Here is a 57,047-nt window from a genome sequence, read left to right on the forward strand (position 1 = left end):
GTTCGATCTTGTTTTACTCAACGGAATCGACTAAAACCAGCAAATTACTTTGCATGATTCCAATCAAATATTTCCGTGAGCGTTTAAAGTCAAGAGACTTGATAATCGGTCACCCGACTATCAGTACTCATCTTCAAACGCCCACGCTTATCGGCTGTGAATTATTAAAGAGCTCAAGAAACTTCAGCTTTCGCCGGTCATCTTGTTTTGCTGTTAGCGCCTCGTTACCGAAGNTCTACTATAGCACCGAATTCGAGTTTCAAGATCATCTAAGTGACCGCAGACATGAACATAGACACAGAGAGCGGACTTTGAAGGAGTATGCAAGAGTCGAGCATGGCCTAAAGATCTGATTTAGCGCCAGTCTGAGTTGAGCGACAAGGAGGCCGTGCTTGATGCCTGCCCCAGGCTTGGACGATCGCACGGTTGTGGGGCACATTTTCAAGAAACCCTTGACGGGCTCTGCTGTCGGCGATTCGACTGGCCTGTGTTTGAAGTTCAGCATGCGCTTCAGCCAAGACTTGGACTGCGCGCTCGTCATCAAATGCCATCAAGACTTGGTAGCAGGTCAAAGGCAGGAGCAGTGGCTCTTCTGCGCCATCGAAGCTGCCGCCAGCAGCCACATGCACCAAGATCTCTTCCGCATGCGTCAACGCTTCTGCGCGCAGCCCTAGCGCCAGGGCTACTCGCGCTAGACCCGAGACAGGGTCCAACACTTGCTGCGGCCGCATCTTGAGCCGCTGCAACTGATTGCGCGAATCTGAATAGGCTTGACGCGCAGCGTCGAGTCGGTCCAAGCCAAGCTCGGCGTGCCCCGCCACCAAGCGGGCATAGGCGGCCAAGTCGGCCTGGCCGCTTGCTATTGCCGCGTCAAAAGCCATGCTTGCGTAGGTCAAGGCGCAAGTGTCATCACTCTGAAGATGAGCAACCGAAGCGATGTTCAACAGTACCAGAGCCTCGGTCGCGCGCTGCCCGACCGCCCGAGCAATGGTCAAGCCTTGCTCCAAGCTTTGGCGTGCCTTGGCATATTCGCCCAAGCGGGAGTAAACCGAGCCCAGATTGCTCAGACGCAAGCCTTCAGCAGCGCGGTCACAAGATTCCCGCACCATCACCAAGCCTCGCTCGAAATATTCTGCCGCCGCCGGCAAGTCCCCTCTTTCCATGGCGATAAGACCAAGCGCATTGATCAATCGGCTTTCGCCACCGAAGTCGGCCAGTTGCCGCGCCATCAGCAAGCCCTTCTCGGAGACCTCTTTGGCCTGCACGTAGTCCCCCTGCCCCGTCAGAGACGTTGCCAGGCTGTTGTGCAGTGCAACCGTCTTGCGGTTGCTCGGCATTTTGGCTGCGAGCAATAGGCCTTGCTGATCCGCCTGCGCCGCCGCCGCGAAGTCTCCTACCGCGCGCAGGGCATTGGCACGCCGCAAAGAAACATCCATTCGCTTCAAATCGTCATCGAGTTGTTCGGCCAATTCTTCCAAGGCCAGCAGATCGACCGCTTGAGCCGCCCTGTCACCCTGATTGAACCAATAGCGCTCCCGCAAGCCCAGCAGTCGCCACTTCGACAACGCGTCCCCGTCAAGCACCAAGGGCAAAGCGCGGGCAACAAAACCCAACATGGCTTGATTGGCAAAACGCGCGGCGGCATCCTCGGCCGCGAGCACAAAATAGGCCAGCGCATTGACCAAGTCACCGGCCCGTTCAAAGTGGTCAGCCGCCGGCCCCAAGGTTTCCGCCGCACGTTGTGCGCTCAAATTCGTCAGCCATGCGGCCGCCTTGGCGTGATACTCCCGCCTGTGGCGGCGCAGCATGCTGTCATAGGTTACCTGGTGCAGTATTTGATGCTTGAACGCATATTCCCTATGGCCCTCAAAGGCAGCGTGCGCGCGCGCTACCACCAAGCCATGTTGAACCTGCGCTTCCAGTGGCAGCAATGAGTTGCTATCCAGCGCCGCCAAGGCCTGATCCCAAAAGACAAAGCCGATAACCGAGGCCTGTTGCAAAGCCAGACGCTCTGGCGCGGACAGGCTATCCAGCCGAGCCTGCAGAACACCCGTCAAAGTGGGCGGCACATGAGCTGCCAACAATTTATCTGGCTCCAGATGCCAGCGCTCGCCCGAGATCTGGATGGCACCATCATCGATGAGCATCCGAACCAGTTCTTCCATATAGAAAGGATTGCCCTCGGCCCCACCGGTAATGAGCTCCCGCAGGGCGGCAGGCACTTGCTCAAGTCGCTGCAACAGAACATTGACCAGTTCTCGACTGCCTCGTTTGTCCAGCGGCTGCAAATCAATGCGCTGATATGCAGCCTCAACTGCAATCCAGTCTGCGCGACGTTCAAACAAGGTGGGCCGCGTCATGCACAGCATCAGGCTCGCCACATCCCGATTAACTTGCAACAGGTAATTGATGAAATCCAGCGAGCCGTCATCTGCCCACTGCAGATCATCCAAGAGCAGCAACACCCAAACCCGCTTGCGTTCCCAAAGAGCCCGTAGCATCTGCGCAGCAGCGTGAAACGCTCGATTGCGAATCTGCCGCGGATCCTCAAGAATGCCGCGCAAATGAGGGCTGCTTGAGAAGTCCAGTCCAATCAAATGCCCCAGCAAATGGGCATGCACCTCGCCAGCTGCCGCTCCGCCAGCATCATCGGCAAACAAAAGTTTGGCAAATTCGGCGATTTTCAAGCGCGCCACTTCAGCATCGTCATCTTCAGAAATCTGCAAATGCCAGGTCAGCATGTCTCGCAACATGCCGTACGGCCTGTCTTGAGCACGCGGATCGGCGCGCCCCCGGAGCAAGAAAACCGGTCTGTCCTGCGCCTCAACCCAAGTTTCAAATTCATAAAGCAACCGGCTCTTGCCAAGCCCTGCCTCCGCCACCACCAACACAGACACCAGAGCATCCCGCTCGCTCAAGCCTCGAAATACCTCCTGCAGTTGTTCCAGCTCTGCTTCCCGGGCGACCATGCGTGTATCCACGCCTTCAATACCGCGCAAGCGCCCTTTAAAAGCACGCGGAAGAGCGGCCAAGACCAAGTAGGTCTGCAGCGCCTCCGAGCTTCCTTTGATCTGCAGGGGCGCCTCTTCGCTGACCTTGAACAGCCCACGCACATGGCGGTAAGTGTCATGGCTGATGCGCAGTCCGCCGGGCGGCGCGGTTTGCTCCATGCGCGCCGCGATATTGACGGCCGAGCCGCGGATACTTCCTTCCGCATCCACACCGCCGCCCAACAAGACCGGGCCGGTATTGATGCCGACTCGCACATTGAAGCCGGCAATACCATGCTGCTGTTGCAGGGCCTGAGCATGCTGATTCGCCTGCGCAAGAATGGCCAAACCGGCTCGCACCGCAGACTCCGCATCGTCCTCATGCGAATCAACAGCGCCAAAGGCCGCCAACAAGGAGTCTCCCGCATATTGCAAAACTCGCCCCTTGAATTGCTCCACCACTTTGGTGAAACGCGCCAAGGCCCCGTCCATGACGAGCTGTATGTCCTCGGGGTCAAGCCGAGCACCCATCGCAGTCGACCCAACAGCGTCGACAAACACGACCGTCACCTGTTTCAACTGCGGCGCCACCGGCTCAGAACCCGTGGCTGCACCGGTGGACGGGCTCAAGGCAAGCAACTTGCCGCGCATTGCCGCTATTGCCATCTCGACGACCGCGTCGCCCAGCACAGCGCGCTGCGCCTCCAGCGCGGCTATGCCGGCCTTGATTTGATCGAGTTCACTCATGCCATGAATTTCAACAAAAGAGCTTCGGCCTAGGGGCTGGCCCAAACCAAGTCAGCACAACGTGGGGCCGCGCTTGAAAAACGGGCTGGACGAGAGTACCCGAAAAACACTATCCTGCGCCGTAGCGTGAATATTAGGGACAGACCAAGCGCTCTGTTCTGTGGCACGCTCGCGACTTCAAGCAATCGTCCTTCTAGGAGCTCTCATGCTGAACAATGCCTTCGTCATCAAAGCTCTGGCCGTCGCGGCCCTCTGCGCCACTTGCGCGAGCACAGCACAAGCTATCGAAATCACCGTCTACAACACAGCCATCTTCCGCCCAGCACCAAACGGCGCCTATCAATTGGACGGCTTCGGGCGTGGTGACACCTCCCGGCCTGGCATCGACTCAATTGCCACAGACGCGGGCAGTTTCGCCACACAGGTCTTTTTTGATACGTGGAATATCAACGTCAGCCTGCTTTCACCTGGCAACTACCAGTTCAACTCAACCGTGGTGTTTGCGACCGGCAGCGTCCTGTTCTCCAACGTGGCGTTCAATTCCTACGATGAATTGGGTCATCGCAATACGGTGCTGTTCGACATCAGCGCCGACGGCAAGCAAGCCACTGGCAGCGGCAATTTCTCGGTCGTCAAACCTTGCCCGGTGCAGAGTTGCGTTTGGATAGATGTGTTTGGAACACAGGATCTGAGTGTGGGCCAAACCGGCTACGGCTCCAACTTGGTGGCGCAAATTCCAGAGCCCGCTTCCTATGCCTTGCTGCTGGCCGGCCTGACCGCCGTGGCAGGTGTCGCAGGACGCAGGCGCTTTGCTTCAGTCAAGAAGTAGCCCCGACGCTTACAAGAGCGCAAAAGCCAGGCATTCAGTCTGGCTTTTTGCTTTTTGCCAGCGTTCGGTCTGGCTTTTGCGCTCTTCTACTCCTCTTGAAACGCCTCTTCCCGCTTGCTTTTGATGGAGGGCAGCATCACCATCACCACCATCAAGAGCGCCGCAATCAACAGCCCGGCAGACAAAGGCCGCGACATAAAAGTACCCCAATCACCGCGCGACAGCAGCAGCGCGCGGCGCAGGTTCTCCTCCATCATCGGGCCCAAAATGAAACCCAGGAGCAAGGGTGCGGGTTCGCAGTTGAGCTTGTAAAACACATAGCCCAGCGAGGCGAAGGCCGCCGTCACAAAAACGTCAAAGCTATTGTTATTGAGCGTGTAGGCACCGATGCAGCAAAAAGTCACGATGGCAGGGAACAAGAATCGGTAAGGTACCGTCAGTAGCTTGATCCAGATTCCGATCAAGGGCAGATTCAAGACCACCAACATCAGATTGCCGACCCACATCGACGCGATCAGGCCCCAGAACAATTCCGGGTTGCTGACCATCACCTGCGGCCCGGGCTGAATACCCTTGATCGTCATCGCGCCAACCATCAAGGCCATCACCGCATTCGGCGGGATCCCCAAGGTCAGCATCGGAATAAAACTGGTCTGCGCGCCGGCGTTATTGGCCGCCTCCGGACCCGCCACACCCTGAATCGCGCCCTTGCCAAAGGGAATGCGCGGATTCTTGACGATCTTCTTCTCCAAGGTGTAGGCCGCGAATGACGCCAGCAGGGCCCCGCCGCCTGGCAACACGCCCAACACCGAGCCCAGTGCCGTGCCGCGCACCACCGATGGCCAAGCCTCTTTGAAGTCCTGCTTGCTCGGCCACAAGCCTTTTACGTCATGGGTGAAGACCTCACGGTGCTCAGCCGGCAGACCCAAATTGGCGATGATTTCACCAAAACCGAAAATGCCCATGGCCACGACCACAAAGCCCAAGCCGTCACTCAACTCAGGGATGCCAAACGAAAACCGCGGCGTACCGGAGATCACATCGGTGTTGATCTGCCCCAGCAGCAAGCCCAGCAAAATCATCGCAATCGCCTTGACCAAGGAGCCCGACGCCAAGACCACGGCACCGACCAAGCCCAGCACCATCAAGGAGAAATACTCCGCGGGGCCAAACTTGAAGGCCAACTCGGTCAGCGGCGGTGCAAAGGCCGCGATGATGATGGTGCCCACACAGCCGGCGAAAAATGAGCCCAGCCCGGCGACTGCAAGCGCTGCGCCGGCCCGGCCTTGGCGCGCCATTTGGTAGCCATCGATGGCCGTCACCACCGAGCTGGATTCACCCGGCACATTGATCAAAATCGCCGTGGTCGAGCCGCCGTACTGCGCGCCGTAATAAATGCCGGCGAGCATGATCAAGGCCGGCGTTGCATCCAAGGCGTAAATGGAGGGCAACAGCATCGCAATGGTGGCGACCGGGCCGAGCCCGGGCAGGACACCGATCAAGGTCCCCAGCACCGCGCCACCGAAGGCGTAGAGCAGGTTTTGAAAGGTCAAGGCCGTATGAAAGCCCAGTGCCAAGTTACTCAATAGATCCATGCCCTAGCCCTCAGCCAACAAGGATTGCTGGCCAGACCGGAATCACCAGCCGCAGGCCCCAGATAAAAATCAGCCAACTCCCGAAGGTCAGAATTACGCAATTGAGCAAAGCATCTTTCAACTTGAATTCGTCACCGGCCAAGGAGGACAGCAAGATCACTGCCGGCAGGGTCAAGGCTAAACCAAGGCGCGGCAACATCCAGCCAAACAGGCAGATGGCTGCGATGATGATGATGAGTGGTCGCCAAGCGATGCGGCCGATCGGCTCGCCGTCTTCGGTCTCTATCGTCAAGGCCTTGAACAGAACCATGCCACCGAGCAGGGCCAACAGCACGCCCAAGCCAAAGGGAAAGTAGGCCGGGCCGGGCCGGGCCGATGAGCCGAAGCTGTATTCCTTGGAGGCCCAGGCAAACGCCAGCCCCACGGCCACAAACAGCAGCCCAGAAAGAAAGTCCCGCTGACTATTGATCTTCATTGACGACCGGCCCTGTAAATTCTGTTGATCGAGAATTCTAGGCGTCGCCAAGCGCCGCGCTATGGTGGCTTACGCTCGATAGGACGCCAGCCAAAACCCTAGCTCTGCCATTGCGGCGTGCTGCGCAGAATTTCTTCCAAAGTGGTCTGCCCCTCGGCCACCTTCATCGCCCCCGCCAAGCGCAATGGCCGCAAGCCTTCTTGCACCGCTTGGCGGCGCAGCGCCGAAATGTCGGGGGTCGGATGCAGATGCGCCTTGACCGACTCCTCTATTGTCAACAGCTCATACAGGCCGGCACGCCCTCTGAAACCGGTATTGCGGCATTCCAGGCAGCCGACCGCCTTATAGGGCTTGACGCCGCCATTCATGCGCCAATGTTTGAGCATGTCGTTGAGCGTATCGCGGGTCACACTCGGGTCGGGCACTTTGCAATGCTTGCACAGCGTGCGCACCAGGCGCTGTGCCAGCACGCCAATCACCGTCGCGCTGATCAAGTAGGACGGCACGCCCAGATCGGTCAGGCGCGTGATTGCCGCCGCCGCATCATTGGTGTGCAGGGTGCTGAAGACCAGATGGCCGGTCAGCGCGGCCTGAATCGCCATCTCGGCGGTCGCCAGGTCGCGGATCTCGCCCACCATGATGATGTCCGGGTCCTGCCGCATCAGCGCCCGCAGCCCTTCCGCGAAGCCGAAATCCAGCACCGTCTGCACCTGCGTCTGATTGAAGGAGGGCTCGATCATTTCGATCGGGTCCTCGATCGTGCAGACATTGACCTCGTCGGTGGCCAGGCGTTTGAGCGTGGAATACAGCGTTGTGGTCTTGCCGCTGCCGGTCGGCCCGGTCACCAAGATGATGCCGTGCGGGCGCTGCACCAGCTTCTCCCAGCGCTCGTTGTCATGGGCCGAAAAGCCCAACATGGACAAATCCTTGACCGCCGTGTCGGGGTCAAAAATCCGCATCACCATCTTCTCGCCGAAGGCGGTCGGCAAGGTCGACAAGCGCATTTCCACCTCGTCACCGGCCGGGTTGCGGGTCTTGATGCGGCCGTCCAGCGGCCGGCGCCGCTCCACCACGTCCATGCGGCCCAAGAGCTTGATGCGCGAAATCATCGCGCTCATCACCGTCGGCGGCAGCTGATAAACGGTGTGCAAAACGCCGTCGATACGAAAGCGGATCACGCCCATCTCGCGCCGCGGTTCCAGGTGGATATCGCTGGCGCGCTGGTCAAATGCGTATTGCCATAACCAGTCAACCACCTGCACCACGCCCTGGTCATTGGCGTCCAGCTGCTTGTTGCTGCGGCCCAGCTCCACCAACTGCTCAAAGCTCGCCACCTGGCTGGACTCACCCGCCTTGGCCGCTGCCCGTACCGAGCGCGCCAGCGTGAAGAACTCGGTCGTGAAGCGCGAAATCTCCAGCGGGTTGGCCACCACCAGCTTGATCGGCTTGCGCATATGCGACTCGATCTGCGCCACCCAGGCGATATCAAACGGCTCCGAGGTCGCGATCGTCACATCATTGAGGCCAACCAGAATCGGCAGGCAGCGCTTGGCCTCGGCATAGCCGACCGACATCACGTCCGAAACCCGGCCCACATCAACCTTGAGCGGATCAATGCGCAGATAAGGCAGCTTGGCCCGCGCGGCCAACCATTCGGTCAGCGCATCCAGATCAAGCGCCTTGCCGCTGCCCACGCGGGTCAGCCCGGCATGCGCCATGCGCACCAAGGGGTGGAGTGAGCTGTCGCCGGCGGCAAAGCGTTGCTCGGTGCGCTGTACCTGCTCGGGGTCGATCAGCTCATCTTCCAAAAGCCAGCGCAACAGCGCACGCCATTCAAGCCGCCCTTCGGATTTAACGGCGGCGGGATTGGGTTCGGCTTTCGACTTGGCGCTCATGTCTGGGGCTCGGCTTTCAGCTGATTGATGATGCTCAAAGGCAGTGGTCGCACCAGCCGTAACCATTTCGCGGCAGGCAAATCAAACTGCGCCTCGATATTAGCCGCTCGACGCTCCAGTTCCTCGCGCTCCGGCACCGCCACCCCACGTGCCGCCACGACGATGGTATTGCCCTCCTTGGTGGGCGCCAGGCTCCACACCTGATCGCTGCCAAAGACCGCCGCGATGCGGGCGGCACTGCGGGCGAAGCTGGCATCCCGGCCAAACAAATTGACCGTCATCAGGCCGCCGTCGGCCAGCAAATTGAAGCAATTCGCGTAGAAGGCCTCGTCGTCCAGCACCGGTGAGGCAGCGTCATGGTCGTAGAGGTCAACGTTCAAGACCTGCACCGTCTGCGCCCTCTCAGGGTCAGCCACCCAGCGCGCCGCGTCCTCGTTGTAGACGGTCAGGCGCTTATCGTCCTCGGGCAGATGGAACCAGATGCGGCAGGCATGGATGACGGTCGGGTTGATCTCCACCGCTGTGGTCTGCATGCGCAGCACCTTGTGGCAGTAACGCGTGATCGCCGCGGCACCCAGACCCAGCTGCACCGCATGGCCCTCGCGCAGCGACGCGCTGTCGCGCCAAAGCATCCAGACCATCATGCGCTGGATGTACTCCAGCTCCAGATGCTGGGGTTTGCGGATGCGCATCGCGCCCTGCACCCAGATCGAGTCCAGGTGCAAAAAACGCACGCCGTCAAACTCGGACAAGGTGGCCGGGGCCCAGGCCATTTTTTTGATTTTTTTACTCATTGCTGCTGCCATGAAAGTCGTCGGCGTATTCCTTGGACAAGGTCGCCCAAGCCGCCAGTTTGCCTGCATATGCCAGGGTATAGGCCGGGCTCGACGAAGGCAGGGCCAATATTCTGTACTGCGCGGCAACGGGACCGAGTTGCCGCAGGCCGATTCTGGCTGCCGTGCCACCGTTGAAGGCAATCGTACGCAAGGCCGGCAACCCCGCCAGCAAGGTCAATAGATCGCTCGCCTGCGGATCGCGGATATTGCTGTCCAAGCTGCCATGGCGCTGCGTTTCACTGATCACATCCCATAGTCCGATCTGGTTCTCCAGCAGCAGTTGCAACCTGGACTCGTAATCGGCCTGGGCCAGCGGCAAGCCCAGACTCTCACCGAGCAAGCGCCAGAGCTGATTGCGCGGATGTCCGTAGTACTGCTGCGCCTGCAGCGAAGCCACGCCGGGGAAGCTGCCCAGCACCAGCAACTTGGCATCGGCCGCCACATGGGGTTTGAGGCCCTGCAATCGGGGCAAACTGTCAGGCCGCATGCAAACCCGCCAACAAAGCTGCCAATCTAGGCAGAGCGGCACTTGCATTGGCGCTGGTGATCGCGGCGGTCTGCGCCAACGTCCAGCCGCGCAGCGTCGCCAAACTCTGCGCGAGGCGGGGCAATTCGGCCGGTTCATTGCGAACCGATGATTCGCCCGAGGCACGTTGCTCGGCTGTCTTGTAGAGCCAATGCGGCGGGATATCCGGCGCGTCAGTCTCCAGCACCAGATCAGTTTCGGCCAGCTCGGCGGCCAAACGGCGAATCTGCAGGGACCGCTCAAACGTCAGCGTGCCGCCAAAACCGAGCTTGAAGCCCAAATCGACAAAGCGCCGCGCCTGCTGCTCACTGCCGTTAAAGGCATGTGCAATGCCGCCCCGCACCGGCAGCCGGTTCAGCCCGGCCAAGAGCCGATCGGCGCTGCGCCGCACATGCAGGATGACCGGCAGCTCGAAGCGCCGCGCCAGCTTAAGCTGCTCGGTGTAGAAGAACTGTTGCCGCTGTGGATCCAAACCGGGCACAAAAAAATCCAAACCGATCTCGCCCACGGCCACCAGGCGTGGGTCATCGCGGTGAAGCGCCAGCTGCGCGGCCAGCAGGGCCAGGTCTTGCTCGCCGGCCTGCATCACATAGAGCGGGTGAATGCCCAGCGCATAGGCGAAGCCATAGCGATGCGCTTGCTCGCGGGCGCTGTCCCACTCATTTGCCGCCACAGCCGGGATCACCAGCATGCTCACCCCGGCGTCCAAAGCACGCGCCACCACTGCGTCTCGGTCGGCATCAAACTCCGGCGCGTCGAGGTGGCAGTGGCTGTCTATCCACATCTACGAAGCCAGCATGACTTACTTGAACACCACCGTGCGCCGGCCGTTCATCAAGACCCGGTGCTCGGCATGCCACTGAATGGCGCGCGCCAAGGTCACGCACTCCACATCGCGGCCCATAGACACCAAGGCTTCGGGCGCCAGGCTGTGGTCAATGCGCGCCACTTCCTGCTCGATGATGGGGCCTTCGTCCAGATCAGAGGTAACGTAATGCGCGGTCGCGCCGATCAGCTTGACGCCGCGGGCGTGGGCTTGGTGATAGGGCTTGGCGCCCTTGAAGCTGGGCAAAAAGCTGTGATGGATATTGATCGCCCGCCCGGCCAAGAACTTGCACATCTCGGGCGAGAGGATTTGCATATAGCGGGCCAGCACCACCAGATCGATCTGCTGCTCCTCGACCAAGTCACGCAGCTTGCGTTCCTGCGCCTGCTTTTGTTCCTCGGTCGAGTTCAAGAGCGGGAAATGGTGAAAAGGGATGTTGTGCGAGGCGGCGAGCTGATAGAAGTCGCGATGGTTGGACGCGATGGCCGGGATCTCGATGGGCAAATGCCCGGTCTGCACACGGAATAACAAGTCATTCAGGCAGTGACCGAGCTTGGAGACCAGCAACAGCACGCGTGTCTTAGCCAGGCTGGAGACCAACGTCCAAGCCATTTGCAGCCGTTGCGCCAGCGGCTCGAAGGCTGCTTGCAAGGCGGCGGCCTCCACGCCCGGTGCACATTCAAACTCGATGCGCATGAAAAAGCGCTGATGGTCGGCGTCACCATGCTGGGCCGAGCTGAGGATATTGCCGCCTTGGGTCGCCAAGACACCGGTCACCGCATGGACGATGCCGGCCTGATCGGGGCAACTGAGTTTGAGGATGAAGCGTGAGTTCACTTGGGCGTCCGAGAAAATCAAACAAAGAATTAAGCGGGAACAGCCTGCTGCATCGTGCCACCGACCAGATTCAGTTGGGTCCGGCATTGCGCCGCCAAGGTTTGGTCATGTGTCACCAAGACAAAAGCGGTGCCGATGTCCTGCGCCGTCGCCAGCATCAGCTCGAACACCGCCTGCGCGGTGTTGCGATCCAGATTGCCGGTCGGCTCATCGGCCAAGACGCAGGCCGGCTGGGTGACCAGCGCGCGTGCGATCGCCACCCGTTGGCGCTCTCCGCCCGACAGTTCGGCCGGCCGGTGCAAAAGCCGACCGCCCAGCCCCACACGGCCCAGCATCGCGGCAGCGACCTCACGGGCCTCGATCTGCGGCATGCGGCGAATCCGCAGCGGCATCGCGACGTTGTCGAGCGCATTGAACTCCGGCAAGAGGTGATGGAACTGGTAGACAAAGCCCAGGTGCAGATTGCGCCAGCGGCCTAACTCGGGCTCACCCATCTCGGCGAGCTTGCGGCCCATCAAGGTCACCGCGCCGCTGCTGGGCTTGTCCAGCCCGCCGAGCAGATGCAGCAGCGTCGACTTGCCCGAGCCCGAGGCTCCGACGATGGCCAGCGTCTCGCCGCGTCGCACCGTGAGGTCGACGCCGCTGAGCACTTGCACATCGAGATCGCCTTCGGTGAAGCGACGGCCTAAACCCTGACCCAGCAAGACCACATCATCGGTCCTATTCATAGCGCAATGCCTCAGCGGGCTGAACGCGGCTTGCGCGCCAGCTCGGATAGATAGTGGCCAAGAAGGCCAATGCCAAAGAAATGCCCACCAGTGGCGCGATGTCCGACATGCGCGGATCACTGGGCATATGGCTGATCAGATACATGCTCGCCGGCAGGAACTGGGTGTTCAAGGCCCATTCAATTGCCGGCACGATCACATCCAGATTGCAGGCGACCAGCAAACCCAGCCCCAAGCCGGACAAGGTGCCCAGCACACCGGCCAGCGCGCCCTGCACCATGAAGATCGCCATGATGGAGCTTGGGCTGGCGCCCAGCGTGCGCAGGATGGCGATATCGGCCTGCTTGTCGGTCACCGTCATCACCAACGTAGAGACCAGATTGAAGGCCGCAACGGCAACGATCAGGGTCAGGATGATGCTCATCATCCGTTTCTCAACCTGCACCGCGTCGTACCAAGAGGCGTTGGTGCGGGTCCAGTCCCGCACCCGCGTTTCGAACCCCAGGCTGTTGGCCAGCTGATTGCCGACCTGGCGGGCCTGATGCACATCGCTGAGCTTGAGCTGCACACCGGTCGGCCCGGCCACGCGGAAGAACTTGGCCGCGTCATCGACATGGATCAGCGCCATGCCGCTGTCGTACTCGTAATGGCCGGCATTGAACACCCCGACCAGGGTGAACTGCTTGTAGCGCGGCATCACGCCGGCGGGCGTGACGTTGCCACTGGGCGCCACCAAGGTCAGCTTGTCGCCCTCCTTGACGCCCAGGATATGCGCCAATTCGACGCCGATCACGATGCCCCACTCGCCCGCTCGCAGGCGCGCCAGCGGCCCGTCCTTGAGTTTGGCGGCCAAGGGCGTGACGGCGGGTTCGTATTGCGGATCGATGCCGCGCACGATGGCACCGCGCATGTCCTCGCCGCGCGCGATCAAGACCTGCGAAGCAATGAAAGGCGCGGCGGCCACCACGGCCGGGTTTTGCTTGGCTTGCGCGGCCGTCGCCTGCCAATCGGCCAAGGCCCGGCCCTGGTAGTCGCTCAACTCAATATGGGCGATCACCGACAGCATGCGGTCGCGCACCTCGCTCTGGAAGCCATTCATCACCGACAGCACGATGATCAGCGCCGCCACCCCCAGCGCGATACCCAGCACCGAGACACCCGAGATGAAGGAAATAAAGCGGTTGCGCCGCCCGCCTTTGCCGGCGCGCGTGTAACGCCAGCCGACTTGCAATTCATATAGCCAATTCATGGGCCGCGATACTAACCGACGCGGGCAGCAAGTACCCGAATGACGGGCTGAAGCATTGGGGCAGCATCTCGATTCAATCGCGAATTTCGCATAAGCAAATTCCAAAACAATTGTTTTAAGAATAAGAAAAGCTTGGCATGCTCGTGGTCTTCGTCGCTCAAACCCTTGCAGCCATGTCCAAAATTAATCGCCGTCATCTCGTTTTGCTCAGTTCACTGGCGACTGCCATGGCTGCCATGCCCTTGGTCGCACAGGCACAAGCCGCCAGCGACACCTTGCTCAACGTCTCCTACGACGTCAGCCGCGAGCTCTACAAAGACATCAACCCGGCCTTCATTGCCCAGTACAAGGCCAAGACTGGCAAGGCACTGACCATCAACCAATCGCATGGCGGCTCCAGCAAGCAAATCGGTTCGGTGATTGGCGGCCTGGAGGCCGATGTGGTGACGATGAATCAGGCCACCGATGTGGATGCGCTGGCCGACAAAGGCCTCACGCCCGCCGATTGGCGCAATCGCTTCCCCCACAATGCCGCGCCCTACACCTCCACCATCCTGTTCCTGGTGCGCAAGGGCAACCCCAAGGCCATCAAGGACTGGGCCGACCTGACACGGGCCGGTGTGCAAGTCATCATCCCTAACCCCAAGGTCACCGGCAACGGCCGCTACAGCTATCTGGCCGCCTGGGGCGCAGTGATCGCCAAGGGCGGCACCGAGGCGCAGGCGCGCGAGCAAGTGGCCAAGATCTTCGCCAATGTGCCGGTCTTGGACGGCGGAGGGCGCGGCGCCACCACCACCTTCACGCAGCGCGGTATCGGCGATGTACTGCTGACCTTTGAGTCCGAGGCCGAATTGATCGAGAACGAGTTCGGCAAAGGGCTGTTCGAGGTGATCAACCCGAGCGTGTCGATCGAGGCAGAGGCACCGGTCGCCATCGTCGACAAGGTTGCCACCAAGAAAGGCACGACGGCCACGGCCAAAGCCTATCTAGACTTCCTCTACACGCCCGAGGGCCAGGCCATCATCGCCAAACACAATTTCCGTCCCCGTGATGCGGCGGTGTTCAAACGCGAAGAAAAGCGCTTTGCGCCGATCAAGCTGTTCAGCGTCGACCAATTGCTGGGCGGTTGGCCCAAGGTCAGCAAGACCCATTTCGCTGACGGTGGCGTTTACGACCAAATCGTCGCCGACATCAAGCGTTGATCAATGAGTGCAGTTTTGACTTCTCCCCAAGCCCAAGAGCACAGCCAAGTGCCGGGCACGCAGGACAAGCTGGGCAAGCGCGCCAAGCGCCGGGTCCTGCCCGGCTTTGGCCCGACCATGGGCTTCACGCTGTTCTATCTATCGCTGATTGTGTTGATCCCGCTGTCGGCGGTGTTTCTGAAATCGGCCGGTCACGGCTTTGAAGCCTTCTGGGCGGCCGCCACCTCGCCGCGCGTCGTGGCGTCCTACAAGCTCAGCTTTGGCCTGTCCTTGCTGGCCGCGAGCATCAATTTGGTATTCGGGCTGATCTTGGCCTGGAGCTTGGTGCGCTATGAGTTCTTTGGCAAGAAGCTCGTCGATGCTCTGATCGACCTGCCCTTTGCCTTGCCCACCGCCGTCGCCGGCATTGCGCTGACCGCGCTGTACGCCGGCAATGGCTGGCTGGGCAAGTTGCTGGAGCCATGGGGCATCAAGGTCGCCTTCACGCCGTTGGGCATCCTGGTCGCGCTGATCTTCATCGGCCTGCCGTTCATCGTGCGCACGGTGCAGCCGGTGCTGGAGGACATGGAAACCGAGCTGGAAGAAGCCGCCGCATCCTTGGGCGCGCATCGCTGGCAGACCTTCCGCCTGGTGATACTGCCGACGCTGCTGCCGGCGCTGCTGACCGGCTTTGCGCTGGCCTTTGCCCGCGCGGTGGGCGAGTACGGCTCGGTGATTTTCATCGCCGGCAATCTGCCCATGGTCAGCGAGATCACGCCGCTGATGATCATCTCCAAGCTGGAGCAGTACGACTACGTGGGCGCCACGGCCATCGCTGCCGTGATGCTGATTTTTTCCTTCGCCCTGCTCTTGCTGATCAACGGCCTGCAGGCTTGGAGCTCACGCCGTAACGGTCAGGAAGGACGCAAATAATGGCCGGCATTGTTGTTTCAACTTTGGGCGTGCCGCAAAAGACCGGCGGCCGCTACCAAGACAACCCCGCTACGCGCGAAGCACCCTGGGTGCGCTACCTGCTGCTGAGCTTGGGCCTGAGTTTTTTCGCGCTGTTCCTGGTGATGCCGCTGGTGGCCGTCTTCAGCGAAGCGCTGCGCAAGGGCTGGGAGGTTTACCTGGCCGCCTTGGTCGAGGCCGACGCCGTCTCGGCACTCAAGCTGACACTGATCGCCGCGGCTATCGCCGTGCCGCTGAACCTGGTCTTTGGCGTCAGCGCCGCCTGGGCAATTGCCAAGCATGACTTTCGCGGCAAGCACCTCTTGATCACCTTCATCGACCTGCCCTTTTCGGTCTCGCCGGTGGTGGCGGGTCTGGTCTATGTGCTGCTGTTCGGCGCGCAAGGCTGGTTCGGTCCCTGGCTGCAGGCCAATGACGTGAAGATCATCTTCGCCGTGCCCGGCATCGTGCTGGCCACCATCTTTGTGACCTTCCCTTTTGTGGCGCGTGAGCTGATCCCGCTGATGCAGGCGCAAGGCCGCGACGAAGAAGAGGCCGCCACCGTGCTCGGTGCCACCGGCTGGCAGACCTTTTGGCGCGTCACGCTGCCCAACGTGAAATGGGGGCTGCTCTACGGCGTGATCCTGTGCAATGCGCGCGCCATGGGCGAGTTTGGCGCGGTCTCGGTGGTGTCGGGTCATATCCGTGGCCAGACCAATACCCTGCCCTTGCATGTCGAAATTCTCTACAACGAGTATCAGTTCGCTGCCGCCTTTGCGGTGGCCTCGATCCTGGCCTTGCTGGCCCTGGTGACGCTGGTACTCAAACAATTTGTCGAATGGCGCGCCCATTCGACCGTCAAGGAAGCCCCATGAGCATCCAAGTCCAAAACATCCATAAATCTTTCGGCAGCTTCACCGCCCTGGGCGACGTCAGCCTCGACTTCCCGACCGGCGAGTTGGTCGCACTCTTGGGCCCCTCCGGCTGCGGCAAGACCACGCTTTTGCGCATCATCGCTGGCCTGGAGACCGCAGACCGGGGTCAGGTCTTGCTGGACGGCCAAGACGCGTCCGACACCCATGTGCGCGAGCGCCAAGTCGGCTTTGTGTTCCAGCATTACGCGCTGTTCCGCCATATGACGGTGTTCGAGAACGTCGCCTTCGGCCTGCGCGTCAAGCCGCGCAAAGAGCGGCCGAGCGAAAGTGAAATCAAGCGCAAAGTGCATGAGTTGCTGAGCCTGGTGCAACTGGACTGGCTGGCCGACCGCTTCCCACCCCAGCTCTCCGGCGGCCAGCGCCAGCGCATCGCCTTGGCCCGCGCCCTGGCGGTGGAGCCGCGCGTGCTGCTCTTGGACGAGCCCTTCGGCGCGCTCGACGCCAAGGTGCGCAAGGAACTGCGCCGCTGGCTGCGCCGTCTGCATGATGAGCTGCACATCACCAGCGTGTTCGTGACGCACGACCAGGAAGAAGCACTGGAAGTGGCCGACCGCGTGGTACTGATGGACCATGGCAAGGTCGAGCAAATCGGCACGCCGCAGGAGGTCTACGAACACCCGGCCACGCCTTTTGTCTATGGCTTCCTGGGTGCGGTGAACCGCTTCGAAGGCCGGGCCGAGGGTGGCGTGATCCATCTTGGCGACCAGCATTTGAGCTTTGGCAAATCATTGACGGACAAGGTCGGCCAGGTCCAAGCCTATGCCCGCCCGCATGAGCTACAAATTCTGACGGCGGCCGATGCCAAGGGTCTGCCCGCCACGGTTGACCGCGTGCTGAGCTTTGGCGCAGCTGCCCGGGTCGAGCTGACCGGTCTGGACGGCCAACATCTGGAAGCCGAACTGAGCCGCGAACAAGCTGGTCTCTTGCAACTGCAAAGCGGCCAGCGCGTGCATCTGAGCGCCTCGCGGCTGAGCCTGTTCGAGTCCGGCGCCGGCATTTGAGCTGACTTCCCACGATGAATTTCCAGCAACTGCGCATCATCCGCGAGGCCGAGCTTCAAAAATTCAATCTGACCGAAGTCGCCAACGCCTTGTTCACCTCGCAGTCGGGCGTCAGCAAACACATCAAGGATCTGGAGGACGAACTCGGCGTCGAGTTGTTCGTGCGCCATGGCAAGCGTTTGCTGGGTTTGACCGAGCCGGGTCGGGAGCTGGCCGTGATTGCCCGGCGCATGCTGCAAGACGCCGGCAATATCAAGCGCCTGGCTGATCAGTTTGCCGATGCCGAGCAAGGTCAGCTGACCATTGCCACCACGCACACGCAAGCCCGTTACGCGCTGCCGCAAGTGGTGGCGCGCTTCAAGGCGGCCTATCCGCGCGTGCACCTGGTGCTGCTGCAGGCCAACCCGACCGAGATCGCCGAACTGCTGCAAACCGGCGAGGCCGATATTGGCATCGCCACCGAAGCGCTGGACGGCCCGTCGGGACTCGTGAGCTTCCCTTTTTACGACTGGCAACATGCGGTCGTGGTGCCCGAGGGCCATGCCTTGCTGACGGCAGAGCCGCTGAGTTTGGAAGCTTTGGCCGAGCATCCCTTGATCACTTATCACGAAGGCTACACGGGGCGCGCCCGCATCGACGCCGCCTTTGCCAAGGCGGGCCTGGCACCCGACATCGTGCTGTCGGCGCTGGATGCCGATGTGATCAAGACTTATGTCGGGGTCGGTCTGGGTGTGGGCATCGTCGCGGCGATGGCTTTTGAGCCGCAGCGCGACCTGGGACTGCGCCGCCTTGATGCCGGTCATCTCTTCCCCGCCAACACCACCCGTATCGCGCTTAAAAAGGGCCAGTACCTGCGCGGTTTCGCCTACCGTTTCTTGCAGGAATGTGCGCCGGCCTTGACCGAGCAGCGAGTGCGCGATGCGCTGGCGGATCTGCCGAATTAAAAAAACCCGCCGGGCCGAATAGGCCGGGCGGGTTGCTTCGAGGCGCTGGCGGCTCGACGTTCAGTGCTTAAACACTGTTGCGACGGCGAACCACGCCACCCACGGCGATCAAGCCCAGGGCCATCAAGCCATAGGTCGACGGCTCAGGCACGGCGTTTGTCAACACGGTCAGATGACCGGCGACCCACTTGCCGTCCGGTTGCAGGTCGTCATTGAAAGACTCGTTGAACTCCAGGCGCAAAATGCCGTCGCCGTCCACGGCAAAGTCAAGGCCCAAAGCGACATAGTCTGAGGTGCCACTGAAATGCCCGACCCCGGCTGCGTTATTGCCCACGCCTGGCCTGAAATGCACGCCGGTGGTCACGGCATTGTTGGACAGTGTGACCCGAATTTCCGACAACCAGCTTGGGTCATACGCTTCCAGGTCAACATCCCAGCTCAGGCCGGTGATCTGCACATTGGCGCCGACATTGAAGGTCAGCACGGTGGTGTCAGGATCACCAAAACCACCTTGGCTGAGGATGCCTGCCACGTTGACGAATTGGCTGCCCAGCGCCACCGGGCCACCCAGGCTCTCAAACATCGAGGCGGAAACAGGCCTTTGCAAGGCAGATTGCAAGGACTCGGACCCAGGCGCTGCCGCCTTGGCCGCATAGGCACTCGCGCCAACCGACATCGCGGCCAAGAACAAGGTGGAAAAAGCCAGCTTGCGCAAAGAAGTGGAAGTTCTCGACATAGAGGAATCCTGGTTTTGAATTAACGCCCTCAGGACCTCCCTCAGGGCTGGCGCTAATTTCTCACGGTTCATGATCTGGCCATAGAGCACAGACCCATGGCGCCGTTGCACGGTACCCCCAGTTCAGGGGGAGTAAAAACCCGGCAAGCGGTGGAGGGGCAGTCTTGGAGCCGGCTCTCAACGTGTCATCGTGACCGGGTGGACGCGGTCCAAGAAGAATAAAACATCCCAGTTGCGACCCAACTGCCCCTGCGGCAGCGCCTGGTAGTCGATGCTCCACTGCGGCACAGTGACGGTCCGCTGCATCAGAGGCAGCACCAGCAACTTGCCGCCAGGCAAAGCTGCCAAGCCTTGCTCTAGGCTAGCGGGCGGCAACGGCGGCAGCGCGAGAGGCTGCAGCCTGCCAAAGTCCAGCACATTGCCCCCGGCCGCCGTGAACTGCACCACCTTGTAAGCCTTGCCCCAATGCCTGTGCATCGCCTCACCGGCCTGCAATTGCGCCTCGCTGCGTTTGAAGCCTTTGGCCACATGAATGGTGTGTGCCCAAATCACCGCCTTCTTGCCCGCAAACATGCGCTCCATCAGCCAGACCGCGTTGTCACCCATCTGATTGTCACGCTGGTAATCAAGGCCTTCGCTCCACACACTGCTGGCCTGAGCAGCCAAGCTTTTCACCACCTGGCACCACCACTCAGCGGGCAGCGCTTTGGCTGGATTTGCGGGAGGCTGGCCGCACAACTCCGCGCGCAAGGCCCCGGCTTGCCGCACAAAGGCAAGTTGCACCGCCGGATCGGGGATTTGGGGCTGAAAGGACAATAAAGGCTGCACGGGCGTACTGAAATCCAGCCAAGCCTGCTCCTCCGCCAAGACTGAGCCGCGCTGATGTAAAAAAGCCCGCAAGCGCGGCAGCAACTCGCTTTGACTGAGCGCACCACTGTGCTGGCTATCGATGCCGGCCAAGCCTAGCGGCGTGCCAGCGCTTTGTTGCGCGTCCAGATAGCGCAACATTTCGCGACCCTCGGCCGAATTGGCATACATAAAAAACACATTGCCCGGCGCCATGGTGTCAAGCTGCTCACCAGTAGCCATGCGCTCGGCCAGCCGGGCGATGTCGTAAAAACCGCTTTCCAGCAACAAAACCTCGAAGCCCAGCTTCTCGTGCAGAAACTTCAGCAGACGAAGTTTGAGTTGGAACTCCTCGCGCCCGCCATGCGTTTGCTCGCCCAGCGCAACGATGCGGGCCGCAGCGATCGCCTCGGCAAAGGGAGCGAGGTCGCTGTAGTCGTCAGGCGCGGCGGCCGGTGCAATGGAAGATATTGGCGGCAGGGCCGCCAAGGGCCAGACTTTCAGTCCGGCAAGGCTGGCCGGCCCCGCTGGCACCGCTGGCTCCGCTGGCACCGACGAATTAGCCAAGGCCGCTGTACTGGCAGCGGCTGCAGCCATCAGCAAAGCAAGCGTCAGCTGCCGACTCTGCCAAGCTCTGCGCCCGTCCTGGGTCCGAAATCCAATTTCACCCGCCACAACTACCCCGCCAAATTTAATGCCAATAAAATACCAGTTTACGCTGCCAAAGCACGGCCTCGGGCCACACGCTTGCAGAGAAGTCTTCGCTCGGCAACCCCACTAAGGGGGAGAGCCCCCTATTCAGGGGCCCCTCATTCAAGCGTGTCAGATTGCACAAACTGGTCTTGTCCCCCCCGCGCCTCGGGGATTTGGTATCAAGGTGGACTCTCCTACACTGGCGACAGCAGTAAAAAACCCTCAAAAAGGGTTGAGTCAATCCCTAATTCAAGGAAAAGTTCCATGACACCAGCTAAATTTCTGAAATCCGGCGTCGCAGCAGCGATGGTTTTGTTTGCGGCGAGCAGTTTTGCGGGCCCGACCACGATCAAAGACGGCGATCTGGAGGCCAGGTTGGATATCGGCATGAAGACCGCTGCCATCAACTATGGCGACCCAGGAATGCGCGTGGGCGATGACTTTGGCGCCAACGGCCAGTTCAAGGGCGGCCTCTATAACTTCTCTTGGACAAATGGCAAGACATACCGCTTTGTCAGCGAGTACGACGCAGCAAGCGGCGCGGTGACTTTGGACATTCTCCAAGACATGACCACGCAAAACAGCGCCGGCTACTCGGCCTTCTCCAAGCTGTCTTATAGCGAAGCAGCCGCAAAGGGCAACGGTTTTTACAAGGTGGGCCTGAACGTCAAGGACAACAAGGACGTCAACATCAATTTCACGAATCTGATGTTCAACGGTAAGCTTGTCAACGGCGGCATTTGGGACACCGACAGCGAAGCCCTCTACGCCGGCAAGGCTTTGGACAAGTACAAAGTCGAAGGCCTCTTCACGGTGACAGGAACCGACAGCACTGTCACCGAGGTGGTGAAGATCAATGGCCAGATCCAATACGACAAGACGGTCTACCAGAAATTTACAAGCGGCGCCAATAAGGGACAAGACAAGCCACACACCTACGGCAACATTGATACAAGCCTGTCCATAGCCAAGACCGTTGCAGTCAAGAACAGCAACTTGCTGAACGACAGCTACTTCAACGTCGTATACGGCGGCCTGGGCAAGGTCGGCACCGAGGCTGCCTTGGTGCCTGAGCCAACGACACTCGCACTTTTGCCACTCGCTCTGGGCGGCGCCTTCTTGGCCAGCCGTCGTCGCAAAGCCGCTGCCAAGTAATTTGTCGCAGCTTTAGCACTGAACAGGCAGCAGCCTCTCGCTGCCTGCCAGTCAGGCCCGTTCAAGCCATGCGCCTGAACGGGCTTCTTGCATTCAAGCCAACGAAGCTTTCAATGCGCCTGATCCCAGTTGGCGCCCACGCCGACCTCGGCCAATAAAGGCACCTTCAATTGCGCCACGCCGGCCATCAGGCGCGGCACTTCCGTCTTGACCCAGTCCAGCTCGGCTTCGGGCACCTCGAACACCAGTTCGTCATGCACCTGCATGACGATGCGGGTCGACTTAGCTTCCTTGTCCAGCGCCGCTTGCACCGCGATCATCGCCAGCTTGATCAGATCGGCCGCCGTGCCCTGCATCGGCGCGTTGATCGCCTGCCGCTCGGCGCCGGTGCGTCTTGGGCCGTTGCCGCTGTTGATCTCTGGCAGCCACAGGCGCCGGCCAAAAACGGTCTCCACATAACCCTTGGCCTTGGCTGACTCGCGAGTGCGGTCCATGTATTGCTTGACGCCGGCAAAGCGATTGAAGTACAGGTCGATATAGTCCTTGGCGGCCTTGGTGTCGATGCCCAGGCTGGTCGCCAGGCCGAAGGCCCCCATGCCGTAGATCAGGCCAAAATTGATGGTCTTGGCGTAGCGGCGCTGCTCGGTCGTCACCTCTGGCAAAGGAGTGTTGAAGACCTCGGAAGCGGTGGCCTTGTGTACGTCCACGCCCTCGCCAAACGCGCGCAAGAGGCCCGGGTCTTCGCTGATGTGCGCCATGATGCGCAACTCGATCTGCGAGTAGTCGGCGCTGACAATCAGATGGCCAGGCGGCGCCACAAAGGCCTCGCGCACGCGCCGCCCTTCCGCCGTGCGGATGGGGATGTTCTGCAAATTGGGCTCATTGCTGGACAAGCGCCCGGTCACCGCCACCGCCTGTGCATAGTTGGTATGCACGCGACCGGTGGCCGGGTTGATCATCAAGGGCAGCTTGTCGGTATAAGTGCTCTTGAGCTTGGCCAGGCCACGCGTTTCCAGGATCTTGGCCGGCAGCGGGTAGTCCAGCGAGAGCTTTTCCAACACTTCTTCGTCGGTGCTGGGTGCGCCGGTGGCGGTCTTTTTGACCACCGGCAGACCAAGCTTGGTGAACAGGATTTCGCCGATCTGCTTGGGGCTGCCGAGGTTGAAGGGCTGGCCGGCGATGTCGTAAGCCTCTTGCTCCAGCGCCAACAAGCGCTGACCCAGTTCATGGCTTTGCGCCTGCAAGAGCGGCGCGTCGATCAGCACGCCAATGCGCTCGATGCGGGCCAGCAAGGCACTGGTAGGCATCTCGATGTCGCGGTAGACGCGGGTCAAGCCGGCGTCCGCTTCGATTTGCGGCCACAGCTGTTGATGCAGGGCTACGCACATCTCCGAGTCTTCGCCCGAATACTGGGCGGCGCGGGCTACATCGACCTGCGCGAACGGGATCTGATGCACGCCCTTGCCGCACAAGTCTTCGTAGCTCAAGCCAGCGCGACCCAAATGGCGCTCGCCCAAGGCGCCGAGGCCATGGCTCTTGTGCGCCTCCAGCACATAACTCTGCAACATGGTGTCATGTTGAACGCCACACAGCGCGATGCCGTGGTTGGCGAACACATGGGTGTCGTACTTGAGGTTTTGCCCGAGCTTCGGCGCGGCCGCGTCCTCCAGCCAGGGCTTGAGCTTGGCCAGCACCTCGTCAATCGGGAGTTGGACTGGCGCGTCCGGGCCATCATGGCGCAGCGGAATATAAGCCGCCTCGCCGGCCTTGACGGCAAAGGAGATGCCGACGATCTTGGCCCGCATCGGGTCGAGCGAGTCGGTCTCGGTGTCCACCGCGACCAAAGGCGCAGCCTTCAGCTTAGCCAGCCATTGGTCGAACAAGGCCCAGTCGAGGATGGTGTCGTAGTGGCGCGGCGAGTCGTCCAACGCGGCCGCCGGCGCGGTCGAATCGGCGGGTGCGGCAAACATGTCCTCGCTGACCGGCGCGGCTGTTTTGCCGCCGCCGAGCTCCTTCAGCCAGGTCTTGAAGCCATTGCGCTGATAGAAAGCCTGCAGACCTTCTTGATCGACAGGCCGCAGCGCCAGCGCTTCCAGGCTGGGCCACTGCGGCACATGGCCATTCAGATCGCAGTCCTGCACCACGGTGACCAGTTTGCGTGCCGTCGGCAGCCAGTCCAAGGCCTTGCGCAGGTTCTCGCCGGCGGCACCCTTGATCTTGTCTGCGGCGGCGATCACGCCGTCGAGCGAGCCATATTCGGCAATCCATTTAGCGGCCGTCTTGGGGCCGACCTTTTCTACGCCAGGCACGTTGTCGACCGTGTCACCCATCAGCGTCAGATAGTCAACGATGCGGTCCGGAGGCACGCCGAACTTGGCCACCACGCCGGCGATATCCAAAGACTCATTACTCATGGTGTTGATGAGAGTGACGTCCTCAGTCACCAACTGAGCCAGGTCCTTGTCGCCGGTCGACACCACCACCGCATGGCCGGCCGCTGCCGCCACACGGGCCAGCGTGCCGATCGCGTCATCGGCCTCGATGCCGGGCACCTCCAGAATCGGCCAGCCCAAGAGCGCCACCACTTCATGAATCGGCGCAATCTGCTCGCGTAAAGCATCGGGCATCGGCGCGCGTTGCGCCTTGTATTCCGAATACCAGGCATCGCGGAAGGTCGGTCCCTTGGCATCGAAGACGCAGACCGCGTGCTCGGCGCCGATCTGCTCGCGCAGGCGCTTCATCATCGCCACCATGCCGTGCACGGCACCGGTGGGCACGCCGCCGGGGCCGCGCAGGTCGGGCATGGCGTGATAGGCACGGTAAAGATAGCTGGAACCGTCGACCAGCAACATGATGGGTTTGCTCATGGGCGGCATTGTCGTGCAGCAATGAACAATGCCCAACCGACCACATAGAATAGCGCCATGTCACGCACCCTCTTCACTCAGCGCCAACTGGCGCTCCTGGCCCTGCTGCTCGCAGGCTTTGCTTCGCAAACTGTGTTTGCGGAGGAGACCGCCGAGTCCACCAAGCCCGGCGAGCCTGCGGCAACTGTTGCCGAGGCCAAGGTGGTCGAGACCGTGATCGAGGATGACAGCATCCGCATCGAAGAGTTGCGTGTGCGCGGCCAGACCCAAAAGGTCACGGTCCAACCCAAGAACAGCAAACTACCCAGCTACGAAATCATCATGGGCGACGCCAGTCGCGACCTCTCGCCCGGCGCCGGCACGACGCGCGCTGCAGCCGGACGGCGTGTGTGGAGCGTGCTGAATTTCTGATCCCGTCAGTGGCCACTGGCCCTGGCGTATTGCTGCCTCTTAAGCGTTGTTATGGCCGTATTCACCGAAGTCACCCTGGACGAGGCGCAAGCGCTCGCCAATCGCCTGAATCTGGGTTCAGTGCTAAACCTGCGCGGCATCACGGCCGGCATCGAGAACACCAACTACTTTTTAAGCACCGAGGCCGGCGAGTTTGTCTTGACCGTCTTCGAGCGCCTGAGTTTCGAGCAACTGCCGTTTTATCTGCAGCTGATGAAACATCTGGCCCAGCGCGGGCTGGCCGTGCCTGACCCGCAGGCAGACACCAATGGCGCGATCTTGTTCGAGCTACTAGCTAAACCAGCGGCCGTGGTCAACAAGCTGCGCGGCGGCCACCAACTGGCTCCTGACCTGTTTCATTGCGAACAGGTCGGCGCCGAGCTGGCACGCATGCACGTGGCGGCGCAGGACTTCCCGCTGCATCAAGACAATCTGCGCGGTTTGAGCTGGTGGAGCGAGACCGTGCCGGTAGTGCTGCCGTTTTTGAACGCAGCGCAGGCCGAGTTGCTCAGTTCGGAGTTGGCCTTCCAGCAGCATCTGGCCGCTTCAGCCAGCTTTGCCGATTTGCCGCGCGGGCCCATTCACGCCGACCTATTCCGCGACAACGTGATGTTCGAAGGCCTGCCGGGCCGCGAACGCCTGAGTGGCTGTTTTGATTTTTATTTCGCCGGCGTCGACAGCTGGCTGTTTGACCTCGCCATCTGCCTGAACGACTGGTGCATCGATCACGCCAACGGCCGCCTCGATGAGGCCCGTGCCGAGGCCTTTGTGCATGCTTACGAATCGGTGCGGCCCATGAGCGGCGTTGAACACCGTTTGCTACCGGCGATGCTGCGCGCCGCCGCTTTGCGCTTTTGGCTCTCCCGCCTATGGGATGTCTATCTGCCGCGCGACGCCGCCCTGCTCAAGCCCCATGACCCCGGGCATTTCGAGCGCGTGCTGCGCGAGCGCATTGCGCGCCCCTGGCATGCGCTAACTTCTTTGTGAGCACCCCGATTTGAACTCCTCCTCGCCCATGCTGCTGCATCTGCAAACCGTGCCCGCCCGCAATGGGCTGCTTTGGATACGCCACGGCTTGAAGGTCTTTAGGCGCAAGCCGCTGGCGATGGCGGGCTTGCTGTCGGTATTTCTCTTTATCGCCTTTGCGATGTTGCTACTGCCGGGAGTGGGCATCATGCTCTTGCTGATGGCGATGCCCATCCTGTCGCTGGGCTTTATGCTGGCCACCCACCTGGTCTTGCAGGACCAGATACCGACCGCAGCCGTTTTCATCGCGCCGCTGAAACTGACGCCGCAGCGGCGCAACAGCCAGCTGCTGCTGGGTGCTTGCTATGCCCTGGCGACCATCGCCATCGGCCTGCTGGCCGAGTGGATAGACGGTGGCAGCTTCGAGGCCATGCAGCGCTTGATACTTGAGAATGCCCCGGCCGACAAAGTGGCAGCCGCGGCGGCCGACCCGCGTCTGTTCTGGGGTGCTGTCACAAGACTGGGCTTGGCCGCCTTGTTGTCGGTACCCTTCTGGCATGCCCCGGCCTTGATCCACTGGGGTGGTCAGGGTGTGCTGCAAGCGCTGTTCTCCAGCACCTTGGGTCTTTGGCGCAACCGCGCCGCCTTTGCCTATAACGGCTTGCTCTGGGCGGCCTTGGTGATAGGCGTTGGTGTTGGCGCCAGCTTGCTGGCTGCCCTATTGGGCCTGGGGCAGATGCTGCCCTTGTTGGTGATGCCGCTGGGCTTGTTGATGACCACGGTCTTCTACGCCTCGCTCTACTTCACCTTCATTGACTGCTTTATGTTTGGCGCGCCCAAGGACATCTTGACGGAAAAAAACTGAGGCGCTGGCGCCTCGGTTTTTGCCGCATCCCGCTTACTGAGCCGCGCGGTTTTTGCGCGCCAGGCCCGGCGTCACCTGATCTGCAAGCCTCAGATTGCTTTGCAGCAGATCCACCGCGTCGCCAAGGACATGGGCAGCTTCGTCCAGCAAGACATCGCGCGTGTCTTTGCGGGCCTGCTCGGCCGCCAACTCATCCGCCAAGCTGCGTTCATTGGCTTGCAAACCATCATCTTGAGCGGCTAGTTTGGCAGCGGCCTGCTCGGCCTTGGTGGTCTTTTTGTCGCCCTTACCCTTGTCGGCCAAGCGCGCCGCTTCACGCTCTTTGGTTTTGAGTGCACGGGCATCCCGCTCGGCACGCCGCTCCACCTCATTCAGCGACACCAGCTTGACCTTGCGCTGGACGTTGAAGTCCTTGATGTCGTCAAGCAAAAGCTGGTAGTCGCGGTCCTTGGCGACGCGGCTCTCGTGGCGGATCTGCAGCAGGGGCAGCAACTCCTTCATATCGCCCAACACCTGGTAATTCGCCGGCTTGATCTGCACCCAGGGCAAGGCATTGTCATAGCTCGATTCGCCAAAGCTCTCGTTGTCCGAAAAGCTCGCCAGGCCGATGTCGGGGCTGACGCCGCGCAGCTGAGTGGTGCCACCATTGACGCGGAAGAACTGCGCCACCGTCATCTTCAACTCGCCATATTTGGGCTTATCTGCGCCAGGCAATTTGACCGAGCGGTCCATCTTGTCGAGATTGATCATGGTCTGCACGGTGCCCTTGCCGAAGCTGGATTCACCCAGGATGATGCCGCGACCGTAATCCTGAATTGCGGCGGCAAAAATCTCGGAAGCCGAGGCCGATCCGCGGTTGATCAAGACCGCCAGTGGGCCATCCCAGGCTGCGGTAGCGCCGCTTTCGCTCTCCACCCGAATATCGCCGGACGAATTGCGCTGCTGCACCACCGGGCCCTTGCCAATGAAAAGGCTGGTCAGCTCCACCGCCTCGGCCAACGAGCCGCCGCCGTTGTCGCGCAGATCAATCATCACGCCGTCAACTTTTTCTTTCTTCAACTCGGCCAGCAAACGCGCCACATCGCGCGTGACGCTCTTGAAGTCCTTGTCGCCTCTGGCGCGCGCCTCAAAGTCTTGATAGAAAGTCGGCAAGGTGATCACGCCAATGCGGCGTGTGGTCGCAGCCTGCTTGATGTCCATGATGGACTTCTTGGCCGACTGCTGCTCCATCGAGATCTTGTTGCGCACCAAGGACAGGGTTTGGGGCTTGCCATCCGGGCCGGCAGCGGCGGGCAAGATATTGAGCACCACGACGGTGTCTTTCTTGCCCCGGATCAGATCCACCGCATCATCCAAACGCCAGCCGATCACGTCGATGGGCGTCGAATCCGCACCTTGGCCGACGCCGACAATGCGATCACCAACCTTGAGCTTGCCTGAGCGCGCCGCCGGCCCGCCGGGCACCAGCTCCCGGATCGTGATCAGCTCATCACGCTCTTGCAAGACCGCGCCGATGCCGACCAAGGACAAACGCATCGAAATATCAAAGGCCTCGCTCGCTCTTGGGCCCAGGTAATTGGTATGCGGCTCGACCGACATCGCATAGGCATTCATGAAGAGCTGGAACACGTCCTCGCTCTTCAATTTGTTCATTCGGGAGAGCGAATTGTCATAGCGCTTGGCCAGCGTGGTCTTGATCACCTTGTCGGAAGTGCCGGCCAGCTTCAAGCGCAGCCAGTCGTTTTTGACGCGCTGACGCCAGAGGTCGCGCATTTCGCTCTCGGTCTTGATCCAAGGCTCCTTCTCGCGCGAAAAGCGATAGCTCTCTTTCTCGGTGAAGTCAAAGCTGCCGTCGAGCAATTCACGCGCATAAATCATGCGTTCCTGCGCGCGCTTTTGGTAGAGGTTGAACATCGCAAACGGCGTGGCCAGGTCTTGCGTGCCGATCGCGTCATCCATCTTGGTGCGGGCGGCGGCGAACTGATCGATGTCCGACTGCAGGAAGAACAGCTTCTCGGGGTCCAGCGACTTCAGATAGCGGTCAAAAATCTTCTCTGACATCGCGTCATCCAAGGGCTGGGCCTTGTAGTGATGGCGGGTCAGAATTTGCGCCGACATGGTGGCGGCTTGGCCTTGCTGCGGCAAAGGTTTGAGCAGCGCCAGGGTCTCGGGCACTGCTGCAAAGCTGGACAGGGCCAGACCCAGGGAGATCAAGAACACAAAAGACTTCTTCTTCATCAGGCATCTCCAAAATTCATCATCGGCATCTGCACCGCGCCATGGGCGCTGCAGGCCTTGACCCTCAAGATGGGCATTGGCTTCAGCTTAACCGATTGGCATTAAGCCAAGATTAGCCGCAAGCCGCGTCTCCCCTCGTACTTCCGATGACCGCGTGCTCATCAACAGCAAGAAACCACAGATTCACACAAGAACAGTCATCTTCATGACATATGCAGCATCTACATTGCGGGCTCGCAATCGCCAAGGGTTTGTACCAAGCAAACAACCCGCGGCCCAAGGCCACACATCCAATCGATGCCAGGCAAGAAACTTTCAACTCACCAGCAGTAGCCATGTCGACTCCTACCCAACCCTCCCGCCGCCAAGCCCTGAAATTCATGGGCCTGCCCATGATGCTGCCCATGACCGGTGTCGGCGCGGCCAGCTTGTTGAGCGCCTGCGGTGGCGGCGATGACGCGCCGGCCGTCAATTTCCTCTCGGCAACTTTTGCAGCCATGGCGGCGCCGACCTTGCTCGCCCCCGAAGCGATGGCCCGCACCGAAGTCGCCTCGGCCTTGGATGTGACGCTCAGCGACGGCAGCAAACAAAGCTTCAAGCTGAAATACGAATCCTTCTTCATGACCGGCAGCCAAGTGCCGGACGGCAAGGGCGGCACCGTGCTGGCCGGTGGTTATGTTGACATCAATAACAAGCCCATCATCGACAGCAGCGTGGCCGGAAAAGATCGCCAGTTCTTCTCGGACTCGCCAGACGGCACCTCGCTCTTGAGCCTGCCCAACCCGACCGTGGCGGGCATCAAGGGCAAGGCCGTGTTCGCCGTGGTGCAGTTTGAATACACCACCCGCGCCCAAGACGACAAGACCGATATGTACGGCAAGCTGCCCTCGCCGATCGCCGTGCTGACGCTGGACCAAGACCAGGCCACCGGCAAGCTGAGTTTGGTGAAGTATCACAACGTCGATACCTCCTCGGTTCATGGCCTGTGGATCACCTGCGGCTCCAGCCTGTCGCCATGGGGCACCCATCTGTCCAGCGAAGAATACGAGCCGGACATGTTCACGCCGAGCGCCAGCCTGACAGCCCAGTACAAGGCCTTCAGCAAAAACACCTTCGGCGACGAGAACAAGGCCAATCTCTACCACTACGGTCATCTGCCCGAAGTGACGGTCAATCCAGACGGCACCGGCAGCATCAAGAAGCATTACTGCCTGGGCCGCATTTCGCATGAGCTGATCCAAGTCATGCCGGACAAGCGCACCGCGCTGATGGGCGATGACGCCACCAACGGCGGCTTCTTCATGTTCGTGGCCGACAAAGAAGCCGACCTGTCGGCAGGTTCACTCTATGTGGCCAAGGTCGGCGCCGGTTTCTCGATCGACACCGCAGCGGCAGGTGCGGCGCTGAGCTGGATCAAGCTCGGCTCGGCCACCAGCGCCGAGATCGAAGCGCTGGCCAACACGCTCAAGCCGGCCGACATCATGGAAGTCGTCACGACCGACCCCAAGGATGCCAGCTTTACCAAGATCTGGTTCAGCGGCGCGGTGCAATGGGCCAAGGTCAAGCCCGGCATGGACAAGGCCGCAGCCTACCTGGAAACCCACCGTTATGCGGCGATCAAGGGCGGCAGCATGGCCTTCACCAAGATGGAAGGCACAACCGTCAACGCCAAGGACAAGATTGCCTACTCGGCCTTGCAGAATATGCAGAGCTCGATGGTCAAAGGCCAATCGGCCAACAATCCCGACTACGGCATCGCGATCGACAAAGTCGTCAACGCCGGCGCTGTGTTGGCTCACACGCTGAGCGCGGGCCAGAAAGACATCGCCGGCGCGGCCATCAACAGCGAGTGGGTGCCTTCGCTGACCAAGGCCTTGCTGGTCGGTGAAGACCTGGCCACGCCCGATGCCCTGGGCAACAAGGCCAACCCCGACAAGATCGGCGCCCCGGACAATCTGAAGTTCTCCGAGAAGCTGCGTACCCTCTTCATCGGCGAAGACAGTGCCTACCATGTCAACAACTTCGTCTGGGCCTATAACGTCGACACCAAGGCCTTGAGCCGCCTGGTATCGATGCCGGTTGGTGCCGAAGCCACCGGCCTGGGGGTGGTGGACGACCTGAATGGCTGGACCTACATCACCAGCAACTTCCAGCACCCTGGTGACTGGGACAGCAAGGGCCTGCACGACAAGGTGCGCGCCACGCTGGAGCCCTTGGTGCTGAAAAACTTCCCCGGCCGCGCCAGCGCTGCCGTCGGCTACCTGACGGCCGAGGCCACCAGCGTCAAGTTGAACAAGCTCTGACCCCAGGTTCGGCCTTTTTCTGGGCCACTTGCTAACCAGCAGGCCCTGGTCGCACGATGCGGCCAGGGCCTGTTTTTCGTCAGGGTCACACCTCAGTGCCAGGCCATGACGCCAGCACTAAACTTCGCTGCACGCCTTCGCAGAGGAGTTCCAATGAGCCCAACATCAGCTCGTGCCAAGCCCGTGCCCAAAGCCAAAGCCAAAGCCAAAGTTTCGCAGCGCCTCGTGATTCTGGTCGCCACGCGCAAAGGCGCTTGGCTGTTCCACGGCGACAGCCGCCGCAAGAGCTGGACAGTCGACGGGCCGCATTTCCTCGGCCACACCATCAGCCATCTGCAGATGGACCCGCGCGACGGCCGCACGCTCTTGGCTGCTGCTAAGACAGGCCACCTTGGGCCCACGATCTTCCGCTCCACGGATTTAGGCCGTAGTTGGAAAGAGGCGCAGCAGCCACCCGCTTTCGCAAAGCCGTCCGGAGATCTACCGGCACGCTCGGTCGATCACACCTTCTGGCTCAGCCCGGGGCATGCCAGCGAGTCAGGCAGTTGGTACGCCGGCACCTCGCCGCAAGGCCTGTTCCGCTCCGAGGACGGCGGTGTCAGCTGGGCGCCAATGCCCGGCGTCAACGACAACCCGCAGCTGCGCGAATGGATGGGCTCGGTGCAAGACGGCACGCCCGATGGCCCTAAGTTGCACTCCATCATCATTGACCCGCGTGACCCCGCGCATCTGTACTTCGGCATGTCCGGCGGCGGCGTGCACGAGTCGCGCGACGGCGGCCGTAGCTGGGCCACCTTGATCAAGGGCATGCAGGTGGTCGGCGGCTTTGACCCCGACACCGTCACTTTTCATGACCCGCATTGCCTGCGCCTGTGTCCGAGCAATCCTGACCGGCTCTACCAACAAAACCATTGCGGCATCTACCGGCTGGACCGGACCGGCGACCCTGCTCACGACGTCTGGCAGCGCATTGGCGGCAAAATGCCCAAGCGGGTCGGCGACATCGGTTTCCCGATGGTGGTGCACCCGTTTGATGCCGACACGGCCTGGGTCTTTCCGATGGACGGCAGCGACGTCTGGCCGCGCACCAGCCCCGCAGGCCGACCTGCAGCCTATGTGACGCGCAACGCCGGCAAAACCTGGCAGCGGCAAGACCATGGACTTCCCACAGATCAAGCCTGGTGGACGCTGAAGCGCCAAGCGATGACGGTGGACGCGCAAGCCGTGCCGGCGCTCTACCTTGGCACGACCAGCGGTGAATTGTGGATAGGGCGCGAGGAAGGCTCAAAATGGTTCAATATCGCCCGCCACCTGCCGGAGATCTATGCGGTGGAAGTTGCCACCTTGCCATGATTCAAACGTGAAAGTCTTGCTGCCGAGCGCCTTGCGTTCGTACACCGGTGAAACGCAAATCACTGCCGAAGGCACCACGCTGAACGAGTTGTTCGCCGAGTTAGAGCGCCGCTACCCCGGCCTGCGCTTTCGCGTCGTTGACGAGCAGAACCAGCTGAGGCCGAATATGCGCATCTTCGTCAACGGCCTTGGCGTGCGCGACCTCGGTCACGCCTTGCGGCCGGATGATTTCGTTGCGATCGTGCTGGCGCTCAGCGGCGGCTGAGCAAGGACAAACCCGCTCAGTCGATCGGCGTCAGCTTCGCCACCGACAGCGCCAGCCACTTCATCCCATGCCGCCCGAAGTTGACCTGCGCGCGGGCGTCGGCGCCGCTACCTTCCAGCGTGAGCAAAACGCCCTCGCCGAACTTGGTGTGGAAGACGCCCTTGCCAACCTTCAGCCCGCCATGCTCCGCATCTTCCTTCTTCTTCATCGCCGCTGGCACGGCCGGCTCGGCCCAGGCAGCCTTGTCGTGATTGACACGGCCCGCGCCGACCATGGACTTCAGCCCCGAGCCGCGCTCCCAGGCGCTTTGGTATTCCTTGGCAAAGCCGGAGCCAAAAGCCTGGCGCGGCGGCGTCAGCCATTTCAAGGCGCTCTCGGGTAACTCGTCAAAGAAGCGGCTCTTGACGTTGTAGCGGGTCTGGCCGTGCAGCATGCGCGTCTGGCTGAAGCACAGGTACAGGCGCTGGCGCGCCCGCGTGATCGCCACATACATCAGCCGGCGCTCTTCCTCCAACCCGTCGGCGTCCGACGCCGAGTTCTCATGCGGGAACAAGCCCTCTTCCAGGCCGGTGATGAAGACCGCATCGAACTCCAGGCCCTTGCTGGAATGCACCGTCATCAGCTGCACCGCGTCTTGGCCGGCTTGCGCCTGGTTGTCGCCGGCCTCCAGCGAGGCGTGCGTCAAGAAAGCGGCCAGCGGCGACATGATTTCACCCGTTTCGGCATCAGGCGTGAAATTGGCCGGCGCCACGGCAGTTGGAAAACCTTCCGAGATGGCGCCAGGCGACAGCTCGTCCACCGGCAGCGCCACCGCGTCCTTGCCGAAGCCCTCTTGCGTGACGAAGGCCTCGGCCGCGTTGATCAATTCGCCCAAGTTCTCCAACCGGTCGGCGCCGTCCTTGTCATTGCGGTAGAACTCGGACAGACCGGAAATCTCCAGGATCTGCTCGATGATCTCGCGCAGGGTCAGGCCTTGCGTCAGATTGCGGGTCGAGTCGATCAGCTGCGTGAAGGCCTGCAAATTGCTGCCCGCCTTGCCGGCCACCGCGCCGACGCTTTGATAGAGGCTGCGGCCCGACATGCGCGCCGCATCCTGCAGCAACTCGATCGCGCGCGCACCGATGCCGCGGGTCGGGAAATTGACCACGCGCAAGAAACTGGTGTCGTCATTGGCGTTTTCGAGCAGGCGCAGATAAGACAACGCATGTTTGACTTCGGCGCGCTCGAAGAAGCGCAGGCCGCCGTAAACCCGGTAGGGAATGCCGGCATTGAAGAGCGCCGACTCGATCACCCGTGACTGCGCATTGCTGCGGTAAAGCACGGCGATCTCCTTGCGGTCCACACCCTGGCGGTGCAAGGCCTGCGCCTCCTCGATCAGCCATTGCGCCTCGGCAAAGTCGCTCGCCGCCTCGTACACACGCACGGGCTCGCCGGGGCCGGCATCGGTGCGCAAGGTCTTGCCCAGGCGCTTGCTATTGCGGCTGATCAGCTCGTTGGCGGAGTCGAGGATATTGGAGAAGCTGCGGTAGTTCTGCTCCAGCTTGATGACTTTCTTGACCCGGTACTCGCGCTCGAAATCGGCCATATTGCCGACCCGCGCACCGCGAAAGGCGTAGATACTTTGGTCATCGTCGCCGACCGCGATCACGCCCTGGCCCCTGCCGGGAGGGGCAAACATCTTCAGCCACGCGTATTGCAGCTTGTTGGTGTCCTGGAACTCGTCCACCAGCAAATGCTGGAAGCGCCGCTGGTAATGCTCCCGGATGGCCAGATTGCTCTTCATCAGCTCATAGGAGCGCAGCATCAACTCGGCAAAGTCCACCACGCCCTCGCGCTGGCATTGGTCTTCATAGGCCTGGTAGATCGCAATCAGCGTCTTGGTTTGCTCATCGATCGGCTCGATATCGCCGGGGCGCTTGGCATCCTCCTTGGCGCCGGCGATGAACCAGCCGACCTGCTTGGGCACAAAGCGTTCCTCGTCCAGCTTCATCGCGCGTATCACCCGCTTGATGGCCGATACCGTGTCGGCGCTGTCGAGAATCTGAAAGCCCTGCGGCAGACCCGCCAACTTCCAATGCGCACGCAAGAAGCGGTTGCACAGACCATGGAAGGTGCCAATCCACATGCCGCGCACATTGACCGGCAGCATCGCGGTCAGGCGGGTCAGCATCTCCTTGGACGCCTTGTTGGTGAAGGTCACCGCCATCACACCGGCGGGCGTGACCTGGCCGGTCTGCATCAGCCAGGCGATGCGGGTGGTCAGCACACGGGTCTTGCCCGAGCCGGCGCCTGCCAGGATCAAGCAAGGCTCGGCCGGGGCGGTGACGGCCGCGTATTGCTCGGGGTTGAGGTTCTTCAGCAGGCCGGTGGTGTCAACAGCAGCAACAGGTGCATCAGGAGCGGCGAAGAAATCGTCTTGCGGGGGCAGGTTCATTGGGGCATTTTAGAGAGGCCCGCGTGAAATCGAATTTACGGCATGATGCGGGTCGCCATGAATGACTCCAAGCTTCCCTGCCCCTGCGGCCTACCGTCCAGCTACGGGCAATGCTGCGGACTCATCCACCAGCACTTTGCGGCCACCGGCAAGTTGACCGCCGCCGATGCCGAAACGCTGATGCGCTCACGTTACAGCGCCTATGTGCTGGACCTGCTGGACTATTTGCTGGCGACTTGGCACCCGAGCAGCCGACCCAGCACATTGACGCCGAACGAGCCGGGTTTGAAATGGCTGGGCCTGCAAGTAAAAAAGCATGTCCGGCAAGATGCCGAACATGCTTTGGTGGAATTCGTGGCCCGCAGCAAGCTGGGGGGGCGGGCCTACCGGATGAGCGAGATCAGCCGGTTTGAACGAGTGGATGGCGCCTGGCTCTATCTCGACGGAGAGATTGGCTGATCAGGCGAATTCCTGGCGCACCAGCATGGTGTTCAGTTCGCGCAAGGCCCACAGCAGCGCCGCACTTGCTGCCAAGCAAGCCAGCCCAAGCATCACAGGAGAGCCCGCCACCCAAGGCAGCACCGGCAGCGAAAACAGAATCAGCGCCAGCAGGCCCAGGCTCAGGCGGCGCGCCCACTCCAGGCGGCGCAGCAGCCCTTGCCCTGCGGCGATCGACGCAGCCGAGGCCAACACCAACAGCGCCTGGCCAGCCATCAACCACCAGCTAAGACCGGCAGCTGCAAAGCCACTCGTATGGCCAAACAAATAGCCGCTCAAACCCAGGCCCAACAAGCCCAGCAGCATCAGGGCCCAAGCCACGGCGCTGACCAAGGGTGAGCGATATCCAACACGGAAGGTTATAGGCATGATGTTGACTCCTGATGCTTTGCACTGCTTTGCACGACTTTGTTCAAACGCTTTTGTTCAAACGCTTCATTCACACACAGCTGGGATGATGCGTGTGGCGTGTGACAGCATTCTTTCGATGCAGGCGCATAAGCGCTATACCCCCTGAATGGGGTATCGGTCGTATCTGTGTGAAATCGCACCTTCATAGAGCAGCCTTGGCTCGCATCGGCAATATTCACCATCAGCCATGTTGCAAATCATCTACATCGACGAACACATCGTTGCCATCAACAAGCCGGCCGGCCTGCTCGTCCACCGCACGGCGCTGGACGCTCACGAGCAGCAATTCGCACTGCAGATGCTGCGCGATCAGTTGGGGCAGCAAGTCTGGCCGGCCCACCGGCTCGACAAAGGCACTTCGGGCTTGCTGCTGTTTGCGCTCAACGCCGAAATAGCCTCGCTCTTGGGCCAAGCCTTCGAGCAAGGCCTGAACAAAAAACGCTACCGGGCGCTGGTGCGCGGCTGGCCGGTTGAGAGCGGGGTGATCGAACACCCACTGGCGCGCGACCCCGAGCTGCCCTCGGCCGGCCAAACCATGTTGAGCGCGCGCACCGACTGGCGTTGCCTTGAACAGATCGAGTGGCCGTTCAGCGTCGAAGGACGCTTTGCCAGCAGCCGTTACGCCTTGGTTGAGGCCAGCCCGCTGACAGGCCGGCGCCACCAGATCCGCCGCCACCTCAAGCACATCGCCCATCCCATCATCGGCGACACCACACATGGCAAGGGCGCGCACAACCGCGCCGTGGCTGCTCATCTGGGCCTGCAACGTTTATGGTTGCATGGGTTGGAACTACAGATCGCGCACCCCGTCAGCGGCGCGCCGCTGCTGCTACACGCACCGCTGGGCGAGGAATGGCAATTGCTCAAAAAGGCTTCGCCGACAATAGGCCCATGACCTCATCACCGACCTCACCCCAAACATGAACCGCGGCATCGTTTATGCCGCCCTCGCCTATCTGGCCTGGGGTTTGTTCCCGCTCTACTTCAAGCAGATCGCCCAAGTGCCTTCGCTGGAGGTGGTCATGCACCGCACGCTGTGGTGTCTGGTCTTTATGCTGGGGATCCTGGCTTTCACGAAACGCTGGGCCTGGTTGGGCGAACTGCGCCGAACCCCAAAGGTGCTGGCGGCCTTCATGCTGTCGGCCTTGCTGTTGTCGGTGAACTGGGTCGTCTACGTCTGGGCCGTGCAAACCGACCATGTGCTTGACGCCAGCCTGGGCTACTTCATCAACCCGCTGGTCAATGTGGCGCTAGGTTTTGTGTTCCTGCACGAGCGCCCGCGCCGCTTGCAATGGGCCGCCGTCGCCATGGCCGCTGCCGGCGTCTTGTGGCTGACGCTGCAGACCGGCCGCCTGCCCTGGGTGGCGCTGGTGTTGGCGATCAGCTTTGGCTTTTACGGCCTGCTGCGAAAAATCGCCAAGCTCGGCGCCTTGGAGGGGCTGACGCTGGAAACCCTGATGCTGACGCCGATCGCGCTGGCCGCTCTGGCTTGGTGGACCTGGACGGGTCAGAGTGCCATTTCGGCGGCCGTCAACCAAGGCGAAGTCGCGACGATGGGCTGGCTGCTCTTTGCCGGTCCGCTGACCGCCATACCGCTCCTGCTGTTCGCGGCAGGCGCGCGCCGCATTCCGATGGCGACGCTGGGCCTGCTGCAATACATCTCGCCCTCGCTGCAGTTCATGCTGGGCGTGTGGCTGTACCACGAGCCCATGCAGCCATCGCGCCTGCTCGGCTTTGCCCTGATCTGGTCCGCGCTGCTGATTTACAGCCTGGAAGGCTGGTGGGTCAGCCGGCGCATGACCCAGGCTTAAAACCTCAACTGGGCAAACGCATCATGTAATCGAACGCGCCCAGTGCCGCCTTCGCCCCGTCACCAGTCGCGATGATGATTTGCTTAAAGGGCACCGTCGTCGCGTCGCCCGCCGCGAACACGCCGGGCAGCGAGGTCTGGCCCTTGGGGTCGACAATGATTTCGCCATGCTTGCTCAGCTCGACCACGCCCTTCAGCCACTCGGTATTGGGCACCAGGCCGATCTGCACGAACACGCCCTCCAGCTCGATGTGCTTGGCCTCGCCGCTGACCCGGTCGGTGTAGCTCAGGCCGTTCAACTTGCCGGCCGCGCCGGTGAACTCGGTCGTTTGGGCGTTCACATGAATCGCCACGTTAGCCAAACTCTTGAGCTTGTTGACCAGCACCGCGTCGGCACGCAAGGCCTCACCAAACTCGATCAGAGTGACCTCTGCAACGATGCCGGCCAGATCGATGGCAGCCTCGACGCCAGAATTGCCGCCGCCAATGACCGCCACGCGTTTGCCCTTGAACAGCGGGCCGTCGCAATGCGGGCAGTAGGCGACGCCCTTGTTCTTATACTCCTCTTCGCCGGGCACGCCGACATGGCGCCAGCGCGCGCCGGTCGACAGGATCACCGACTTGGCCTTCAGCGCGCCACCGTTGGCTAGTTTGATCTCGATCAGGCCGCCCGGCGTCGTCGCTGGGATCAGCGCTTCGGCGCGTTGCAGATTCATGATCTCGACGTCGTACTCCTTGACATGCGCTTCCAGCGCGGCGGCGAATTTCGGCCCGTCGGTCTCCAGCACCGAGACGTAGTTCTCGATCGTCATCGTGTCATTGACTTGGCCGCCGAAACGCTCAGCGGCGATGCCGGTGCGAATGCCTTTGCGAGCGGCGTACACGGCAGCCGCAGCGCCGGCCGGGCCACCACCGACGATCAGCATGTCGAAAGGCGCCTTCTCGCTCAGCTTGGCCGCATCGCGGGCGGCCGCTCCGGTGTCCAGTTTGGCAACGATCTCTTCGACGCTCATCTTGCCGGCACCGAACACAGCGCCGTTCAGGTAGATGCTGGGCACGGCCATGATTTCGCGCTCGTTCACCTCGTCCTGGAACAAGCCACCGTCGATCACCACGGTCTTGATCTTGGGGTTCAGCACCGCCATCAAGCTGAGTGCCTGCACCACGTCCGGGCAGTTGTGGCAGGTCAAGGACATATAGACCTCGAAGCTGAATTCGCCGTCCAGACCCTTGATCTGCGCAATCGTCTCGTCCGACACTTTGGGCGCGTGGCCGCCGACCCACAGCAGGGCCAGCACCAGGGAGGTGAACTCATGGCCGAGCGGGATGGCGGCAAAGCGCAGCTTCATGTCAGAGCCGATGCGATTCAGGCTGAAGGACGGGCGGCGCGTGTCCTGGCCGTCGGTCTTCAGCGTTATCTTGTCGGACATGGCCGCAATCTCTTGCAGCAGGTCCAGCAGTTCGGCCGACTCGGGCCGCTGATCCAGGCTGACTTCGATTTCAAACGGCAGCGTGACGCGCTCGAGGTAGGCGTGGAGCTGGGTCTTCAGATGGCTGTCCAACATGGCGGTTCTCCTTGGGGTTTAAGCGTGACTAGGCAAAGTCACATTGAAAACACCCTGGTCGCGGCCGGGACGCTTTCAGCGTGGCTTGAAGTCCAAGCGTTGCGCTGGGGAAAGTGCAAGCCCTCCCGGGCCTGCAACTTCGACAAACATTTGATCGAGGCGACCTAGTCAGTTGGGGACAGAGCTACTCGCTGACGCTCGATCGGTCTGTCCCGCAATTCATTAGATTTTGCCAACCAGATCCAGCGACGGAGCGATGGTCTTAGAACCTTCGTTCCACTTGGCTGGGCAAACCTGGCCTGGATTGGCGGCCGTGTAACGGGCGGCCTTCAGCTTGCGCAGGGTTTCCTTGACGTCACGGGCGATTTCGTTCGAGTGGATCTCGGCGGTCTTGATGATGCCGTCTGGGTTGATCACGAAGGTGCCGCGCAGCGCCAGACCTTCTTCTTCGATGTGCACGCCGAAGGCGCGGGTCAGCTTGTGGGTTGGGTCACCCACCAGTGGGAACTTGGCCTTGCTCACAGCAGGCGAAGTCTCGTGCCAAACCTTGTGCGAGAAATGCGTGTCGGTGGTGATGATGTAAACCTCGGCATCGGCCTTCTGGAATTCGGCATAGTGCTCGGCCGCGTCTTCCACTTCGGTTGGGCAGTTGAAGGTGAAGGCCGCTGGCATGAAGATCAGCACCGACCACTTGCCCTTCAGCGACTCTTCGCTGACGGTGATGAACTTGCCGTTGTGAAAGGCTTCGGTCTTGAAGGGCTGGACTTGGGTATTGATCAGGGACATGGCAATTCCTTTTGGGTTGAATGAATGAAAAGCAAAACTAACGAACAAGTGACACGGGAGAAAACTTGCTATGACCGAATCATATGGGCAGCCACGCCTTCGTAGTTTTGATAAATCAAATCACTGTCATTGCCTGAGCCTATTGGCGAAGGCTATTCGCTCTGCCGAGGCGATAGCCACAAAACCGTCACAAGGTCTCCAGCGCCAGCAGTTCCTCGACAGTCTGGCGGCGGCGGATCAGTCGCTCAGTCCCTCCCTCCACCATTACTTCGGCCACCAAAGGCCGGCTGTTGTAATTGCTGGACATAGATGCGCCATAGGCTCCGGTGTCGTGGATCAGCAGCAAATCACCGACCTTGGCTTGTGGCAACTCGCGCGGCTCAACCACCCCGCCATCGCTTTGCGTAAAAACATCGCCAGATTCACACAGCGGACCCGCCACAACCGTGGGCTGCTGAGGGCGCGGCGTGCCATCGGCCGGGATCAGGCTCATCGCGTGATAGCTGCCATACATGGCCGGCCGCATCAGCTCGCTGAAACCGGCGTCCACCATCACAAAGTGATTGCGACCGGCGTCCTTGGTGGCGCGCACTTCGGTGATCAGCACGCCGGACTCGGCAACCAGATAGCGCCCCGGCTCGATCTCCAAGGCCAGCGTGTGGCCGAGCAGTTCCTCGGCTTGCTTGCGGGCCGCATCCCAAAGGCCGAAGTAATGGGCGGTGTCGACGCTGGCATCCCCTTCGCGATACGGTGTCGACAAGCCGCCGCCGCTTGAAATCGCGTGTAAATCGTGGCCGGCCGCATGCACCTGCTTGACGAAACCGACCATCGCGCCGCAGACCTCGGACAGATGGCCATAGTCGACACCCGAGCCGATATGCATATGCAGGCCGACCAGCTTCAGGCCATGCTCACGCACGGCGGCCAGGGCGTCCAGCAGCTCGGTATGCCAGATGCCATGTTTGCTGTGCTCGCCGCCGGTATTGGTCTTGTTGCTGTGGCCATGGCCGAAGCCGGGGTTGATGCGCAGCCAGACCGGGTGGCCGGGCGAGGCCTGACCCAGCTGATGCAACATATCGATCGAGCCGGCGTTGACGGGAACATGGTGCTGAACCACGGTGGCCAGCGTCGCATGGTCGAACAGATCGGCGGTGAAGACGATCTCAGACGGCGCCGCTTCGTCCGTGCTGCCGGCGACAAAGCCAGCCGCCAGCGCGCGCAGAATTTCCCCGCGCGACACCGCATCGACCTTGACACCCTGCTCGCGCATCAACCGCAGGATATGGGTGTTGGAGCAGGCCTTTTGGGCAAAACGGATGGTGTCAAAAGCGCCCAAAGCTTTGATTCGCGCTCGGATGGTGTCGGCGTCATAGACCCAGAGCGGCGTGCCGAAACTGGCGGCAAGCGATTGGATGCGGGCGGGGGTTAGGGTGGCAGCAGGCATGGGAGAAGATTCCGGCAAAAGTGATTCAAACAATGTGCGCAGCATGCCTGCACTGAGCCATTCTCGCCAATGCTATATTTTTGACTATCAATTCATATCTGATATGGTTCAGCATGAGCCTCAGCATCACCCACCGACATATCGAAGTCTTCCGCGCCGTCATGACGGCTGGCAGCGTGACCGAGGCCGCAGCTTTGCTACACAGCTCGCAACCCACCGTGAGTCGCGAACTGGCCCGGCTGGAATACCTGCTCGGCTATGCCTTGTTCGAGCGCGTTCGTGGCCGCCTCAAAGCCAATGCCCGCGCCCTGGCTTTGTTCGACGAGGTGCAGCGCAGCTACCAGAGCTTGGATCACATTGCCGACCGGGCTCGCGCCTTGGGTCGGGCAGAACAGGCAGTGCGCTTGTCGGTGCTGTGTCTGCCGGCGCTCAGCCATGCCTTGTTGCCGGGCACCTGTGCCGATTTCATAGCCCGGCACAGTGGCGTGCAGCTAACTGTCACGCCGCAGGAGTCGCCGCTACTCGAAGAATGGATGAGCGCCCAGCGCTTTGACCTGGGCTTGACCGAGCAGGTTCACCAGGCGCCGGCCGGCACCCAGTTGCTGCCGCTACTGGCGATGGACGAGGTCTGCATCTTGCCGGCAGGCCATGCGTTGCTGGCCCAGTCGATGCTGACGCCGGCTGATTTTGAGGGTTTTGACTTCGTCAGCCTGTCCGCCGACGACCCCTACCGGGCTCAGCTCGACGCGATCTTTGCGCAGCAAGGTGTGAGCCGGCGTCTACGCATGGAAACGCATAGCGCAGTGGCCGTGTGTGCAATGGTCAGTGCCGGTTTGGGCCTGGCCATCGTCAACCCCTTGACCGCCTTGGCGCTGGCCGGGCCGCAGTTGCATCTGAGGCCGTTCAGCGTGTCGGTGCCGTTCAAGGTGGCGGCCTTACTGCCGCTGCACAGGCCTGCTCAGCCGTTGGTGGGCGAGTTGATTGAATGCCTAAAGCGAGAAACTGAAAATCTGCAAATTCGCTTTACTGGCGCGGCAAACTAGGTGCGCGCTACGCGCCTAAGCCGAATGGTTGTGACAAGGGACGTATCGCAATGCGATAACGGCGTTGCCCAATCACAGCCTTGGCGCTTCAGCGCCAAGCCGCGCAAAGCGCGGGCTTATGCGCGCTCTATGCGCGCATAAGCGCTGTGATTGTGTATGGATTCAAAATTCTCAACATCCACCGCATAACGCCCGATCCGCGCGTCAGCATTCAGTCGCAAGGCCACATCCCGCACCAGGTCCTCGACGAACTTGGGGTTCTCATAAGCGTGCTCGGTGACCCATTTCTCGTCGGCGCGCTTGAGCAGCGGCCAGAGTTCACTAGAAGCACTTTCTTCGGCGAATCTGACCAGTTCCAGCCAGCTGATGGCCACACCACTCAGCTCCGCCCGGATCGTCACCAAGGAACGCTGGTTGTGCGCGCCGTAGTCCGAGATCTCTTTCGAGCAAGGACACAAGCTCTTCACCGGCACCGCCACTTCGGCCCACACCGAGGTCAGTCCGGCGCGCGTCTCGGAGATCAAGGCGCCCTGGTAGTCCAACATGCTCTCAATGCCGGACACCGGCGCACGCTTGCGCAAGAAGAAGGAGAAACGTACCTCGATGCGGCCGTCCTGCGCCTCCAGCTTGCTCAGCATCTGGCCATGCAGTTCGCGCAAGGACTCCGCTGTCAGCGGCGCGTTCAAAGCGTCCAGCCAGGCGACGAAGCGGGACATATGGGTGCCCTTCTTCTCGGCTGGCAGCGCCACATCCAAGGTCCACAGGCCAACCGTCGTTTGCGCCTGCTTGCCGACCTGAATCTGCAGCGGATAGCGCACATCCTTGACGCCCACGCGCTGGATCAGCAGATGCCGCTCATCGCGCTCGCTTTGGGTGTCGGGGATGTGCAGGGCGCTGGTGACTTGATTCATGCTGAAGAAAATGGACCGTGGATACTTGATTAAGGCAAGGCGCCCAGCATGCCAGCTTATGCCAAGCCCTGCCGCCGCAAGGACTTGATTGATGGCTACTGATTCGCGGCCGGCCGCACCAAACTTGGCCGCGCACCAAAGCGCTTCAAGATGGATTGCTCGATACCTGCGGCATCCAAACCGCAGGCACTCATCAAACTGGCAACGTCGCCATGCTCGATGTATTCATCCGGCAAACCGAGTTGCAGCACTGGCAAATTGAAGCCAGCCGCTTGCATCGCCTCCATCACGGCCGAACCCGCGCCGCCCATCACGCAGCCGTCCTCGACCGTCACGAACGCATCATGCGTGCGCGCCAATTCGGCCACCAGAGCCTGATCCAGCGGCTTGACGAAGCGCATATTGGCCACCGTCGCATCAAGTTGCTCGCCCGCTTGCAAAGCCGGATAGAGCAAGGTGCCAAAGGCCAGTATGGCAATACGCGGCGTGTCTTGACCGGGGCGCGCCTGCACCTTGCTGGACTCACGCCTAATCTCGCCGCGCCCCCAGGCCTGTGCCGTCATTTCTTTCTCCAACGCGACACCTGCCCCGGCGCCACGCGGATAACGTACCGTCACTGGGCCATTGTGTTGATAGGCGGTGAACAGCGCCTGGCGGCATTCGTTCTCGTCGGCCGGCGTCAGCACGGCCATATTCGGGATGCAGCGCGTGAAGGCGATGTCGTAATTGCCGGCATGCGTGGCACCGTCGGCACCGACCAAACCGGCCCGGTCCAAGGCAAACACCACCGGCAGATTCTGCAGCGCCACGTCATGAATCAGCTGGTCATAGGCGCGCTGCAAAAAGGTCGAATAAATCGCCACCACCGGCTTCAAACCCTCACAGGCCAAGCCGGCAGCAAAGGTCACTGCATGTTGCTCGGCGATGCCCACATCGTGATAGCGGGTCGGGAAGCGCTTGTGGAACTCCACCATGCCGGAGCCCTCGCGCATCGCCGGCGTGATGCCGACCAAGCGCTTGTCCTGCTCGGCCATATCGCACAGCCACTCGCCAAACACTTGGGTGAAGGTCGTTTTGGCCGGTGTTGCAGATTTGACAAAACCAACCGCAGGATCAAACTTGCCGGGTGCGGCGTGGTACTTGACCGGGTCAGCCTCGGCCAGCTTGTAGCCCTGACCCTTCTTGGTCACCACATGCAGGAATTGCGGGCCTTTTTTGGCGCGCAGATTCTCCAGCGTAGGGATCAAGGCATCCAGGTCGTGGCCGTCGATCGGACCGACATAGTTGAAACCGAACTCTTCGAAAATCGTGCCAGGCACAACCATGCCCTTGGTGTGCTCTTCGAAACGGCGGGCGAACTCATACAGCGGCGTGTTCTTCAATACCGACTTGGCACCTTCGCGGGCTGAAGAGTAAAAATTGCCGCTCATCAAACGCGCTAAATACTTGTTCAACGCTCCGACTGGCGGGCTGATCGACATATCGTTGTCGTTCAGAATCACCAGCATATTGCCCAGCAGGCCGCCATGCGGCACGCCGGCATTGTTAAGTGCCTCGAAAGCCATACCGGCGGTCATCGAGCCGTCGCCGATGATGGCCACGGCTCGGCGGTCTTCACCCTTGATCTTGGCTGCCATGGCCATGCCATGCGCGGCGGAGATCGAGGTGCTGGAATGGCCGGTACCGAAGGTATCAAAAGGACTTTCATCACGGCGCGGGAAGCCGCTGATGCCGCCCAGATGCCGGATCGTTGCCAGTTGTTCGCGCCGCCCGGTCAAGACCTTGTGCGGATAGGTCTGGTGACCCACATCCCAAACCAAACGGTCTTCCGGTGTATTGAACACGTAGTGCAACGCTACTGTGAGTTCGACCGTACCCAAATTGGAGCCCAAATGTCCACCAACCTTGGAGTTAGACAAGGTGTCCAGCACATAGGCACGCAACTCACCGGCCAGTTTGACCAATTCGCTGCGCGGCAAGCGGCGCAGGTCAGCCGGGCTGTCTATCGTTCGCAAGAGGGGGTAATTCATCGCTGGGCCAGCTTTCAGTTATCGCGCTCAACGACCATATCGGCCAACATACTCAACCAATCGGTATTGGGCAAGCCGCTGTCTGCCAACGCTTGCTGCGCCTGGCAGCGCAATTCTTGCGCCAAGGCCCGCGCCGGCGCCAAGCCCATCAGGCTGACATAGGTCGGCTTATTGGCGTCTTGGTCCTTGCCTGCCGTTTTGCCCAACACGTGCGACTCCTGGGTGACGTCCAAAATATCGTCAACGACCTGAAACGCAAGTCCCAGGGCCGCGCCGTACTCGGACAGCGCCGCTGTAGCCTGGGCCGAAGTCGCAGCACAGGCTGCACCCATCATCACGCTGGCTTGCAGCAGCACACCCGTCTTGCGTCTGTGCATATCGCGCAAAGTGACCTCGTCGAGTTGCAAACCCACGCTGGCCAGATCGATCGCCTGGCCGCCGGCCATGCCAGCATGGCCGGCGGAACGGGCCAATAGCGCGCACAACCTTGCCTGCAAGGCCGGCGCCACGCCGGTGTCGGGCGTCAACACATCAAAAGCCAGGGCCTGCATCGCGTCACCGGCCAACATCGCCTGCGCCTCTCCGAACTGCACATGCACGGTCGGCTTACCACGGCGCAACACATCGTCGTCCATGCACGGCATATCGTCATGCACCAGCGAATAGGCGTGAATCAACTCCACCGCACAGGCGGCGCGCATGGCGGCCTCGCGGTCGCCGTCAACCGCCTCGCAAGTGGCCAGCACCAACAGCGGCCGCAACCGCTTGCCGCCATCAAGCACCGCGTAGCGCATCGCGACGCCCAGCCCCACTGGTGCATCAATCGGCACAAAGCCGTCGAGCGCCGCCTCACAGGCAGCGAGCGAGCGCTGCATCCATTCTTCAAACTGACAGGCATTCACGCTCAGGACTCTCCCCATTGTTTCAATTCCTCACCCTCCAGCACCTTGACTTGTTGTTCTACGGCCTGAAGACGCGAGCGGCAAAATCCCAGCAGTTCTGCCCCACGTCGGTAACTCTCGAGTAACTGATCCAGCGGCAATTGGCCCGCTTCCATAACGGCCACGAGCCGTTCCAACTCACCGAGCGCATGCTCGTAGCTGATGGAGGCTGCTTGTGCTGTACCTGCTGCCTCTTTCGAGGCGGCTTTGGCGCTTGTGCTGGATCTGGTCATTGCATTCTGCAAAAGCGGCGATTGTAGTCAGTGAGACCATGACGACTGTCACAAGGCCACCACGCTCACCCAAAAGGGCATATTGACAACGCGCAACACGGCTTTTCGTCCACTGGGTACAATCGCGCCCTTTCTGGATCCACTTTTGATGGCTATCCAGCTTTTATTGTTTCGCGAACCCGGCAGCTGATTGACACCAGGCCGGCACAGGAATCCTGCCGCTTCGCAAGCGGGTCAGCCCCAAACTCAGCCTGCCAGGTCCGAGGAAAAGGGCGACTGGATTCTCGGAGAACCGACTGGATCATGTCCGACCTGAGTATTTCCCTCTCAGCGCTTGAACGCAGCAAGACGCAGTTACCGGTAAGTTCATATTTTGATGAGACCTTGTTCCGACAAGAACAGGCGCAACTCTTCCAGTACGGCCCACGCTATCTCGGTCACGCTTTGGCCATCCCCGAGATCGGCGACTTCTATGCGCTGCCGCAAGAAGGCGAAGGCAGGGCCTTGATTCGTACGCCCACAGGGCTTGAACTGATCTCTAACGTTTGCCGACATCGCCAGGCCGTGATGCTGCGCGGTCGCGGCAATACGCGCAGCCATATCGTCTGCCCGCTACACCGCTGGACTTATGACCTCAAAGGTGAATTGGTCGGCGCACCGCATTTCGAGCAAGACCCTTGCCTGAATTTGAACCGCTACAAGCTGCGCGAATGGAACGGCTTGCTGTTCGAGGACAACGGTCACGATGTCGCGGCCGAGTTGGCCAATCTGAGCGCTGCGGCCGAACTGGACTTTTCCGGCTATGTGCTGGACAAGGTCCATGTGCACCAATGCGACTACAACTGGAAGACCTTTATCGAGGTCTATCTGGAGGACTATCACGTCGGCCCCTTCCATCCTGGTCTGGGTCAATTTGTCACCTGCGACGACCTGACTTGGGAAATGGGCCGCCACCATTCGGTGCAAAAAGTCGGCATCCACAAAGACTTGGCCAAACCGGGCTCACCCGTCTACGAGCGCTGGCACGAGCAAGTGCTGAAGTTCGGCGGCGGCGAGACACCCAGGGCGGGTGCCATCTGGTTGACCTATTACCCTCACATCATGGTCGAGTGGTATCCGCATGTCTTGGTGGTGTCTACACTCTTCCCCAAGGGGCCGCAGCAGACCGCCAATATCGTCGAGTTCTACTACCCGGAAGAAATCGCTGCCTTCGAGCGCGACTTTGTCGAAGCCCATCAGGCCGCCTATTTGGAAACCTGCGTCGAGGACGACGAGATCGCGTTGCGCATGGATGCCGGGCGGCGCGCCCTGCTGGAGCGCGGCGACAACGAGGTCGGCCCCTACCAAAGTCCGATGGAAGACGGCATGCAGCACTTCCATGAGTGGTACCGGCGAGAGATGAACATCAAGGCTTGAACGCTTTCAGCCCAACGCGCCCCGCTCAGCCTCGCTGCCGGGGCGTTTTTCATGGCATGGCCATAATGCTTTCAGTCAACTCAGGCCAAGGCATCATGAACAAGACAAACTACCGGACACTCATCTCGGTGTCTCAACTGCAAGACCTGACCCTGGGCGGGCAGCCTCCGCTCTTGATTGACGTCAGCTTTGACCTGACCGACACCGAAGCCGGCCAGGCCGCTTATGCCCTGGCGCATTTGCCCGGCGCCCATTACTTGCACCTAGACCGTGAACTCAGCGGCTCCAAAGTGAATGAGCAGGGCCAGTTTCGAGGCCGCCACCCACTCCCAGAGCGGGTCGACTTCGCGCGTCGCCTCGCCGAACTCGGCCTGCACCCGGGCCAGCAAGTGGTCGCCTACGACGGCCAAGGCGGCATGTATGCAGCCAGGCTTTGGTGGATGCTGCGCTGGCTGGGCCATGACCAAGTGGCGGTGCTGGACGGCGGGCTGCAGGCGTGGCTGGCAGCGGGCCTGCCCATGAGCATGGCCACCCCGACCGCGTTGCCGACCGACTTTACTGCTCGCGAATGCCTGTCCCCCAGTCTGAATGCCGACCAGTTGCAGATGCGTCTGGGTCAAGTCAGGTTGATCGACGCGCGGGCGCCTGAGCGCTTTCGCGGCGAGGTCGAACCCCTGGATAAACAAGCGGGCCACATCCCCGGTGCCAGCAACCGTCTGTTCAAGAACAATTTGCAAGCCAATGGTTGCTTCAAGAGCGCAGACGAGTTGCGGGTTGAATTCACAAGTTTGCTGGCACCGCTGGCGCCCTCAGACATCGTCCACCAATGCGGCTCTGGGGTAACCGCTTGCCACAATCTACTGGCGATGGAATATGCAGGCTTGACCGGATCAATGCTCTACCCCGGCTCCTGGAGCGAATGGTCGGCCGACCCGCGCCGCCCCATCGCCAAGGGCTAGCTGCTGACGGCCTTGGGGGATGGTGCCCACCCTTGATATAGCGCAAGATAGCCGCGCCCTCGCGGCATCACACTGCAGACTATTTCAACGGAGGATTGTCATCATGTTCAAGCGAATTCTTGTTCCCACCGACGGCTCTGAAATCAGCGCCAAGGCTCTCAACACCGCCGTCGGCATGGCGCGGATTCACGGCGCTACTTTGTATGCCTTGAGCGTCAAAGAGCCCTTCCCTTACAGCGCCGTGTCCGAGATGCAGCCGACGCCACCGCAAGAGTTTTTTGATGTGCAGGAGCGCATCGCAGCGGCGCGCGTCAAAGAAGCCATGGACGCAGCCGCAGCCGCCGGCGTCGCCTGCGAAGGCCATACCGTTGAGGCCTTGCATGCGTGGGAGGCGATCATCGAACACGCCAACAGCAACCAATGTGACTTGGTCGTTATGGCTTCGCACGGCCGGCGCGGTGTGCAGGCCTTGCTGCTCGGCAGCGAGACTCAAAAAGTGCTGACGCACTGCACGACGCCGGTCTTGGTCGTTCGTTAAATTCCGCAGGCGGTCGCTAAGGCAGACTCAATGGCCGTGGTGTGAAACCGCCACGACCAGCAAGACCAAGCCCAGTCCGCCACCCAGCCAGGCGAGTTGCGCAGCAGTCTCGCGCCAGGGCAGACGACGCTGCAACTGCGGAATCAAATCCGCCACCGCCACATAGATAAAGCTGCTGCTGGCGGCCACCAGCAAATAGGGGAACAAGCTTTCCCAGGGGCCCACCAGAAAGTAGCCGACCACGCCGCCCATCACCGCCGCCAGGCCCGACAGCGCGTTGAACAACAAGGCTTTCGAGCGCGAAAAGCCGGCATTCAGCAGCACGATGTAGTCGCCCACCTCTTGCGGAATCTCATGCGCAATGATGGCCAATGAGGTCACCAAACCTAGATAGGGGTCGGTCAAGAACGCCGCCGCGATGATGATGCCGTCACAGAAGTTGTGAATGCTGTCGCCGACCAACACGCTGACGCCGCCCTTGCCCGCCTGCTCAACGTCAAAGTGGTGATGATGGTGATGGCCGTCGCCTTCATGGTGATGGGTATGGCGGTACAACTCGGCCTTCTCCAGCAAGAAGAAGAACATCAAGCCGCCCAGCAAGGTCATGAACAAGGACTGCGGGCTGGCGCGCCCATCAAAAGCTTCGGGCAAGACCTGCAACAGCGCCGTACCCAGCAGGATGCCGGTGGACAAGCTGACCAGATGTTTGACCACGCGGCCCAACAGGCTCACGGTCAGGCTGGCTGCGATCAATACTGACAAGAGCCCGCCGGCCAAGGTCGCCAGCACGATATAGAGAAGAGTCATGTTTTTCCAGTGAACTGCAGGCCCAAACTAGAACCGCGCCCAGTCGGCGCGGTTCGATCGGTTCAGGCAGCCGCGCATCGCGCCGGCCGAAACCGCATCTTATCAACCGTGTCAAGCGCCTCGCCGACGCTGCGATCAAGCGCAGGCTGTTGTTATCCGGCGCAAGCGCCCATGCGCCGGCATGAAAGCATGTCACTTGTCCCGAAATTGACTTCATTTCCACCGACAATCGCGCGCATGAATTTGCCCGCTATTGCCTTGAGTTCCGATCTAGCCGCACCACTCGCCGCCATTGACATGGGCTCCAACAGCTTCCGACTGGAGATCGCGCACATGCCGCGCGGCCAGTACAAGCGCCTCGAATACCTGAAGGAAACCGTACGCTTAGGCGCAGGCCTCGACGCAGAGGGCATGCTGACCGAAGCCGCGATGCAGCGCGGCCTCGATTGCCTGGCTCGCTTTGCCAAGCGCCTGAACGGCTTCCCGGCCGTACGCGTGCGGGCCGTAGCCACACAAACGCTACGCGAGGCACGCAACCGCAACGCTTTTTTAGAGCGTGCCAAGGAAACCCTGGGCTTCCCGATTGAAGTGATCTCGGGGCGCGAAGAAGCGCGGCTGATCTTTGCCGGGGTGGCGCGCATGCAGCCCTCCAACTTGCCGCGCTTGGTGATCGACATCGGCGGGCGCTCGACCGAGATGATTCTGGGCAAGGGCCGCAAGCCGCAACGGGCCGAATCTTTTCAGGTCGGCAGCGTCAGCCTGTCCTTGCGCTTTTTCCCCGAGGGCAAATTCACTGCAGACGCCTTCCGTGCGGCGCAGGTCGCAGCCGGCGCCGAGTTGGAAGAAGCCCTGACGCTGTTCAAGCCCGCCCTGTGGCAGGAGGCGCTGGGCTCCTCGGGCACGGTCGGCGCGGTGGCGCAAATTCTGGCCGCCAGCGGCGTCACCGATGGCCGTATCACCCAAGCCGGCCTGCGCTGGTGTATCGAGCAGGCCTTGGCTGCGGGCAGCATGGACAAACTCAAGCTGGCGGGCCTGAAGGAAGACCGCCGCGCCGTGGTCGGTGGCGGGCTGTGCATTCTCTACACCTTGCTGACGCAGTTCGGCATCGATGAGTTGCTGCCGGCCAAGGGTGCGCTGCGCCAGGGCGTTATCTTTGATCTGATCGAGCGACTGGAGGCCGAAAGTGCCGCCGCGCTGGGCCTCACCGCGCTGGACATGCGCGACGCCTCGGTGGCCGGCCTGCAGCGGCGCTTTTCGGTCGATTTGGAACAGGCCGGCCGTGTGCAAGCAGTGGCCGAAGCTCTGCACCAGCAGTTGCTGCCGCGCGCGGACGCCGAACGCAAGCGTGAACTGAGTTGGGCGGCCGCCCTGCACGAGATCGGCATGATGGTCTCTCACCACGACCACCACCGCCATAGCGCTTATTTGTTGGCCCATGTGGACGCGGCCGGTTTCTCCCAAGACCAGCTCAAGCGCCTGGGCGACCTGGCCCTGGGTCAGCGCGGCGGCCTGCGCAAACTGGATGGTTTACTGGAAGATGAGGGCCTGCTCTGGCAGTTGCTGAGCCTGCGTCTGGCCTTGATCAAATGCCATGCCCGCAGCGAAGTCAATCCACTGGCCATGCGCCTGAGCCGGCAAGGCCGACGGGTGCAATTGACGCTGGCCAAAGGCTGGGCCGCCGATCACCCCAGAACCAACTTCTTGCTGCAAGAGGAAGCACTGGCCTGGGGCCGCAGCGGCATGTTGGAGCTGACGATCGCTTAAAGAAAATCGGGCGCCTGCATCGCCTGCAGCAGCACCTCGGACTGCCCGTCGCGCAAGCGCGAGCGCAGCCACCACACCGCACCTTTCTTGACCGCCCAGGCTTGATCATGGCCGGTCAGCAGCAGCGAAGCCAGCAAACCCAAGGTGGGCTGATGACCGATCAACAGCGTCGGTTCGGTCGCATCCGGCCAGCGCGCGGCGGCCAGCAGATCTTCGACGCTGGCATCCGGCGCGATGCTGGGCACGATACGGAATTCGCGCCCCAAGGCCTCGGCCGTGCTGACGGTGCGCTGCGCCGGGCTGACCAGCACACGTGTGCTGGCCGTCATGCGCTGGTTCAACCAGGCTGCCATGCGCTTGGCCTGGCGCTCACCCTTGGGCGTCAGACAACGCTGCAGGTCGGTGCCGCCTTCGCGCAGCAATTCGGCCTCGGCATGACGCCACAAGATCAAGTCCATTGCGCCAGCCCCCTCAATTCTCTAAAAAGCGCCGCATCAAGGCCTGCTGAGCACTGATGCCGCCGTCGCTGACTCTTGTGGATCGCCCATCCGGGCCGAGCTGCCAAGCATCCAAGGTGTCATACAAATACGGCTGCAGCGCTTCGTCAATGACGCGCTGGCGCAGCTTGGCATCCTGCACCGGCCAGGCGATCTCGATGCGGCGGAACATATTGCGACTCATCCAGTCGGCACTGGACAAGTACAAGGCCTCATCCGCGTCCGTCTTGCCCCAGCGGAAATAGGCGATCCGCGTGTGTTCCAAAAAGCGCCCCACCACCGAACGCACCACGATGTTGTCGCTGATGCCAGGCAGACCGGGCGGCAACATGCAGGCACCGCGCACAATCAAATCGATCTTGGCCCCGGCCTGCGCCGCTTGCAAGAGACCGTTGATCAACTCGGTGTCGGTCAAGGCGTTGATTTTGACGACAATGCGTGCCGGCAGACCTTGCCTGGCCGCCTGCTCAACCTGTGCCAGATGCTCAAGCATGCTGCTGTGCAAATTGAAAGGTGCCAGCAAGAGTCGGCGCGGCATCTTGATCTTGCCCAGCGAAGCGAGTTGGCGAAAGACCGAATCGGCATCCGCAGTCAGATCAGCGTCAGCGGTCAAATAGCCCAAATCGGTGTACAACAAGGCCGTCTTGGGGTTGTAGTTGCCGGTCGACAAGTGGGCATAACGTTTGAAACGATTACCCTCACGACGCGTGATCAACATCAGCTTGCCATGCGTCTTGAAGCCGACAATGCCGTACACCACCTGCGCGCCCACGGCCTCCAGGCGTTCGGCCCAGTTGATATTGGCCTCCTCATCAAAGCGCGCCTTCAGCTCGACCACCGCCATCACTTCCTTGCCGCGCCTTGCCGCCTCAATCAGCAGGTCCATCAAGACCGACTTGCTGCCGGTGCGGTAAATCGTGAGCTTGATGGCCATCACCGCCGGGTCCTCGACCGCCTCGCGCAAAAACTGCACAACTGGATCGAAACTCTCGAAGGGGTGGTGCAGCAGCACATCGCCCTTGCGTATGCACTCGAAAATCGACTTCTGGCGCGGCAATCGCCACTCCGGCCAGACCGGTTCATGCGGCACAAAGCGCAAATGCGGCGCGTCGGTCTGGTCGATCAGCTCATTCAAGCGCACCAAATTGACGGGGCCGTTGACACGGTAGAGTGCCGCGGCCGGCAACTCGAACTGCTCAAGCAAAAAATCCGCCAGTTCGGCCGGGCAGCTGTTGGTGACCTCCAGGCGCACAGCGCGCCCGAAGTTGCGCGTCGTCAGGCCAGAGCGCAGCGCGTGACGCAGATTGGCAATTTCTTCCTCGTCCACCTCCAACTCCGAGTCGCGGGTGACGCGAAACTGCGAGAAGGACTCGACCTTGCGGCCCGAGAACAACTCCTCCAGATGCGCCCGGATCACACTGGTCAGCAAGGCAAAGGCCTGCTGACCATCACTGAGCATGGCAGGCAGCTTGATCACGCGCGGTAACACCCGCGGCACCTTGACGATGGCGATGCGGTTGTCGCGCCCGAACGCATCCTTGCCCGACAGGCGCGCGATGAAATGCAGCGATTTATTCGCCACTTGCGGAAACGGATGCGCAGGGTCAAGGCCTACGGGCACCAACAGCGGCCGTACCTCGCGTTCAAAATACTTGGCCACCCATTGCCGCTGTGCATCGTTGCGGTCGGCATGGTTGAGGATGACGATCTTCTCGGCCCGCATCTTGGGGGCCAGCTGCTCATTGAAGATCGCATATTGCTCGTCGATCAAGGCATGGGCGGCGCGACCAACCCGCTCGACGTCGCGGCTATTGATCGAAGATTGCGGGTCGCGCGCGGCGTCCAGCATGTCGGCAAAGCGCACCTCGAAGAATTCATCGAGGTTCGAGGACACGATGCAAACATAGCGCAATCGCTCCAGCAGCGGCACGTCGGCCCGCTGCGCTTGCGCCAGCACCCGCCGATTGAATTCAAGAATGGCTTGCTCACGGCTGAGCAAGGTGGTCGGCTGGTTGATTAGGGTCATCAGCCTATTTTAATTGAGCCAGCGCCACCGCTACAGGAGGCGCCTGCGTGGCGTTTGATTTGGCCGCAGGTCGCCGGTGGCGCTCGCTCCAATCGAGAATCTCCAAGCGTCCATCGGCATGCTCGACCAAGGCGGTCAGGCTCTCAACCCAATCGCCATCATTGGCATACAGGATGCCGTCAATATCGCGCAGCTCGGCGTGATGGATATGGCCGCAGACGACGCCGTGCACACCGCGCTTGCGGGCCTCGCGCGCCACCGCGATCTCAAAGTCGGAGATAAAACTGACCGCCCGCTTGACCTTCAGTTTCAGGTATTTGGACAAGCTCCAGTAAGGCAGACCCATGCGGGCGCGCAGCCGGTTCAGGTAACTGTTCAGCTTCAGGGTGAACTCGTAGGCCGTGTCACCCACATGCGCCAACCATTTCGCACACTGAATGACGCCGTCGAACAAATCACCATGTGTGATCCACAGTGTGCGGCCATCGGCCGTCTCGTGAATCCAATCTTGCACGACCTCAATGCCGCCAAAGTCATGATTGACATATTTGCGCGCAAACTCGTCGTGGTTGCCCGGAATGAAGATCACCCGGCAACCCTTGCGCGCCTTGCGCAACAGTTTTTGCACCACATCGTTGTGCGCTTGCGGCCAATACCAACTGCGTCGCAACTGCCAGCCGTCAATGATGTCGCCGACCAGAAATAGCTGCTCACATTCGACCTCGCGCAAGAACTCCAGCAAGGCCTCGGCCTGACAGCCGGGCGTGCCCAGATGAATATCGGAAATCCAGACGGTGCGAAAGCGCTGACTCGGCTCATCGGCGCCGACGGCTGCGTCTGCTTCATCAAGCGCTGGAGTGGCTAGGGCGGCGGCGGCGCGCGCCAGGGCGGAGTCGTGCTGCATGGCTGGCAAGCTTGACGAGCCGGCGTGTCGCGGCCGTGGCAACTTGGTGAAGCTTATATGACGCCAGCACAGCCAAGCTTCAGGCTGCCCGGATAATCCTCCCCATGCATCTGATGATTCCCCATGCCAGCGCCGTCGGCGAGGCCGCCAACCACACGCTCGGTGAGTTGAACTTGCCCCATCTGGCTCAGTTGTTGCCCTTGCTGGCGCCAAGCGGCCCGGTTTTGGGCAGCGACGAATACAGCTTCAACACGCCTTTCGAATTGGCGCTGGCCCAACTGCGCGGCTGCCAGGCAGCAGACGGCTGCCTGGCCACCGCCGCTTGGTCCCTGCAGGAGCGTCTCGCGGCTTCTACAGCCTGGGCCTTGCTGACACCGATTCATTTGTCGGTCGGCAGCGACCAGATCACCGCCCTACCGCCGCAGGCGCTGGCGCTGACCGAGGCGGAGTCGCGGGCCCTTTTCAAGAGCTTGTCCGAGCTCTGGTTAGATACCGAAGGATGGGCCTCGCAGTGGCTGGGGCCCTATCAATGGCTGATCGCACACCCCAGCTTGGCTGATCTGCGCAGCGCCAGTCTGGAGCGGGTACTGCAGCGCAATGTTGACATCTGGATGCCCGAAGCCAGACGCTTGCGATCGCTGCAAAACGAAGTGCAAATGCTCTTGCATGGCCACCCTTTGAACGAAGCCCGCGAAGCAGCGGGCGCCTTGCCCGTGAATTCGGTCTGGATCAGTGGCTGCGGCGTCAA

Annotated in this window: 49 protein-coding genes (1 of these 49 running past the window's edge); 22 read left to right on the top strand and 27 right to left on the bottom strand. The window is 61.2% G+C overall.

The genetic code is table 11. The annotated features are described in order from the left end of the window. Positions 1-341 precede the first annotated feature (341 nt). Positions 342-3,737 carry an ATP-binding protein gene (locus tag LNV09_RS09185; RefSeq protein WP_263556798.1) on the bottom strand — a complete coding sequence of 1,132 codons (3,396 nt, stop codon included), beginning with the start codon at positions 3,735-3,737 and terminating at the stop codon, positions 342-344. A 205-nt stretch (positions 3,738-3,942) separates the two neighbouring features. On the opposite strand from LNV09_RS09185, the gene LNV09_RS09190 reads away from it, so the two are divergent. Next, a complete protein-coding gene (locus LNV09_RS09190) occupies positions 3,943-4,566 on the top strand; it encodes a PEP-CTERM sorting domain-containing protein (RefSeq protein WP_263556799.1) in 624 nt (207 codons plus the stop codon). A gap of 86 nt (positions 4,567-4,652) precedes the next feature. Here the strand turns inward: LNV09_RS09190 and LNV09_RS09195 are convergent, their stop codons facing one another. From LNV09_RS09195 to LNV09_RS09235, 9 genes are all read right to left on the bottom strand, one after another. After that, entirely contained in the window at positions 4,653-6,161 is a 1,509-nt protein-coding gene (locus LNV09_RS09195) for a tripartite tricarboxylate transporter permease (RefSeq protein WP_263556800.1), read from the bottom strand. Between the two features lie 10 nt (positions 6,162-6,171). Next, entirely contained in the window at positions 6,172-6,636 is a 465-nt protein-coding gene (locus LNV09_RS09200; RefSeq protein WP_263556801.1) for a tripartite tricarboxylate transporter TctB family protein, read from the bottom strand. Between the two features lie 98 nt (positions 6,637-6,734). After that, on the bottom strand, positions 6,735-8,531 hold the full coding sequence (gene tfpB / locus LNV09_RS09205) for a type IV pilus assembly ATPase TfpB (RefSeq protein ID WP_263556802.1): 1,797 nt from the start codon (positions 8,529-8,531) through the stop codon (positions 6,735-6,737). Then, entirely contained in the window at positions 8,528-9,325 is a 798-nt protein-coding gene (locus LNV09_RS09210; RefSeq protein ID WP_263556803.1) for a class I SAM-dependent methyltransferase, read from the bottom strand. Before LNV09_RS09210 ends, tfpB begins: the two co-directional genes overlap by 4 nt. Beyond that, the gene (locus LNV09_RS09215; protein ID WP_263556804.1) at positions 9,318-9,854 is read right to left on the bottom strand and encodes a DNA-deoxyinosine glycosylase; all 537 of its coding nucleotides are present in this window, start codon (positions 9,852-9,854) and stop codon (positions 9,318-9,320) included. Before LNV09_RS09215 ends, LNV09_RS09210 begins: the two co-directional genes overlap by 8 nt. Continuing rightward, positions 9,844-10,677 (bottom strand): TatD family hydrolase, encoded by an 834-nt coding sequence (locus tag LNV09_RS09220; RefSeq protein ID WP_263556805.1) that lies wholly within the window; start codon positions 10,675-10,677, stop codon positions 9,844-9,846. The genes LNV09_RS09215 and LNV09_RS09220 overlap by 11 nt, the downstream gene beginning before the upstream one ends. Before the next feature lie 18 nt (positions 10,678-10,695). Further along, positions 10,696-11,556 (bottom strand): formyltetrahydrofolate deformylase, encoded by an 861-nt coding sequence (purU, locus tag LNV09_RS09225; RefSeq protein WP_263556806.1) that lies wholly within the window; start codon positions 11,554-11,556, stop codon positions 10,696-10,698. A 29-nt stretch (positions 11,557-11,585) separates the two neighbouring features. Beyond that, positions 11,586-12,284, bottom strand: a complete 699-nt coding sequence (locus LNV09_RS09230; protein WP_263556807.1) for an ABC transporter ATP-binding protein — start codon at positions 12,282-12,284, stop codon at positions 11,586-11,588. Continuing rightward, positions 12,277-13,533 carry a lipoprotein-releasing ABC transporter permease subunit gene (locus LNV09_RS09235; protein WP_263556808.1) on the bottom strand — a complete coding sequence of 419 codons (1,257 nt, stop codon included), beginning with the start codon at positions 13,531-13,533 and terminating at the stop codon, positions 12,277-12,279. The genes LNV09_RS09230 and LNV09_RS09235 overlap by 8 nt, the downstream gene beginning before the upstream one ends. 173 nt (positions 13,534-13,706) lie before the next feature. Here LNV09_RS09235 and LNV09_RS09240 point away from each other — a divergent pair, with 173 nt between their 5' ends. Genes LNV09_RS09240 through LNV09_RS09260 form a run of 5 tightly spaced genes read left to right on the top strand, consistent with a single transcriptional unit; the run spans position 13,707 to position 18,545 of the window. Next, a complete protein-coding gene (locus LNV09_RS09240) occupies positions 13,707-14,735 on the top strand; it encodes a sulfate ABC transporter substrate-binding protein (RefSeq protein WP_411969248.1) in 1,029 nt (342 codons plus the stop codon). Between the two features lie 15 nt (positions 14,736-14,750). Beyond that, positions 14,751-15,647, top strand: a complete 897-nt coding sequence (gene cysT / locus LNV09_RS09245; RefSeq protein ID WP_411969249.1) for a sulfate ABC transporter permease subunit CysT — start codon at positions 14,751-14,753, stop codon at positions 15,645-15,647. Further along, entirely contained in the window at positions 15,647-16,540 is an 894-nt protein-coding gene (gene cysW / locus LNV09_RS09250) for a sulfate ABC transporter permease subunit CysW (protein ID WP_263556810.1), read from the top strand. Before cysT ends, cysW begins: the two co-directional genes overlap by 1 nt. After that, positions 16,537-17,601: a sulfate/molybdate ABC transporter ATP-binding protein gene (locus LNV09_RS09255; protein ID WP_263556811.1), complete on the top strand. Its 1,065-nt coding sequence runs from the start codon at positions 16,537-16,539 to the stop codon at positions 17,599-17,601. The genes cysW and LNV09_RS09255 overlap by 4 nt, the downstream gene beginning before the upstream one ends. 14 nt (positions 17,602-17,615) lie before the next feature. Further along, positions 17,616-18,545, top strand: coding sequence for a CysB family HTH-type transcriptional regulator (locus LNV09_RS09260; protein WP_263556812.1), 930 nt, complete (start codon positions 17,616-17,618; stop codon positions 18,543-18,545). 67 nt (positions 18,546-18,612) lie between these two features. Here LNV09_RS09260 and LNV09_RS09265 read toward each other — a convergent pair whose 3' ends face one another. Then, entirely contained in the window at positions 18,613-19,281 is a 669-nt protein-coding gene (locus tag LNV09_RS09265) for a PEP-CTERM sorting domain-containing protein (protein WP_263556813.1), read from the bottom strand. A gap of 177 nt (positions 19,282-19,458) precedes the next feature. Then, the gene (locus tag LNV09_RS09270) at positions 19,459-20,724 is read right to left on the bottom strand and encodes an erythromycin esterase family protein (RefSeq protein WP_263556814.1); all 1,266 of its coding nucleotides are present in this window, start codon (positions 20,722-20,724) and stop codon (positions 19,459-19,461) included. 360 nt (positions 20,725-21,084) lie between these two features. On the opposite strand from LNV09_RS09270, the gene LNV09_RS09275 reads away from it, so the two are divergent. Then, the gene (locus LNV09_RS09275; RefSeq protein ID WP_263556815.1) at positions 21,085-21,975 is read left to right on the top strand and encodes a PEP-CTERM sorting domain-containing protein; all 891 of its coding nucleotides are present in this window, start codon (positions 21,085-21,087) and stop codon (positions 21,973-21,975) included. Positions 21,976-22,085: 110 nt separating this feature from the next. On the opposite strand, the gene polA is transcribed toward LNV09_RS09275, so the two are convergent. Continuing rightward, the gene (gene polA, locus LNV09_RS09280; protein ID WP_263556816.1) at positions 22,086-24,842 is read right to left on the bottom strand and encodes a DNA polymerase I; all 2,757 of its coding nucleotides are present in this window, start codon (positions 24,840-24,842) and stop codon (positions 22,086-22,088) included. A 57-nt stretch (positions 24,843-24,899) separates the two neighbouring features. Between polA and LNV09_RS09285 the strand changes: the two genes are divergently transcribed. Genes LNV09_RS09285 through LNV09_RS09295 form a run of 3 tightly spaced genes read left to right on the top strand, consistent with a single transcriptional unit; the run spans position 24,900 to position 27,123 of the window. Next, positions 24,900-25,253: a hypothetical protein gene (locus tag LNV09_RS09285; RefSeq protein ID WP_263556817.1), complete on the top strand. Its 354-nt coding sequence runs from the start codon at positions 24,900-24,902 to the stop codon at positions 25,251-25,253. A gap of 51 nt (positions 25,254-25,304) precedes the next feature. After that, positions 25,305-26,279: a homoserine kinase gene (locus tag LNV09_RS09290; RefSeq protein WP_263556818.1), complete on the top strand. Its 975-nt coding sequence runs from the start codon at positions 25,305-25,307 to the stop codon at positions 26,277-26,279. 10 nt (positions 26,280-26,289) lie between these two features. Beyond that, positions 26,290-27,123, top strand: a complete 834-nt coding sequence (locus LNV09_RS09295) for a BPSS1780 family membrane protein (protein WP_263556819.1) — start codon at positions 26,290-26,292, stop codon at positions 27,121-27,123. 33 nt (positions 27,124-27,156) lie between these two features. On the opposite strand, the gene LNV09_RS09300 is transcribed toward LNV09_RS09295, so the two are convergent. After that, positions 27,157-29,361: a carboxy terminal-processing peptidase gene (locus LNV09_RS09300; protein WP_263556820.1), complete on the bottom strand. Its 2,205-nt coding sequence runs from the start codon at positions 29,359-29,361 to the stop codon at positions 27,157-27,159. 335 nt (positions 29,362-29,696) lie between these two features. On the opposite strand from LNV09_RS09300, the gene LNV09_RS09305 reads away from it, so the two are divergent. The 3 genes from LNV09_RS09305 to LNV09_RS09315 all read left to right on the top strand — a co-directional run bounded on the left by LNV09_RS09305 (position 29,697) and on the right by LNV09_RS09315 (position 33,282). After that, positions 29,697-31,664 carry a PhoX family protein gene (locus tag LNV09_RS09305; RefSeq protein ID WP_263556821.1) on the top strand — a complete coding sequence of 656 codons (1,968 nt, stop codon included), beginning with the start codon at positions 29,697-29,699 and terminating at the stop codon, positions 31,662-31,664. A gap of 153 nt (positions 31,665-31,817) precedes the next feature. Next, positions 31,818-33,017, top strand: a complete 1,200-nt coding sequence (locus LNV09_RS09310) for a WD40/YVTN/BNR-like repeat-containing protein (RefSeq protein WP_263556822.1) — start codon at positions 31,818-31,820, stop codon at positions 33,015-33,017. Between the two features lie 7 nt (positions 33,018-33,024). Then, positions 33,025-33,282, top strand: coding sequence for a MoaD/ThiS family protein (locus LNV09_RS09315; protein WP_263556823.1), 258 nt, complete (start codon positions 33,025-33,027; stop codon positions 33,280-33,282). A gap of 16 nt (positions 33,283-33,298) precedes the next feature. Here the strand turns inward: LNV09_RS09315 and LNV09_RS09320 are convergent, their stop codons facing one another. After that, positions 33,299-35,716 (bottom strand): UvrD-helicase domain-containing protein, encoded by a 2,418-nt coding sequence (locus LNV09_RS09320; RefSeq protein WP_263556824.1) that lies wholly within the window; start codon positions 35,714-35,716, stop codon positions 33,299-33,301. A gap of 57 nt (positions 35,717-35,773) precedes the next feature. On the opposite strand from LNV09_RS09320, the gene LNV09_RS09325 reads away from it, so the two are divergent. Beyond that, complete coding sequence (locus tag LNV09_RS09325) at positions 35,774-36,175, top strand: YchJ family protein (RefSeq protein ID WP_263556825.1); 402 nt, start codon at positions 35,774-35,776, stop codon at positions 36,173-36,175. Here the strand turns inward: LNV09_RS09325 and LNV09_RS09330 are convergent, their stop codons facing one another. Continuing rightward, complete coding sequence (locus LNV09_RS09330) at positions 36,176-36,583, bottom strand: hypothetical protein (RefSeq protein WP_263556826.1); 408 nt, start codon at positions 36,581-36,583, stop codon at positions 36,176-36,178. It abuts the gene before it with no gap. Between the two features lie 229 nt (positions 36,584-36,812). Between LNV09_RS09330 and LNV09_RS09335 the strand changes: the two genes are divergently transcribed. Together LNV09_RS09335 and rarD are read left to right on the top strand one after the other, a co-directional pair. Then, on the top strand, positions 36,813-37,520 hold the full coding sequence (locus LNV09_RS09335) for a pseudouridine synthase (RefSeq protein ID WP_263556827.1): 708 nt from the start codon (positions 36,813-36,815) through the stop codon (positions 37,518-37,520). Between the two features lie 25 nt (positions 37,521-37,545). Further along, entirely contained in the window at positions 37,546-38,436 is an 891-nt protein-coding gene (gene rarD, locus LNV09_RS09340; RefSeq protein ID WP_263556828.1) for an EamA family transporter RarD, read from the top strand. 4 nt (positions 38,437-38,440) lie between these two features. Here the strand turns inward: rarD and ahpF are convergent, their stop codons facing one another. The 3 genes from ahpF to lysA form a co-directional block, all read right to left on the bottom strand. Next, the gene (gene ahpF, locus LNV09_RS09345; RefSeq protein ID WP_263556829.1) at positions 38,441-40,000 is read right to left on the bottom strand and encodes an alkyl hydroperoxide reductase subunit F; all 1,560 of its coding nucleotides are present in this window, start codon (positions 39,998-40,000) and stop codon (positions 38,441-38,443) included. Between the two features lie 222 nt (positions 40,001-40,222). Beyond that, positions 40,223-40,786 carry an alkyl hydroperoxide reductase subunit C gene (ahpC, locus tag LNV09_RS09350; RefSeq protein WP_263556830.1) on the bottom strand — a complete coding sequence of 188 codons (564 nt, stop codon included), beginning with the start codon at positions 40,784-40,786 and terminating at the stop codon, positions 40,223-40,225. Between the two features lie 187 nt (positions 40,787-40,973). Continuing rightward, positions 40,974-42,230, bottom strand: a complete 1,257-nt coding sequence (gene lysA, locus LNV09_RS09355; protein WP_263556831.1) for a diaminopimelate decarboxylase — start codon at positions 42,228-42,230, stop codon at positions 40,974-40,976. Positions 42,231-42,343: 113 nt separating this feature from the next. Here lysA and LNV09_RS09360 point away from each other — a divergent pair, with 113 nt between their 5' ends. Further along, entirely contained in the window at positions 42,344-43,273 is a 930-nt protein-coding gene (locus LNV09_RS09360) for a LysR family transcriptional regulator (RefSeq protein ID WP_263556832.1), read from the top strand. Between the two features lie 116 nt (positions 43,274-43,389). Here the strand turns inward: LNV09_RS09360 and folE2 are convergent, their stop codons facing one another. From folE2 to LNV09_RS09380, 4 genes are all read right to left on the bottom strand, one after another. Then, complete coding sequence (gene folE2 / locus LNV09_RS09365) at positions 43,390-44,184, bottom strand: GTP cyclohydrolase FolE2 (protein ID WP_263556833.1); 795 nt, start codon at positions 44,182-44,184, stop codon at positions 43,390-43,392. Positions 44,185-44,279: 95 nt separating this feature from the next. After that, the gene (gene dxs / locus LNV09_RS09370; protein ID WP_263556834.1) at positions 44,280-46,214 is read right to left on the bottom strand and encodes a 1-deoxy-D-xylulose-5-phosphate synthase; all 1,935 of its coding nucleotides are present in this window, start codon (positions 46,212-46,214) and stop codon (positions 44,280-44,282) included. Positions 46,215-46,228: 14 nt separating this feature from the next. Continuing rightward, positions 46,229-47,089: a polyprenyl synthetase family protein gene (locus tag LNV09_RS09375; RefSeq protein ID WP_263557175.1), complete on the bottom strand. Its 861-nt coding sequence runs from the start codon at positions 47,087-47,089 to the stop codon at positions 46,229-46,231. Positions 47,090-47,118: 29 nt separating this feature from the next. Continuing rightward, positions 47,119-47,388: an exodeoxyribonuclease VII small subunit gene (locus LNV09_RS09380; RefSeq protein WP_263556835.1), complete on the bottom strand. Its 270-nt coding sequence runs from the start codon at positions 47,386-47,388 to the stop codon at positions 47,119-47,121. 303 nt (positions 47,389-47,691) lie between these two features. On the opposite strand from LNV09_RS09380, the gene LNV09_RS09385 reads away from it, so the two are divergent. From LNV09_RS09385 to LNV09_RS09395, 3 genes are all read left to right on the top strand, one after another. Beyond that, positions 47,692-48,804 carry an aromatic ring-hydroxylating oxygenase subunit alpha gene (locus LNV09_RS09385; protein ID WP_263556836.1) on the top strand — a complete coding sequence of 371 codons (1,113 nt, stop codon included), beginning with the start codon at positions 47,692-47,694 and terminating at the stop codon, positions 48,802-48,804. 95 nt (positions 48,805-48,899) lie between these two features. Next, the gene (locus LNV09_RS09390; protein WP_263556837.1) at positions 48,900-49,763 is read left to right on the top strand and encodes a sulfurtransferase; all 864 of its coding nucleotides are present in this window, start codon (positions 48,900-48,902) and stop codon (positions 49,761-49,763) included. Positions 49,764-49,866: 103 nt separating this feature from the next. Beyond that, positions 49,867-50,301 (top strand): universal stress protein, encoded by a 435-nt coding sequence (locus LNV09_RS09395; RefSeq protein WP_263556838.1) that lies wholly within the window; start codon positions 49,867-49,869, stop codon positions 50,299-50,301. 27 nt (positions 50,302-50,328) lie between these two features. Here LNV09_RS09395 and LNV09_RS09400 read toward each other — a convergent pair whose 3' ends face one another. After that, a complete protein-coding gene (locus LNV09_RS09400; RefSeq protein WP_263556839.1) occupies positions 50,329-51,108 on the bottom strand; it encodes a ZIP family metal transporter in 780 nt (259 codons plus the stop codon). 237 nt (positions 51,109-51,345) lie between these two features. Between LNV09_RS09400 and ppx the strand changes: the two genes are divergently transcribed. Beyond that, the gene (gene ppx / locus LNV09_RS09405; protein WP_263556840.1) at positions 51,346-52,872 is read left to right on the top strand and encodes an exopolyphosphatase; all 1,527 of its coding nucleotides are present in this window, start codon (positions 51,346-51,348) and stop codon (positions 52,870-52,872) included. On the opposite strand, the gene LNV09_RS09410 is transcribed toward ppx, so the two are convergent. The 3 genes from LNV09_RS09410 to LNV09_RS09420 are packed head-to-tail and all read right to left on the bottom strand — an operon-like array spanning position 52,869 to position 56,299. Continuing rightward, positions 52,869-53,330, bottom strand: a complete 462-nt coding sequence (locus tag LNV09_RS09410) for a SixA phosphatase family protein (protein ID WP_263556841.1) — start codon at positions 53,328-53,330, stop codon at positions 52,869-52,871. The two genes, ppx and LNV09_RS09410, sit on opposite strands and share 4 nt — an antisense overlap. Before the next feature lie 13 nt (positions 53,331-53,343). Next, a complete protein-coding gene (ppk1, locus tag LNV09_RS09415; RefSeq protein ID WP_263556842.1) occupies positions 53,344-55,395 on the bottom strand; it encodes a polyphosphate kinase 1 in 2,052 nt (683 codons plus the stop codon). Positions 55,396-55,399: 4 nt separating this feature from the next. Next, on the bottom strand, positions 55,400-56,299 hold the full coding sequence (locus LNV09_RS09420) for a UDP-2,3-diacylglucosamine diphosphatase (RefSeq protein ID WP_263556843.1): 900 nt from the start codon (positions 56,297-56,299) through the stop codon (positions 55,400-55,402). 104 nt (positions 56,300-56,403) lie between these two features. On the opposite strand from LNV09_RS09420, the gene LNV09_RS09425 reads away from it, so the two are divergent. Continuing rightward, positions 56,404-57,047: the 5' portion of a hypothetical protein gene (locus tag LNV09_RS09425; RefSeq protein ID WP_263556844.1), read on the top strand. Its footprint extends 289 nt past the window's final position; the window shows 644 of its 933 coding nt (coding positions 1-644); the start codon lies at positions 56,404-56,406; its stop codon lies beyond the right edge, outside the window.

Source organism: Paucibacter sp. B2R-40, assembly GCF_025717555.1.
Lineage (GTDB): Bacteria > Pseudomonadota > Gammaproteobacteria > Burkholderiales > Burkholderiaceae_C > Paucibacter_A.

What these genes read in the sequence shown, in the direction of transcription:
- LNV09_RS09185 (WP_263556798.1), bottom strand. Translation starts at nt 3,737, where the DNA reads ATGAGTGAACTCGATCAAATCAAGGCCGGCATAGCCGCGCTGGAGGCG.
- LNV09_RS09190 (WP_263556799.1), top strand. Translation starts at nt 3,943, where the DNA reads ATGCTGAACAATGCCTTCGTCATCAAAGCTCTGGCCGTCGCGGCCCTC.
- LNV09_RS09195 (WP_263556800.1), bottom strand. Translation starts at nt 6,161, where the DNA reads ATGGATCTATTGAGTAACTTGGCACTGGGCTTTCATACGGCCTTGACC.
- LNV09_RS09200 (WP_263556801.1), bottom strand. Translation starts at nt 6,636, where the DNA reads ATGAAGATCAATAGTCAGCGGGACTTTCTTTCTGGGCTGCTGTTTGTG.
- tfpB (WP_263556802.1), bottom strand. Translation starts at nt 8,531, where the DNA reads ATGAGCGCCAAGTCGAAAGCCGAACCCAATCCCGCCGCCGTTAAATCC.
- LNV09_RS09210 (WP_263556803.1), bottom strand. Translation starts at nt 9,325, where the DNA reads ATGAGTAAAAAAATCAAAAAAATGGCCTGGGCCCCGGCCACCTTGTCC.
- LNV09_RS09215 (WP_263556804.1), bottom strand. Translation starts at nt 9,854, where the DNA reads ATGCGGCCTGACAGTTTGCCCCGATTGCAGGGCCTCAAACCCCATGTG.
- LNV09_RS09220 (WP_263556805.1), bottom strand. Translation starts at nt 10,677, where the DNA reads ATGTGGATAGACAGCCACTGCCACCTCGACGCGCCGGAGTTTGATGCC.
- LNV09_RS09230 (WP_263556807.1), bottom strand. Translation starts at nt 12,284, where the DNA reads ATGAATAGGACCGATGATGTGGTCTTGCTGGGTCAGGGTTTAGGCCGT.
- LNV09_RS09235 (WP_263556808.1), bottom strand. Translation starts at nt 13,533, where the DNA reads ATGAATTGGCTATATGAATTGCAAGTCGGCTGGCGTTACACGCGCGCC.
- LNV09_RS09240 (WP_411969248.1), top strand. Translation starts at nt 13,707, where the DNA reads ATGTCCAAAATTAATCGCCGTCATCTCGTTTTGCTCAGTTCACTGGCG.
- cysW (WP_263556810.1), top strand. Translation starts at nt 15,647, where the DNA reads ATGGCCGGCATTGTTGTTTCAACTTTGGGCGTGCCGCAAAAGACCGGC.
- LNV09_RS09255 (WP_263556811.1), top strand. Translation starts at nt 16,537, where the DNA reads ATGAGCATCCAAGTCCAAAACATCCATAAATCTTTCGGCAGCTTCACC.
- LNV09_RS09260 (WP_263556812.1), top strand. Translation starts at nt 17,616, where the DNA reads ATGAATTTCCAGCAACTGCGCATCATCCGCGAGGCCGAGCTTCAAAAA.
- LNV09_RS09265 (WP_263556813.1), bottom strand. Translation starts at nt 19,281, where the DNA reads ATGTCGAGAACTTCCACTTCTTTGCGCAAGCTGGCTTTTTCCACCTTG.
- LNV09_RS09270 (WP_263556814.1), bottom strand. Translation starts at nt 20,724, where the DNA reads ATGGCTGCAGCCGCTGCCAGTACAGCGGCCTTGGCTAATTCGTCGGTG.
- LNV09_RS09275 (WP_263556815.1), top strand. Translation starts at nt 21,085, where the DNA reads ATGACACCAGCTAAATTTCTGAAATCCGGCGTCGCAGCAGCGATGGTT.
- polA (WP_263556816.1), bottom strand. Translation starts at nt 24,842, where the DNA reads ATGAGCAAACCCATCATGTTGCTGGTCGACGGTTCCAGCTATCTTTAC.
- LNV09_RS09285 (WP_263556817.1), top strand. Translation starts at nt 24,900, where the DNA reads ATGTCACGCACCCTCTTCACTCAGCGCCAACTGGCGCTCCTGGCCCTG.
- LNV09_RS09290 (WP_263556818.1), top strand. Translation starts at nt 25,305, where the DNA reads ATGGCCGTATTCACCGAAGTCACCCTGGACGAGGCGCAAGCGCTCGCC.
- LNV09_RS09300 (WP_263556820.1), bottom strand. Translation starts at nt 29,361, where the DNA reads ATGAAGAAGAAGTCTTTTGTGTTCTTGATCTCCCTGGGTCTGGCCCTG.
- LNV09_RS09305 (WP_263556821.1), top strand. Translation starts at nt 29,697, where the DNA reads ATGTCGACTCCTACCCAACCCTCCCGCCGCCAAGCCCTGAAATTCATG.
- LNV09_RS09310 (WP_263556822.1), top strand. Translation starts at nt 31,818, where the DNA reads ATGAGCCCAACATCAGCTCGTGCCAAGCCCGTGCCCAAAGCCAAAGCC.
- LNV09_RS09320 (WP_263556824.1), bottom strand. Translation starts at nt 35,716, where the DNA reads ATGAACCTGCCCCCGCAAGACGATTTCTTCGCCGCTCCTGATGCACCT.
- LNV09_RS09325 (WP_263556825.1), top strand. Translation starts at nt 35,774, where the DNA reads ATGAATGACTCCAAGCTTCCCTGCCCCTGCGGCCTACCGTCCAGCTAC.
- LNV09_RS09330 (WP_263556826.1), bottom strand. Translation starts at nt 36,583, where the DNA reads ATGCCTATAACCTTCCGTGTTGGATATCGCTCACCCTTGGTCAGCGCC.
- LNV09_RS09335 (WP_263556827.1), top strand. Translation starts at nt 36,813, where the DNA reads ATGTTGCAAATCATCTACATCGACGAACACATCGTTGCCATCAACAAG.
- rarD (WP_263556828.1), top strand. Translation starts at nt 37,546, where the DNA reads ATGAACCGCGGCATCGTTTATGCCGCCCTCGCCTATCTGGCCTGGGGT.
- ahpF (WP_263556829.1), bottom strand. Translation starts at nt 40,000, where the DNA reads ATGTTGGACAGCCATCTGAAGACCCAGCTCCACGCCTACCTCGAGCGC.
- ahpC (WP_263556830.1), bottom strand. Translation starts at nt 40,786, where the DNA reads ATGTCCCTGATCAATACCCAAGTCCAGCCCTTCAAGACCGAAGCCTTT.
- lysA (WP_263556831.1), bottom strand. Translation starts at nt 42,230, where the DNA reads ATGCCTGCTGCCACCCTAACCCCCGCCCGCATCCAATCGCTTGCCGCC.
- LNV09_RS09360 (WP_263556832.1), top strand. Translation starts at nt 42,344, where the DNA reads ATGAGCCTCAGCATCACCCACCGACATATCGAAGTCTTCCGCGCCGTC.
- folE2 (WP_263556833.1), bottom strand. Translation starts at nt 44,184, where the DNA reads ATGAATCAAGTCACCAGCGCCCTGCACATCCCCGACACCCAAAGCGAG.
- dxs (WP_263556834.1), bottom strand. Translation starts at nt 46,214, where the DNA reads ATGAATTACCCCCTCTTGCGAACGATAGACAGCCCGGCTGACCTGCGC.
- LNV09_RS09375 (WP_263557175.1), bottom strand. Translation starts at nt 47,089, where the DNA reads ATGCAGCGCTCGCTCGCTGCCTGTGAGGCGGCGCTCGACGGCTTTGTG.
- LNV09_RS09380 (WP_263556835.1), bottom strand. Translation starts at nt 47,388, where the DNA reads ATGACCAGATCCAGCACAAGCGCCAAAGCCGCCTCGAAAGAGGCAGCA.
- LNV09_RS09385 (WP_263556836.1), top strand. Translation starts at nt 47,692, where the DNA reads ATGTCCGACCTGAGTATTTCCCTCTCAGCGCTTGAACGCAGCAAGACG.
- LNV09_RS09390 (WP_263556837.1), top strand. Translation starts at nt 48,900, where the DNA reads ATGAACAAGACAAACTACCGGACACTCATCTCGGTGTCTCAACTGCAA.
- LNV09_RS09395 (WP_263556838.1), top strand. Translation starts at nt 49,867, where the DNA reads ATGTTCAAGCGAATTCTTGTTCCCACCGACGGCTCTGAAATCAGCGCC.
- LNV09_RS09400 (WP_263556839.1), bottom strand. Translation starts at nt 51,108, where the DNA reads ATGACTCTTCTCTATATCGTGCTGGCGACCTTGGCCGGCGGGCTCTTG.
- ppx (WP_263556840.1), top strand. Translation starts at nt 51,346, where the DNA reads ATGAATTTGCCCGCTATTGCCTTGAGTTCCGATCTAGCCGCACCACTC.
- LNV09_RS09410 (WP_263556841.1), bottom strand. Translation starts at nt 53,330, where the DNA reads ATGGACTTGATCTTGTGGCGTCATGCCGAGGCCGAATTGCTGCGCGAA.
- ppk1 (WP_263556842.1), bottom strand. Translation starts at nt 55,395, where the DNA reads ATGACCCTAATCAACCAGCCGACCACCTTGCTCAGCCGTGAGCAAGCC.
- LNV09_RS09420 (WP_263556843.1), bottom strand. Translation starts at nt 56,299, where the DNA reads ATGCAGCACGACTCCGCCCTGGCGCGCGCCGCCGCCGCCCTAGCCACT.